The sequence below is a fragment of the Providencia sp. 2.29 genome, from assembly GCF_015832305.1.
In the GTDB taxonomy this organism is placed as follows: Bacteria; Pseudomonadota; Gammaproteobacteria; order Enterobacterales; family Enterobacteriaceae; genus Providencia; species Providencia stuartii.
On the sequence record NZ_CP065420.1, the window covers coordinates 2,131,194 to 2,188,864 of the forward strand.

The window sequence follows — 57,671 nt, forward strand, 5'->3', positions numbered from 1 at the left end:
CGGTTATGCCATGTTAAAACGGGAACATAGATATCGTATTGATTTGAATCCCAAGTGGTACTGACATTTCGGGTAAATTTATCCCATAGCCCCTCAGACTCCTTATCAGTAGAAGGGGATGAAGCAAAGCAGAAGGTGGTCATCATTAAGGCTGATGCCCCTACAACTTGCTGCAATTTTTTGTTAACTCTCATGGTAAATCCGACTCAGGTTAATGCATGTTTTGGATATTGTAGATTGAGGTAGTGAGCCAAAAATATCACTGCTCACGAAATGATTGTGCTCATTAATTATTTTAGATTACCTAGGTGCGATATAACAGCATTAATTGATATTTACTAATATTGGCAATAGTCTTAATTATTTAGATACTAATGCGAATATTATTCGGTTTTTCCTGAATAACAGGCGTCAGCAAGTGGTGGATAGGCTGGTTTGTAGCAAGGAAAAATGCGATACTCTATAAGTATTTTTGGCTCGGGGCGTCGATAAAGACTGAGAAGCACCCGTATTACCTGATCTGGATAATGCCAGCGTAGGGAAGTCGGAAGCGTCAATGATAAACCTTCCAATAAGACCGCTCCTTACGTTGTGCTTAGGAGTGAGATTTCATGAGAATCAATGCGTTAACCATCGCGGGAACAGACCCATCGGGTGGAGCGGGGATCCAAGCAGATTTAAAAACCTTTTCGGCTCTTGGTGCTTATGGCACGAGTGTCATGACGGCGTTGGTGGCGCAAAATACCCGTGGTGTTCAATCAGTTCATGAACTCCCTGAGACGTTCGTGGCAGCACAACTTGAATCCGTACTCAGTGACGTACGCATTGACAGTGCTAAAATTGGCATGCTGTTCAATCAGAAGGTGATTGCGGTCGTTGCTCAGGCTTTAGAGCAGTACAACATCCCTCATGTGATTTTAGATACGGTCATGATTGCCAAAAGTGGCGATCCTCTACTACAGCCTGATGCCGTTGATGCAATGAGACGAAAGCTGTTGCCATTGGTATCATTGATTACCCCGAATTTACCTGAAGCTGCCTCGCTATTAGGTGAACACACTGCCAAAACAGAATCTCAAATGTTAAGTCAAGGGCATCGATTACTGGATATGGGGTGCCAAGCTGTTTTGATGAAAGGGGGGCATCTTAGCGACAGTGAAAGCCCTGATTGGTTAATAACTTCAGAAGGTGAATGGCGTTTTACCTCACCAAGAGTGAATACTCGTCATACACACGGTACGGGATGTACATTGTCTGCTGCACTCGCTGCATTAAGGCCACGCTTTAAGGATTGGCAACAGACTGTTCCGGAAGCAAAAGCTTATTTACAAGCGGCGTTAGAGCAAGCTGATAGCTTAGAAGTGGGGTCGGGGATTGGGCCGGTTCACCATTTTCATGCATGGTGGTAATGAATAGATTGAAAATGCCCTCGTATGAGGGCATATGCGAGGCGAATTAAGCGATAGTCACGTCTTTACTGAGGTAAACATCCTGTACGGCATTGATCAATGCCACACCTTCTTGCATGGATTTCTTAAAGGCTTTACGGCCTAAGATGAGCCCCATGCCGCCTGCACGTTTATTGATAACCGCAGTGCGTACTGATTCGCTCAGATCATTTTGTCCAGAAGCGCCACCTGAGTTGATAAGACCTGCACGACCCATATAACAGTTCGCTAATTGATAACGAACAAGATCGATTGGGTTATCGGTTGTGAGTTTGGTATACACGCGCTCATCGGTGTGACCAAAGCCAATCGCTTTATAGCCGCCGTTATTTTCAGCCATTTTTTGTTTTACGATATCCGCACCAATAGTTGCCGCGATATGGTTTGCTTGCCCCGTTAAATCGGCACTTGCGTGGTAATCAACGCCATCTTTTTTAAATGCGGAATTGCGTAAATAAGCCCATAGAACGGTTACCATGCCGAGTTCATGTGCTCGTTCAAATGCCGCAGAAATCTCTTCAATTTGGCGACGAGACTCAGGAGAGCCGAAATAGATAGTCGCACCGACCGCAACGGCACCCATTTCAAACGCTTGTTCAACACTGGCATATAAGGTTTGGTCGTATTGAGTAGGGTAACTGAGGGTTTCGTTATGGTTCAGTTTGACTAAGAAAGGAATTTTATGCGCGTAGCGGCGCGAAACGGCAGCTAAGACACCATAGGTAGAGGCTACGCAGTTACAACCAGCCTCAATCGCTAATTCGACAATATTTTTAGGGTCAAAATAGAGCGGGTTGGCAGCAAATGAGGCAGCGGCTGAGTGTTCAACGCCTTGGTCAACGGGAAGAATAGACAGATAACCGGTGCCAGCTAAGCGACCATGGTTAAATAAAGTCTGCATTGAACGAAGTACACTATTGGGGCGGTTATTATCGATCATCACACGGTCAACAAAATCTGAGCCAGGCAGATAAAGGTTTTCACGAGGGATAGTTTGGCAACGATGGTCTAAAAGAGTTGAAGCTTCGGAACCTAACAGCTTAGCGATATCAGTCATGACTTCCTCCATTTAACAAAAGTCTAGGGGATGTTAATCATAAAATTTAAGATAACAAGCCACATTGAGGCGGTAACCGGCAGTGGATCGCTTCAGGTAGCAATTCAAAGGTGAAAGTTTCACCAGAAAGCGGCTCTCCGTCCAAATTAAATACCATTTCATGGGGCGATGAAATTTTTACCCAACGAGTTGTTTTTTCAATTAAATGCTGATTTTTATCATTGCTGAACAAATTGGTCAGTAGAGCGGGTATCACATCGCGAGCGGGTATGATGAGCAAATTCAATTTACCATCATCGATTAATGCATCGGGGGTTAATTGTTGTCCACCACCCGCCTGTATTCCATTACCGATAGCAACAACCAGAGTTTCGCCTTCCCAATGAAAATGTTCTGTTTCAATCCGACAGGTGTCGGTTTTCAGTGTGTCAGGGCGCAACAAGCCATTAATAACATAAGCTGCGCCACCCAGTGCTGACTTAAGAGCATCCGGCGTTTCTGTTGTGATCCGAGTGCCAAACCCCCCCGTGGCCATATTCATAAAAAAAGCATCATGATTGACTCTAGCAATATCTATCGCCACTGATTTGCCTTTTACTGCTAATGCTAAAGCAGCATGGATATCCATAGGGATGTTGGCGCCAGTAGCAAAATCATTAGCTGTACCTAGCGGTAAGATACCAATCGCGGGGCGTTGCTTTTCAGGTAAGCGCATTAACGCACTGGCTACAGCGTTAATTGTGCCATCGCCGCCACCGGCGATAATTGTTTCTGCACCTTCGCGGATTGCTTCATCAATAAAAGTAGGTAATTCACTGGTTTCCCATGGGATCCTCACCAAAATTGTATGACCTTCTTCACGTAGCTGGTAGATGGCTTTTCTTAGCTCAGGGTTGGCAGATTGTTTACCGTTGAGGATGATAAGTGCGCGATGAAGTTTATCGATAGCCATTTTGATCCTTGTAGTGATAACAACAGTGATCACAGTATAGACACAACGGAGGGATAAATGACAATAATTCAATAATCACATTGATAGATTAAATCATTCTATAGGGGAGATAAAAAAGAAATGGCTAGCTCAAGGGAGATTGAGCCAGCCAAGGAGGTGGTTCCTAGTCTTATTTTATGACTTTCTAGTTCTTCATTTTCGATTGTGACTATACGACATTGAATAGCTAATTGTTGTGATCTATTGCATAAAAATGGATATTAAATACATTTTTACGGTAAAACACTATTTATGAGAATGATTATCAATTGAAGTTGATGTTTTATACTGAGATAGTTTGAAACGGAAAAATAAAAAATGCTAGAAATTCAATCAATTAAATTAATGAATTCTAGCATTATAATCAATTAGCTTAATGCGTAACGAAATTAAGCCGTAGTTGATGATTCAGTTTGATGTGGTGAGCGAGTCGTTGTGCCTGATAGGTTACGTATTAGCAGGCCAAAATTTAGATCAACATCATCAGGAACAGGCAGATAAACAATATGACCGTTGCCCGGTGCCACGTCAATGGCTTCCCCTTTACGGTTATGGAGCGCATCAAGGGTAAACACAATGTTTCCAGCTGGAGTCATTAATTCTAAGCTATCACCTAGACTAAATTTATTTTTGACGTCAACTTCTGCGAGGCCGTTAACACGTTTACCCGTAAATTCACCCACAAATTGCTGAGTTTCAGAAACCGAATAGCCATATTCATAGGTTTGATAGGCATCATGGGTGTGACGGCGTAAAAAGCCTTCGGTATAGCCACGGTGAGCTAAGCCTTCTAAGGTCGAAAGGAGAGTTGGGTCGAATGGCTTACCGGCAACCGCATCATCAATTGCACGGCGATAGACTTGTGCTGTACGTGCACAGTAATAGAATGATTTTGTGCGTCCTTCAATTTTTAAGGAGTGCACACCCATTTTAGTCAAGTTTTCAACGTGTTCTATCGCGCGTAAATCTTTGGAGTTCATGATATAAGTGCCATGTTCGTCTTCAAAGGCGGTCATATACTCACCCGGACGTTTAGCCTCTTCGATCATAAACACTTTATCGGTCGGGGCACCTTCACCTAAAGTTGGCGCTATGTTTTTGACAGGGATAGGCTCATGCATATGCACGATATTTCCCACATCATCTTCTTTGCCTTCTTCAACTTTATATTCCCAGCGGCAGGCGTTGGTGCAAGTACCTTGGTTTGGGTCGCGTTTATTGATATAACCTGACAGTAGGCAACGGCCAGAGTAGGCCATACACAGTGCACCGTGAACGAATACCTCTAATTCAATATCAGGCACCTGTTTACGAATTTCAGCGATTTCTTCAAGTGAAAGCTCACGTGATAAAATGACGCGAGTCAGACCCATTTGCTTCCAAAATTTTACCGATGCCCAGTTAACTGCGTTTGCTTGTACGGATAAATGAATATCCATGTCAGGGAAGGCTTCGCGAACCATCATAATCAAACCAGGGTCTGACATGATCAACGCATCTGGCCCCATTTCAATGACAGGGGTTAGGTCGCGAATAAAGGTTTTTAGCTTGGCATTATGCGGTGCGATGTTAACAACGACATAGAACTTTTTGCCAAGTTCGTGGGCCTCTTGGATCCCTTTAGCAAGGTTTTCGTGGTTAAATTCGTTGTTACGCACGCGAAGGCTATAACGAGGTTGCCCTGCATAAACGGCATCTGCGCCATAAGCAAAAGCATAACGCATGTTCTTTAATGAACCTGCGGGCGATAATAATTCTGGTGTAAACATGTTGCTTCTCAGTCTGATATCAAGTCAGTACTTACCCTAGGGCGGATAAGCATTTTAAAGGGAGCTGATTTTAACTCTATTTTTCAGGAAATCAAAATATTCCCTACAAATAGTAAGTATAACTGACTTGCCTCAATGTCTAGGATTACACCTCATCCCAGCGATAACCTAAACCATAAATAGAGCGAATAAATGTTTTCTCGTTATCGAGTAATTCGAGTTTACGCCGTAAGTTTTTAACATGGCTATCAATTGTTCTATCGGTGACGATGCGGTGATCGTCATACAGAATATCTAATAGCTGGTCACGGGAAAAGACGGTGCCAGCGTTGTCCGACATAAACTTGAGTAAACGGAACTCGGCGGGAGTTAACTCAAGCAGTTGTTCGCCATAGCGGACTTGAAACGCATTTTCATCGATAATGAGCTGGGGTCTGCTTTTATCCGGAGAAGCCGCGCGTTGGCAACGCCGTAAAATAGTCTTTACCCTTGCGACTACTTCGCGAGGACTAAAGGGTTTACAGATATAGTCATCGGCACCAATTTCTAACCCTAACAGGCGGTCAATTTCTTCCGTTTTAGCCGTCACCATAATGATCGGTATCTCGCAAAATTTGCGCAGTTCACGGCAGATTGTTAGCCCGTCCATCCCCGGTAGCATTAAATCAAGGAGGATAATGTCGGGTTGTTGCTGACGCACATAGTCAATGACTTCATCACCACGCTGCAATATTGAAGGCTGATAACCTGCCGCCTGAAGGTAATCATAAAGCAGTTGCCCAAGTTTTGGCTCATCCTCAACAATTAATACGTTGGCACTTGAAGGCTCTAACACTGTCACTGTTCATTTTCCTTTTGATTGAGCGGTAAGTGGATAGCAATACACACGCCGCCTAAAGGGGAAGGGCTAGCGTGTATGCTTCCCTTATGCGCTTCAATGATATTATAGCAAATCGCTAACCCTAAGCCAGAGCCTCCGCTAGCGCGGTTACGAGACCCTTCGGCTCGGTAGAAACGCTCAAATAGGTGGCTACACTGCTGGATAGTTAACCCCGGTGCACTGTCTTCCCAATAAATAGAAAATTGATTCTCTTCAACCAAGGCTCGAATGACTATTTCACCTTGCGGGTCGGTATAACGTAGGCTATTTTCCATCAAATTGTAAAATAGCTGCGTGATTCGGTCTGGGTCAATATTGATGATCTGCTGCTCAGGTAAATTTAGCGTAACTGAAAGCTGTTTTTCTTCGAGCCGCCAGCGTGATTGCCCAACGGTCATATTAATTAAAGGCACAATATCAGCAGATTGGATGCGATACACCAACGAGCCTCTATCCGACAGGGAAAGTTGATGTAGGTCGTTGACTAATTTGATTAATGTGTGTGTCTCTGCCAGTAATGAATTGATGGTCTCAGGTGTCGCTTGGCGAACGCCATCCTGAACGGCTTCGAGTTCACCTTGCAAAACGGATAGAGGAGTGCGCAGTTCATGAGAAATATCTGCCATATAGTCTCGGCGCATATGCTCATTTTTTTCCAGCGTTGATGCGAGGTGATTAAAGTCTTTTGCTAGCTGACCGAGTTCATCGTGACCGACTTCAGGAACGCGGGTTGAAAAGTCGCCATTGGCAAGTTGGTTCGTCCCATCTAACAGCCGTTTGATGGGTCTTAAAAAACCACGTGCTAAGAAAAATGTAGCAATCAAGGCAACGATTAATGATAAGCCAGCAATAAACCAACTGGTGAGCATCTGTTGATCATCAAAACGGCGGTCAATTTCATTGCTAATCCCATCTCCACTACTTGCAATGACCCAACCTACCGTTTTGCCATTAGATGAGATGACGGGTTGTCGGATAACATCATCCGGTAAAGGAACATCGCGGCCTAATATTCGGCGGTCTTGGCTATCATAAACCCAAAAATATGAGCGCCACCCCTTTGGTTTAGTCGGCGGTAGGGTGCGCTGGTGGTGTTCAATGCTGCGTAAAATATGAAAGAAAGCACGTTCATTACGGATCAAGAAGCGCCAACTCCCCGTTTCATCGTATTGCTCAGCAAGAGCGTCAGCGATCAGCTCAGCACGCTGTTGGTCATTTTCTTTAATATAGTCGGTAAAACCATGCTGGAAGCTTAAACGTACTCCTTGGTGCATGATCACAACGAGGAGTATGCATGTCGCAAAGATAGCCAAAAATAATCGAGTACTGACGCTATTAAATCTGAGTTTCATTATATATAAGCCCTTATTCGTTTAGAGCTACCGCTTTTTTGGTATAGCGCTGTCTGAGTTGATCGAAACATAAATAGACGACCGGTGTTGTGAATAAGGTGAGTAGTTGACTCATCACTAAGCCACCAACAATAGTGATACCTAATGGTTGGCGTAACTCCGCGCCATCACCACTGCCTAAAGCAAGTGGTAGGGCACCAAAAATTGCTGCCAGCGTCGTCATTAAAATAGGCCTAAAGCGCAGTAAGCTCGCACGCAAAATCGCCTCACGTGCGGTTAAACCATGCTGACGTTGTGCTTGGATAGCAAAATCCACCATGATAATGGCATTTTTCTTCACAATACCAATCAGCAGCATAATGCCGATTAGAGCAATTAAACTAAATGGGGTATCAAATAACTCTAAGGCGAGGAGAGCGCCGACCCCCGCCGAAGGTAGTGTGGATAAAATGGTCAGTGGATGAATATAGCTTTCATACAAAATGCCTAAAACAAGGTAGACAGTGACAATGGCCGCTAAAATTAAAAACAATTGTGATTTTAAGGTATCTTGGAATATCTGAGCCGTACCCGCAAAAGTGCCTCGTATTGTTGATGGCACACCAAGTGTGGTCATGGTTTTTTCGATAGCTGAAATGGCGTCATTGAGGGTATAACCTTCAGCGATGTTAAATGCGATAGTGGATGATGCCGATAACCCTTGGTGGTTAACACTCAAAGGGGCATTGGCGGGCTGCCAACGGGCAAAATAAGATAATGGAATAGCGTCTCCACGACTATTGATAACAAACATTTTGTCGAGAGAACTGACATCCTGAGTATATTCAGGCGCCACTTCCATCACCACCTTGTATTGGTTCATGGGTTCATAGATGGTGGATATTTGACGTTGTCCGAAGGCATTATTCAACAGGTCATTGGCGGCTCGCACATCAATACCAAGTTGGGCCATTAAATCCCTATCATAGGTAATGGCCATCTCAGCACCTTTATCCTCTTTATCTGAGTTTACATCAGTCACTTGCGGGAGTTCGGCAATGGCTTTACGTACCGCAGGCTCCCATTCACGTAACGCATTGAGTTCATCGGCAAGTAATGAAAACTGATAACTGGAATGCGCTTGACGACCACCAACACGGATATCTTGCACGGGCATCATAAATAAATTAGCTCCCGGCTCTTTAGCTAACTTAGCTCGAAGTCGGTTGATTACCGCGTTGGCACTCTCTTTACGTTCATCAATCGGTTTCAATGAGATAAACATGGAGCCGCTGTTTACACGGCTTCCACCAGTAAAACCTGTCACGCTATCCACGGCAGGATCGGCATTCACTTGCTGCATAAAGCTCGTCATTTTCTCTTTCATTGCTTGGAATGAAATGCTTTGGTCGGCACGAACAAAGCCAAGTAAACGGCCTGTATCTTGTTCAGGGAAAAATGTTTTTGGGATAGCGATATACAAATAAATGTTCAATCCGATAGTGGCGAACAAGATAGCGAGTACACTGCGTTTATGAGACAGTACCCAATTTAATGTCGCACCGTAACCGTTTTGTATACGGTGTAAGTAGCCGCCGATAACACTGATTTTTTCAGCCTGTTTGCCTTTGTGTCGTTTAAGCAAATGGGCGCACATCATGGGGGTGAGGGTCAGCGAAACGACCAGCGAGATGCCAATTGCCGTGGCGAGGGTAATCGCAAACTCACGAAATAGCCGGCCAACTAACCCCTCCATTAATAATAAAGGAATAAAAACGGCTACGAGGGAGATGCTCATTGAAACAACCGTAAAACCGACTTCACTCACCCCTCTGACCGCAGCAATAAAGGGTTTACAGCCATTTTCGATATGACGTGAAATGTTTTCGAGTACCACAATCGCATCATCGACAACAAAGCCTGTTGCGACGGTCAATGCCATTAATGACAAGTTATTTAAACTGAAACCGCAAAGATACATGGCAGTAAAGGTGCCAATGAGAGATACAGGAACCGCAATTGCAGGGATCAGGGTGGCACGACCAGAGCGTAGAAATAACAACACAACTAATATGACTAACGCAATAGCGATCATCAATGCGCGCTCGACTTCAACGAGTGAAGCGCGGATCGTCGGCGTCCTGTCTTGCGCTACTTTTAGGTCAATCGCGGCAGGGATCATCTCTTGGAAGTCAGGAAGCTCTGCGCGAATGCGATTTACGGTTTCAATGATATTAGCTCCCGCTTCGCGACGGATGACAATCAAAATAGCGGGCTCACCACCTGACATCCCTGCTGCACGTACGTCTTGAACCGAATCTTTCACATTCGCCACATCACTGAGTTTGACGGCATTGCCCTCTTTGTAGTGGACGATGATAGGTTGATAGTCCACTGCTTTTTTTAGCTCATCATTGGTTTGTACCTGCCAGCGGCTGTCATCGTTGTTAATGTAGCCTTGAGGTTGGCGCACGTTGGCGCTACTGATTGCGGAGCGCACCTTATCTAAGGAGACGCCTTGATTAAATAGAGCCGTTGGATTGAGCTCAACACGTACCGCGGGCAGGGAGCCACCACCAACGGAGACTTCACTGACCCCTTCAATTTGCGCTATACGCTGTGATAAACGGGTTGATGCAATATCATAAATCTCACCTGTACTCATCGTCTTAGAGGTTAAGGTTAAGATCATAATAGGGGCGTCGGAAGGGTTCGATTTATAGTATCGAGGCTTGCTTGGCATTCCGCTCGGTAACAAGGTTTGTGCCGCATTTATCGCGGCTTGTACTTCACGGGCAGCGTTGTTAATGTCTTTATCAAGATTAAATTCGAGGGTAATGGTGGTACGACCAAGCGAACTGCTGGAGGTCATTTCACTGATACCCGCAATACTTCCCAATGAACGCTCTAACGGCGTTGTAATAGACGATGCCATGGTTTCTGGGGATGCCCCAGGAAGTGACGCTGTCACGTTTATTACGGGGTAGTCAACTTGTGGCAGTGGTGCAACGGGCAAAAAAATGAAGCTCAGCGCACCACATAGTGAGATTGCAACGCTAATCAGTGTGGTTGCAACAGGGCGACTAATGAATAAGGCAAAGAAACGCTTCATTATGACACCTGTTGTTTGCGACTTTGGCGGCGTGCTTTTAAGTTATTTGAAAGGCTATCAAATAACAGATAAATCACCGGTGTCGTAAATAGGGTTAAGATCTGACTCATAATCAGCCCTCCCACCATACAGATCCCAAGTGGTTGACGAAGCTCTGCACCTACGCCGCTACTGAGCATCAGCGGTAATGCGCCGAGCAGAGCCGCCATGGTGGTCATCAATATTGGGCGGAATCGTAATAAACAGGCTTGGTAAATAGCATCTTTAGGAGACATGCCTTGCTCACGTTCGGCGGCAAGTGCAAAGTCAATCATCATGATTGCGTTCTTTTTAACTATCCCGATTAACAAAATAATACCAATAACAGCAATTACATCTAATTCGCTGCCAGCCATCATCAGAGCTAATAATGCCCCTACGCCAGCAGTAGGGAGTGTTGAAAGGATGGTAATAGGATGAATAAAGCTTTCATATAAAATCCCAAGAACGATATACATGGCGATGATTGCGGCGGCAATTAACCAAACCGTACTACTCAGTGCGGCTTCAAACGCTAAAGTAGCGCCTTGGAACTGAGTCGTAATGGATTTTGGCATATTAATTTGCGCTTCTGCATTTTTCACCGCATTAACCGCAGACTCAAGAGACGCATCGTCAGCAAGATTAAACGAGAAGGTCGCTGCTGGGAACTGATCCAAATGGTTAATCGCAAGCGGCCCATAGCCTTCCTGAATATTGACTAACGTGCTTAATGGCACAATGGCGCCATCGGTGCCTTTGAGACGAATATCATTCAGGGCGTTAATACCATCGCGAGTTTGCGTATCATGCTCAATAATAACGCGGTACTGATTCGATTGGGTATAAATGGTCGAGATCATGCGTTGACCGAACGCATTGTATAGGGCGTTATCAATTGCAGCCATCGTGATACCAAAACGACTCGCCGTATCTCTATCAACATTAACGTAGGCGACAAGTCCTTTATCCTGCCAATCACTGCTGACATCCACTAACTCGGGCTGTTGTTTTAATTGGCTCAATAGCTTAGGCACCCAAAGAGAAAGTTCATCTAGCGAGCCTGCTTGCAGCGTAAATTGATATTGGGTGCGAGCCAATTGGGTATCAATCGTGAGGTCTTGCATCGGTTGCAAATACAAATTGACCCCAGAAACGCTATCAGCTAAACGTTGCAAGCGTGGAATAATCGTATTGACGCGATCTGGACGTTCATCTAAAGGCTTCAAGGTAATTTGAATGCGCCCATTATTGAGAGTCGGATTGGTTCCATCTATCCCAACATAAGTGGTGATATTTTCTACCGCAGGATCAGACAGTAATTTTTCAGCCACTTCCTGCTGTTTCTGTGACATAGCCACAAAGGAGATGGATTGGCGGCTTTCAATGGTGCCTTGAATGATCCCGTTATCTTGTAATGGAAAGAAACCTTTCGGGATCCACATATACAGTAATACGGTTAAAACCAGCGTGCCGATAGCAACGGAAAGTGTTAGCCAGCGGTGATTTAATATCCGCTTTAACCAAATGGCATATCCTGCGATCATGCGGTCAAAAAAGCGCTCGCAGGCGATTTCAAAGCGGTTATGTTTATGCTCTGATTCAGGTTTTAACAAGCGAGCACACATCATTGGTGTGAGTGTCAAGGACACTACCGCCGAGATCAGAATGGCAACGGCAAGGGTGATGGCAAATTCCCTAAACAACCGACCAACAATATCGCCCATAAACAGTAATGGGATCAGTACTGCCACCAAAGAAAATGTTAATGAAATAATGGTAAAACCAATTTCTCCCGCGCCTTTTAAAGCGGCGACGACAGGCTTGTCACCTTGTTCAAGGTAGCGCGAAATATTTTCAATAACCACGATGGCATCATCGACCACAAACCCTGTGGCGATAGTGAGAGCCATCAAAGTGAGGTTATTGACAGAGAAACCACAGAAATACATGACGGCAAAGGTGCCGACAAGGGAAAGAGGAACGGCAATACCGGGAATGAGTGTCGCGATACCGTTGCGTAGGAACAGGTAGATCACCATGACAACCAGTGCAATCGCAAGCATTAATTCAAACTGCACATCGCTAACGGAGGCACGGATTGTGCTGGTTCTATCCGTTAAAATTTTCACATCCACCGATTTAGGCAGTGTTTCAATTAGCTCAGGAAGCAGGTTGCGAATGGTATCAGTGGTTTCGATAACGTTAGCGCCAGGTTGGCGTTGTACATTAATAACAATAGCCTGTTGTGCATTTGCCCACGCGCCTAGATAGGCGTTTTCCGCCCCTTGCTCAATAGTGGCGATATCACCTAAACGGACGGGAGCACCGTTTTGAAAGGCCACAATTAAGCGGCGATAGTCCTCTAAGGATTTCATTTGATCATTTGCAGAGAGGGTTACCGCGCGTGTTGGGCCATCAAAACTGCCTTTTGCTGAGTTGACGTTAGCATTGTTTATCGCGGTTCGGATCGTCTCGCTGTCTAATCCTTTTGCTGCCATCGCTTGTGGGTTTAAGTTCACTCGCACCGCTGGGCGTTGCCCACCCGCAAGGGTGACAAGCCCCACGCCATTGACCTGTGATATTTTTTGCGCAATACGGTTCTCAATCATGTCTTGAACTTGTGTCAAAGGCATGGCGTCAGAAGTGACGGCGAGAGTGAGTACCGGTGGATCCGCTGGGTTGACCTTATTGTAAATAGGCGGATAAGGTAAATCTGAAGGCAGTAAACTTGAAGCTGAATTAATGGCGGCCTGAACTTCCTGTTCTGCAACCTCCAAGGGGAGTGTTAGCTGGAACATCAAGGTGATCACAGATGCGCCCCCTGAACTTTGGGAAGACATTTGTTTTAGCCCAGACATCTGCCCAAACTGGGTTTCTAGCGGTGCGGTTACCGCGGATGTCATGACTTCAGGACTCGCCCCCGGATAGAGGGTGACCACTTGGATCGTTGGATAATCGACTTCTGGTAAAGCCGATACAGGTAGGAAACGATAGCCAATGATCCCTGCAAGCAGAATGGCTACCATAAATAAGGTGGTAGCGACTGGACGTAAAATAAATAAGCGGGAAGGGCCGCCACCTTTTTGGATCCCGGGTTGCATCAGGCTTTCTCCGCTGTATTTTTATTTTTTTGTGGTTTTGCGGATTTAGAAGCCGTTTCGGTGTTAACTACTTCCACGCTGGTGCCATCTGTTAAACGGTCGACACCGTCAGTAATCACTTTTGTATTTGCAGTTAGCCCACTTTCAATCACCACCTGCTGGCTATCTTGCATACCTACCGTCACAACATGTTTACTCACACGATTATCATCGTTCAGTACCCAAACATAATGACCTTCGTTACCCATCTGCAATGCCGCAGTAGGGATAACGACGGCATTTTGCAAGGTTTCGATCTGCATTTTGATGTTCACAAATTGATTTGGAAATAAAGTTTGTAGCTCGTTCGTAAAACGTGCTTTCATTTTTAGTGTGCCAGTAGCAGGGTCTATCTGATTATCTATACTTAACAAATAGCCTTCGCTGATCATCGCGATATTATTTCTATCCCAAGCTTCCACTTTTACCGGTTGATTTGAGGACTGAGCTTTTTGTACGGCAGGAATGTCTCCCTCGGGAAGGGCAAAAAGCACATCAGCAGGTTGAGTCTGTGTGATAACCACGATTGGGGTTGCTGTGCCCGCAGAAATAAAATTACCGACGTCGACCTGTTTTAAACCAACACGGCCTGAAATAGGGGCTGTGATTTTACTGTAGGTTAATTGTAGCTTCGCATTATCAACGGCGGCTTGATCGACCTTAATACTGCCTTCTGCCTGTAAAACGAGCGCTTTTTGGTTATCTAGCTCTTGCTGTGAAATCACTTTTGTTCCCGCAAGCTTTTGATAACGATTTAAGTCTAATCGAGCATTTGCCAACGTCGCTTTATCTTTAGCCAGTTGGCCTTCTGCCTGAGCTAATTGGACTTCAAAAGGGCGAGGGTCGATTTCAGCAAGCAAATCGCCCGCTTTTACCTGTTGCCCTTCGGTAAAATGCAAAGACATCAATTGCCCTTCAACACGGCTCGTGACCGTGACAACATTGGCAGCTTGTACTGTGCCGAGACCAGTTAAGTAGCGAGGAACCACTTTTTCTTGCGCATTAGCGTATTGAACGGGGGCAAGCATACGGTGTGGCGCACTATTTGATCGTGTAGGACGAGCACTGTTTTGTGCTGTATCAGATGGCGTATTTTGAGAATAAAAATACCAACCGGCACCTGCAGCGACAATGATGGCAACGAAAATGGCTGAACGGGTTAGAGTGGTACGGCGTTTTTGTTTATTCATTTATATTTTCGCTTAATTCAAAGTCGAGTAAAAAAGCATCATATTATGATGATTAAATTAGCAGAGATGAACCTGCTATATAGTTAAAAATTAGTCAGTTGCGATATGTTAATAGTTTAGCGTGGGGGTTACACGTAAAAATGAAGGAAATATGAAAAAAACGTCAACTAGTGTGCAGAATCGGCAGATTAGTTGACTAACATTGTATAAAAAAACCTGTGGGAATTAATCACCACAGGTTTATACGTTAATGGATTAAAGAAATGAGGTCAATTAGCGAGTTGTACTGGTGTTTAATGCCCCTAATGTTTCTTTGTCTTGCTCAGCATTCACTGTCCATCCTTTCCATGCTAAAGGAATATAGGCGACAGCGACAGCCAGTAAAGAAACCGCGGCAACATAGTAGGCAGGTGCCATATGAGATTGTTGCAACCATGTTCCCGTTAACATTGGTGTCAGACCCCCAAAGACTGCATAGGCAATATTGTAGGCAAATGATAAGCCGGAATAACGGATTTCAGGTGGAAACGCGCGCGTACTGACAATTGGTGTCGTTGCAATCGCGCCAACAAAAAAGCCCATTAAGCCATAGTTAAAAATCAAAGTCGTTGCTGAAATCTCTGGCGACAAAGATGAATAAAAATACAATGCAGTCACCGCCAGACCACCCCATGACAAGGTCATTGAAGCGCGCGTTCCCATCTTATCGCCGAACCAACCCCAAAAAATACAGCCTAAAGTTAATGTCAATGTTGCTGCACAGTTAGCTTGTAAGGCGATATTTCGGTCAATTTGATAGATCCCTTGAAGCACGATATCAGGCGTCATCAAAATGGTTACAACGATGGCTGTTGATAATGACCATGTCAGTGCCGCGGTGATCAAGCAGGCTTGTTTATGAGACTTCACAACAGTCTTAACGGGTAACTCATCCGCTAAAGCTTTTTTAGCAGCCAACTCTTTAAAAATAGGTGTCTCTTCCAAAAAACGGCGTAAATAAACAGAAATAAAGCCAAAAATACCACCAAGAATAAATGGAATACGCCATGCAAAGTCATGGATCTCTTGTGAGGTATAACTGTTCTCAATGATGATAGCGACGATAGACCCTAATAAAATACCGCCTGTGATACCAGAGGTTAATGTTCCAACACCGAGGCCGTAGCGCTGTTTTGGGGTATGTTCAGCGATAAATACCCATGCCCCAGGCATTTCACCGCCAATCGCGGCGCCTTGCATAATACGCATCAATAACAGCAATATTGGTGCGGCAGCGCCAATAGATGCATAGGTTGGTAAGAAACCGATCACGAATGTCGGGAATGCCATCATGAAAATACTGAGGGTGAACATTTTCTTACGGCCGAGTTTATCACCAAAGTGTGCCATGATGATGCCACCGAGTGGGCGCGCGAGATAACCGGCCGCAAACAAACCGAGCGTTGCCAAGAGGGCGAGAACTGCGTTACCACTAGGGAAAAAGAGTTGTGAAATAATTTTCGCGTAAAAAACGAAAATAACAAAATCATAAAATTCAAGAGTTCCACCTAAAGATGACAACCCTAATGTTTTATAATCCTCTTTTTTCAATGGCCTTGCCGAGGGCTGGCTGGTTGTTTGCGATGTCATAATATTATCCTTTTAAAATACCGAATATATTTTTTTGTTTTAAATTCGGAATAACAGCTATATTTACCGACTACGCGTCAGTAAATAATATTAAGTATGTGCAGATAAATGGTATAAAACGTTGGATGGAATAACCTAGTTAATACTCTGTATCTTTATGCATACCCTCATTTATAGCAGGAAATTCCATATTTTGTAAACCGCAACTCTCAAAACAAGATGAATATTCTATCTGTATTATATTGATTGATTTTATCATCTATTGCTTAAAACAATAACATTATTTGATGTTAATAAATGATTTTTTGCAGCAGATCATATAGTTCTTTTTCAAAAAAGGCAGGGGAATTGGTTATTTCACATCTGTTTTCGCCGATTAATTCATCGATAAAGTAACAAATTATTAATTTGATTATTCGTAATTAATAATCTTAATAATAGTAATGAAAATTAAAAATAGCTGAAAAATGAAATAGCATTCATTGAGTCGTTATTTAGGAAATTTTCAGTCTAAATATGTCGGCAAAGGCGAGAAGGGCGGAATATTATCATTAGGCATACCCAGCGTATTATTTTCTGGGTATGCCAAGTAGGCGGTTAAACCAAGAACAGGGTGGCTAAGCCTAAGAAGATAAAGAAACCACCTGTGTCAGTGATAGCGGTGATCATCACACTGGAGCCGATGGCAGGGTCTTTACCAAGTTTAAGCATAATGAGAGGGATAAGTACCCCCATAATTGCCGCCATGAGTAAGTTTAAGATCATCGCGAGCGTCATTACGGCTCCCATTGCGAGGTCGCCATAGAGGAAATAGGTGATAACCCCCATGATCCCCCCCCAAACAACACCGTTAATAAAGGCAACGCCTAGCTCTCTGAGCATTAAGAATGAGAAGCTTCCGGTTTGGATTTGGTGTAACGCAATCGCACGTACGATCATGGTAATTGTTTGGTTACCCGTATTTCCCCCAATACCTGCAACAATAGGCATTAAGGTGGCTAAGGCAACCAATTGGGAAATGGTATCTTCGAATACCCCAATCACCCGTGATGCGACGAACGCAGTACACAGGTTGATGGCTAGCCATGTCCAACGCGTTTTGACGGCTTGACCGACAGGGGCGAACACGTCTTCTTCAGGGCTTAACCCCCCCATACGACGGATGCTGTTATCGTTTTCTTCATTTAAGTTATCAACGATATCTTCAACGGTTAAACGACCCATCAATAGACCACTGCTGTCAACCACCGCGGCGGAGATCAAGTCATAACGTTCGAACGCACTGGCTGCATCTTCGCCTTTTTCATCTGGCAAGAAAGTGACCGTGTCTGTTTTCATCACGTCAGCCACAATCCGCTCAGGGGATTGCGTTAATATGGTTGTTAGAGGTAATTCACCCTGCAAATAGTTATTATTGTCGACAACAAAGATTTTATCTGTTGCTTCTGGAATTTTACCGCGCTGGCGTAAATAGCGTTGAACGGTTTTTAGCGTGACATTTGGACGTACGGTGACAAATTCGAAATCCATCATTTGACCGACGCTGTCTTTTGCATATTGCAGAACTTCACGAATACGACTTCGTAAGCTTGGATCAAGGTAGGTCAATAACCTACGCATGGTATCTTGTGGTAAATGCTCTGCAATATACGCTTGTTCATCAACATGTAGGTTAGCAACAGCGCGTAGAAGTTCCCTGTCAGACATATCCTTAATCAGGCTATCCCAAACAGCGACAGAAGCTTCGACTAACACCTCACCGCGTTCGGTGTTATCGATCAGATGCCAAAGTGCGAGACGTTCATCATAAGGCAACATCTCTAAAATATCGGCGATATCCGCGGCATGTAAGTCAATCAATAATTCTTTTACAGCATTGATTTTTTCACTTAATGCTTTATCACTCAAACTAACATGTTGGTCGTGCTCAATCAGAGCTTGGACGAACTCCTCGTCATCCAAAAATAGTGTTAGGATTTGCTGGCGGATATAGGCCAGTTTTTGAGAGTGCGGATTGATTGTTTGTACCGCATCGGTTGAAAAAGCAGTTTGTGACATTTTAATCCTTAAAGCTTTATAGGCACTTTTGTACCTTTTATGGGTCCATTTACAAATAAATACCTTTATTTTGCCATTTATTGTCCATTAACCCAAATAAATATTAATAATTATAACAAATGGGCGAAAACCGATTCATTATGAGTAGTGCAAAAAAACGCCATGTAGTGCATTAATATTATAACTAATTTGGCTCTTCGCGGATGTCTAATTTCCAGCCAGGAACATCCTCCCAGTAAGCGCTTTCTTTCTCAAGATCGAGCTGCATCAACGCATTCTGAGTCAAATACTGGGCAGGTAGATACAGTGTCCAGTGGCCATCATCGGTTTCTAAGCGTAATGATGATGGGGTAGTTGTTGATTGTCTTTGATTATTCAGAAGTATTGATAAGCGTAAAATTTGTATCAAGGGTAAAAATTGTTTTCTTTTATATAAATTAAATTTAGGGATATCATCAAATTTAATAGCACGCCGATGGTTACGAACCAGTGTTGCAAGTAACAGCTGTTGCTCCTGATTAAACCCCGGTAACGTAGTATTTTGCAAAATATAGGCGGAGTGGCGATGTAACCCACTTTGGTTGATATGTAGACCGACCTCATGCAGCATAACCGCCCAAATAAGGATAGACTCAAGTTGCGGGTTGGCTAACTTTGGATTTTGCTGTCTCCATTGGTGATACAGCTCCTCCATGGTTTTTAATACACGTCTAGCTTGCTCTCTATCGATATTATAATGCTCGGCAAGGCTAAGTGCCGTACGTTGGCGAATGTCTTGATGACGGAAACGGCCTTCCATTTCATAAAGCACCCCTTCACGCAATGCGCCATCTGAGAGCCGTAACTCTTTAATCTCTAATGTATCAAAGACAGCACATAAAATGGCTAATCCGGGCACAAAAACATGTTTACGTTCAACGGATAAACCCGGTAGATCCACTGCCGAAAAGGTTTTATATTTCAGCGCCATTTGCTTAATTTTTTCTAGCCGATCACGCGTAATGATGCCGTCGCGCTCACCCATTTCAACAATCACGGCATGAGCCGCTTTAATCGTACCTGATGCCCCCATGGCAACATCCCAGTGCATACGCTTAAATTTTGTGGCGGTTTGCTCAAGTTTTAAGCAGGCCGTGAGGTAGGCTCGGTTGAAATTATTTGCCGTAATGGTTTCATTGGGGAAATAGTTACGCGCAAAGCTGACACACCCCATACGGCGGCTATCAATTAATAATGGTTCGAATTTCTCGCCAATGACTAATTCTGTTGAGCCACCACCAATATCTATTACCAGTTTACGGCCTTTTTCAGGCTGGGTGTGTTCCACCCCCATAAAAATCAAACGCGCTTCTTCTTGCCCAGAAATAATTTCAATGGGATAGGGAATTATTTTTTTTGCACGGTTCAAAAACTCTTCAACATTGGTTGCAACACGCAAAGAGTGAGTGCCTACGATACAGACGTTTTCTTCTGTAAAACCTTGTAGGCGTTCGGCAAAAAGCGCAAGGCAAGCCAAACCGCGTTCCATGGCTTCTTCACTAAGCTCATTGGTATCACTTAATCCGTCAGCAAGGTGTACCCGTTTTTTTAAACGCGTCAGGATTTGCAGTGCACCGTTGACAATACGTGCAATCACCATATGAAAGCTGTTAGAACCAAGGTCGATAGCCGCAATTTCTTGAGGCCTAGGCGTCGATATATTAGTTAATGGCATAGTATGTTAGGACCTTGTCTCAGGCGTTTCGAGTGATTTCAAATAGTCGTATATAGCAAGTTGCGCCTGAATTTTGCGCTTATTACCGCGGGGAACATAATGATTACTGAGATCTTTGTCAACATAACGTGCCTTGACGGTATCGTTAAATTGGAGCTCAAGGATATCTAAAACCCGTTGTTTGAGCCGGTCATCGACTAAGCGCACCGCCACTTCAATACGGTAATCAATATTTCGAGTCATCCAATCTGCCGAGGAGATAAAGACTTTTTCATCACCCGCATTAGTAAAGACATAAACGCGGTCATGCTCCAAAAAGCGGTCAACAATACTGGTGACTTGAATGTTTTCACTGTAGCCCGGTTGCCCTGCAACAAGTGAACACATCCCTCTTACTAGTAGACGAATTTTAACACCCGCATTGGAAGCATCATACAGTTTATCAGTCAGTTCTTTATCAACCAGATTATTAATTTTTAAGGTGATCCCACTGGGAAGCCCCGCTCGCGCATTAGCAATTTCTTGGTCAATTAGCGCATTGAGGCGGATCCGTGTATTTTGTGGTGAAACCATTAAATTATCAAAGGTGACAGGACGATATGGGTTTTCAATAAAGCTAAATACCCGACGAACCTCATTGGTGATCTGTTCATTTGCTGTTAACAACGAGTAATCAGTATAGAGGCGCGCGGTTTTTTCATTAAAGTTACCTGTACCGATATGGGCATAACGAATAATTTCGCCATCTTCCATTCGCGAAATAATAAAGAGTTTCGCATGGATTTTCAGACCCGGGGCCGAGAAAATGACGTGGACCCCAGCCTCTGTCAGCCGTTTCGCCCAATGAATATTCGCTTCTTCATCGAATCGAGCCTGTAATTCAACCACAACAGTGACTTTTTTGCCGTTATGGGCCGCATGGATCATCGAATCAATAATGCGTGAATCTTTTGCCACACGATAAATATTGATCTTGATAGATAATACGCTGGGATCAAATGAGGCTTGCCTGAGCAACTCGAGCGTGTGCTCAAAGGTGTAATAAGGGTAGTAGAGCAGCACATCGCGTTCGCGAATGGCATCAAAACCGTTACGGAAGTTATCAAACCAGCGGTGGCGTAATCGTGGCAATGGTTTGTTTAAAAGGGTTTTATTGCCTTCGTTGGGGAAGTTAATAAAATCTTTAAAATTGTGGTAACGCCCGCCCGCAATAACTGAGTCATCATTGGATAATCCCAGTTTTTCACGTAAGACGGCAACCATTTCATCAGGCATATCGCGCTGATAAACAAAACGGACAGGCTCTGCGGTTAAGCGCTGTTTTAATGTCGATGACATGATTTCCAGTAAGCTTGATTCCATTTCGGTGGCGATGTCATATTCCGCATCGCGGGTCATTTTCATGGAATAAGCGTTTAATTCATCATAATCAAAGAAGCCCTTGAAGATTTCATCCAAGGTATAGCGCAAAATGTTGTCGATAAGCACCATTGATTTGCGCCGTTTGGGCATTTCCGGTGGCAGATTGACAAACCGAGGCACCTTGTCAGAGGGGATCTCTAACAGAGCATATTGCACATTACCGCCGTTAATAATTTCAACAGCCAGATAGGTATAGTCATCTTTGAGAAACTCGACTAGGTTGGTATCTGGATTAATCAAAATAGGGGTAATGTGTTGGCGCAAATGTTGGCGAAAGTATTGACGTAACCAAATTTGTTGGCGGGGCGATATTTGCCGCTCGTTAATTAAGAAAATTTGGTTGCGCGCCATTTCAAGCAAAAGGTCGTTATAGAGAATGTCGAACTCTTGATCTTGCTTGGCTACTTTATTTTGAATGCGCTTAAGTAGGTGGCGTGCACCGCTGGCGGAGCCACGCTCCTCATTGATTAAGATACGCCGTTTCACGTCTGCAAAACGGACTTTGTAGAATTCATCTAGGTTATTGGAATAAATGCCCAAAAAGCGCATACGCTCGATAAGAGGATTTCGCTTATCTGCTGCTTCTTGTAAAACGCGTTCGTTAAAAGCAAGCCAGCTTAACTCTTTTTCGTGGTATAGGCGTTCTTGGGACATTGTTGCTCCATATTGTACTAAATACATAAACTTAAAGGTGTATAACCTAGCGACAGCACACCTTAAGTTTTCGCCATATTATGGCTATTTTTATTCGCATGAGTTACAGATTTCTGTATTTCTCTGGCGACACATTTATCTTGTGTTTAGTTGCACCTCAAATAACGTCGCGAGGATAGAGCACTAAACTTGCTGTTTGATGGTCGCATGCGGGCTGACAACACTTTCAGGATGCGTTGACTGTGCTTTACTCGCAAAATATTGGTGCTGGAAAATGCACATACGGATCGCGGTATGATAACGTCCGTTGACAAAAAACTCGTCAATTAGTTCGCCTTCTGTGTGGAAGCCCAGTTTATTATAAATGTGGATAGCTTTGATATTTTCTTTATCTACAATGAGGTAAAGCTTATATAGATTGAGCACAGAAAAAGCGTAATCCATAGCCAATTTCGCAGCGCGAGTTGCATAACCGTGGCCTTGATGGCTTGGTGCGATGATGATCTGAAACTCAGAACGACGGTGAACATAATCGATTTCCACCAATTCAACTAAGCCGACTTTTTCACTGTCATTTTCAACAATAAAACGCCGCTCTGATTGGTCATGAATATGTTTATCATAAAGGTCACTCAGCTCGACGAAAGCCTCATAAGGCTCTTCAAACCAGTAGCGCATAACACTGGCATTATTATCAAGTTGGTGGATAAACGCTAAATCTTCACGTTCAAGTGGGCGCAACCTAAACGGATGAACTTGCCCGGTCGTCATATAACACCTCAGTTTTGTTTAAAAAGTAGATAGTTAATTATCGATTTTGCAGATCATCACGATAAATAACAGAGCAAATTTATTTTCACTCTCAGTTGATAAGGATACCACTAATTTACGATAAAATAATGACACAAAGCAGTGACTCTTTCTAACTGGTGAAGATTAATGCACTTTATTTATACTGCGACTTTTCGTGAACAGCAAAAAGGGCAGAGATTTCTCTTTGCCCTCAACATAAATCAATGTGGAAATAACCAAGTGTTATTCATTTACATAGCCTTGGGGCGGTAAACACTGACCATCTAAGTAAGCATGGTTGCCGACCATGGCCAAACGACCACTGACGAACCATTGTACAACTTGGGGGTAAATATTGTGCTCTTGCGCCTTTACCCGCTCAATGACCTCTTTTTCGGTATCATCCGGGAAAATAGGAACTTTAGCCTGTAAGATCACTGGGCCGCCATCCAACTCCTCGGTAACAAAATGCACTGATGTTCCATGCTCGCTATCGCCGTTTTCTATCGCTTTACGATGGGTGTGTAGGCCCGGATATTTAGGCAATAGAGAAGGGTGGATATTGAGCATTCTTCCTGCATAGTGTTTAACGAAGCCCGCGGTCAAAATTCGCATAAATCCAGCTAACACAACCAAATCAGGCTGATATTCGTCAATCATCCCCATTAGTGCAGCATCATATGCTTCGCGGTTAGCAAAAGCGCTCGCGCTGAGTGATAAGGCTGGGATCCCAGCCTTCTGCGCACGAATAAGCCCGTAAGCCTCAGGTTGATTACTGATCACTGCCACAACTTGCGCTTGAAGATCATGCGAAGTGGCATCCATCAGCGACTGTAAATTACTGCCGCTGCCTGAGATAAGCACGACGATTTTTTTCATTAGCGGATAACAACCTGCTCTTCACCAGCAGGCAATTCAGCAATGGTACCTATCTGCCATGCGGTTTCACCTAAACCATTAAGTAAAGTGAGTGCCGCATCGACTTCAGCTTGTGGCAGCGCGATGATAATACCGACACCACAGTTAAATGTGCGATACATTTCGTGAGTGGTCACGCTGCCCGCCGTTTGTAGCCAATTGAATACCGCCGGCCACTGCCAGCTATTTTCATCGATTTGTGCTTGGGTGTTTTCAGGTAATACACGAGGAATATTTTCCCAGAAACCACCACCAGTAATGTGCGCGATGGCGTGAATATCGCATTTTTCAATCAGCGCTAATACATTTTTGACGTAAATACGTGTAGGCGCTAACAGGTGATCTGCCAGTGATTGGCCTTCCAGTTGCGTGACCTCTGGGTTAGTTTGACTGACTTCTAAAATTTTGCGGATCAAAGAGTAGCCGTTAGAGTGAGGACCGCTTGAGGCGAGGGCGATCAGTGCATCACCAGCACTGACTTTGCTACCATCAATGATCTCAGCGCGTTCGACCACACCAACGCAGAAACCCGCAACATCGTAATCGTCACCATGGTACATGCCAGGCATTTCAGCGGTTTCACCCCCCACGAGGGCACAACCTGATTGTTTACAACCTTCTGCGATACCTGTGATCACGCTGGTGGCAGTATCAACATCTAGCTTACCTGTTGCGTAGTAATCAAGGAAAAATAGAGGCTCAGCACCTTGGACAATTAAGTCATTAACACACATCGCCACTAAATCGATACCGATAGTGTCATGACGTTTTAGGTCCATCGCGAGGCGTAGTTTAGTGCCTACACCATCTGTACCTGAAACTAAAACAGGCTCACGGTATTTTTGTGGCAGGGAACATAATGCGCCAAATCCGCCTAATCCTCCCATAACTTCTGGTCGGCGAGTTTCTTTCACTACACCTTTAATTCGATCAACCAATGCGTTACCTGCATCAATGTCAACACCGGCATCTTTATAGCTGAGAGAGGTTTTATCAGTCACTACGGCCCCCAAGGCAATTGCGTTTCGGAAAATAAACTTCAATAAATACTATTCTAACAGGCAAAGCAAACGTTTGCGATAGCTTTGTGAATGAAAAAATGAGGGGATTTTGGCTGGTGGGAAATAAGGCATTGCCGTTATCTGGTTCCTGCTTTTTATGGCAAGAATTTATGTCTATCACATTAGGGTAAAATAATGGGATACATCTATAATCTTAAATTGAGATTGGTGTGCGTATTTATCATGGCATTGATATTGCTGCCATGTTCAATCAAACAGATAAAATAGTGGTGGATATACTTACAGTGTAATAATAAAAATAGGTTATTTCTGATTGTTTTGACATCAATCAAACGCTGCCTAGTGGCATCTTCTGTAAAAAGAGTTATAATCCCGCGATTTTTTTGTGCGCTGGCGACTAAAATAGTAGGAGAATCCCATGAAGATCGTTGAGGTAAAACACCCTCTCGTTAAACATAAACTCGGCCTGATGCGAGATCATGATATAAGCACTAAACGCTTTCGTGAACTGGCCTCAGAGGTTGGTAGCCTACTGACTTATGAAGCAACCGCTGACCTAGAAACTGAGAAAGTCACCATTGAAGGTTGGTGTGGTCCTGTAGAAATAGAGCAAATAAAAGGGAAAAAAATCACTGTCGTACCTATCCTTCGTGCCGGTATTGGTATGATGAACGGGGTTTTAGAAAGCATTCCAAGCGCACGTATCAGTGTGGTGGGTGTTTATCGTGATGAAGAAACCTTTAAACCTGTCTCTTACTTCCAGAAATTAGTTTCAAACATTGATGAGCGTATGGCGTTGGTTGTTGACCCAATGTTAGCAACGGGTGGTTCAATGATTGCAACTATCGATCTATTAAAAGGCGCAGGTTGTAAATCTATTAAAGTACTCGTACTTGTTGCTGCTCCTGAAGGAATTGCAGCATTAGAAGCTGCCCATCCAGATGTTGAGCTATATACCGCGTCTATTGATCAATATTTAAATGAACACGGGTATATTGTTCCTGGGCTAGGTGATGCTGGCGATAAGATATTTGGTACTAAATAATAATTAGCCGACTTTAGAAGTCGGCTTTTTTTTGATTATAAAAATACATTAAGGGGATGAAAAGAAATGACACGTCGTGCAATTAGTGTTGAAGAAAGGCCACCATTATTACAAACCATACCGCTTAGTTTTCAACATCTGTTTGCCATGTTTGGCGCGACTGTAATTGTACCGATCTTGTTTGGTGTTAACCCAGCAACTATTTTGCTGTTCAATGGGATTGGCACCTTACTTTATTTATTTATTTGTAAAGGGAAAATTCCTGCCTATTTAGGGTCGAGTTTTGCTTTTATTTCACCAGTCATGATTTTGCTACCACTCGGTTATGAACTTGCATTGGGTGGCTTTATTATTTGCGGAATACTGTTTTGCATTGTGGCCTTGATTGTTAAGGTGGCGGGTCGAGGTTGGATTAACGTCATGTTTCCTCCTGCTGCGATGGGAGCGATTGTCGCGGTTATTGGCCTCGAATTGGCTCAAACGGCCGCCGGTATGGCAGGGTTACTGCCAAAAGAAGGGGTCGCGGTAGATCCTAATACGTTAATTATTTCTATCACAACACTGTCAGTGACTATTTTGTGTGCTGTCGTGTTCCGCGGGTTCTTATCCATCATTCCTATTTTGATTGGTTTCTTAGTTGGCTACGCCTTATCCTACTTTATGGGCATTGTGGACTTTACGCCTGTTATTGAAGCACCATGGTTTGCAATTCCAACGTTTTATACGCCACGTTTTGAATGGTTCGCTATTTTGACTATTCTACCTGCCGCATTAGTCGTTATTGCTGAACATGTAGGCCACTTGGTGGTAACTGCAAATATTGTTGAGCGTGACTTATTGAAAAACCCTGGCTTACATCGTTCAATGTTTGCAAACGGTTTCTCTACGGTGTTGTCAGGGTTCTTTGGTTCAACACCTAATACCACCTACGGTGAAAATATTGGTGTAATGGCGATCACTAAGGTGTATAGCTCTTGGGTCATTGGTGGGGCAGCAATCATCGCAATTTTACTTTCTTGTGTGGGGAAATTAGCGGCGGCGATTCAGTTAGTGCCAGTACCTGTAATGGGAGGGGTGTCTTTGCTGCTTTATGGGGTGATCGGGGCTTCAGGTATTCGTGTGCTAATCGACTCTAAAGTTGACTACAATAAACCCCAAAACTTGATCTTGACCTCTGTGATCTTGATTATTGGTGTTAGTGGTGCGGTTATTCATATTGGTCAAGCCGAATTGAAAGGCATGGCATTGGCAACCATAGTGGGTATTGTCATGGCACTATTATTCCGTTTTATCACTTTTGTTCGTCCTGAAAAGCAGTTTGTAACCTCAGATATCGAAGAAGTTGATACGAAACATTCCACGAAATAAAACAGTTGTCTCATTGCCGATGTGATGAAAGCATCGGCAATTAAGTTTCTTCTTGTTCATTTATGCTTGAAATTTATGGTAAACTTGCAAGTGTTAATTGTTTTGCACAGTCAGAGGTGCTTCTGAACACACCATCGCAACTTTCACTACCACTGTATCTACCCGATGACGAAACGTTTGCCAGCTTTTATGCAGGCGAAAATGAGGCGTTGCTATCTGCTATTAAACTCGCCATTAACCAATCGCATGGTAGTTATATTTATTATTGGTCTCGTGAAGGGGGCGGTAAGAGTCACCTACTGCATGCCGCATGCGCTGAATTATCAGAACAAGATATGGCCGTGGGCTATGTTCCGCTTGATAAGCGTGCCTATTTTGTACCTGAAGTCCTTGATGGGATGGAACACCTTTCACTGGTTTGTATTGATAATATTCAATGTATCGCAGGCGATCCTGAATGGGAAATGGCCGTTTTCAATTTGTATAATCGCATTTTAGAAATTGGTCGAACTTGTTTGCTGATCACCGGTGATAGACCACCAAGACAAATCGATCTCTCACTGCCTGATTTAGCCTCTCGGTTGGATTGGGGGCAGATTTATAAACTCCATCCACTTAGCGATGAAGATAAAATTTGTGCGCTACAATTGCGGGCAAGAATGCGAGGGTTTGAATTACCCGAAGATGTATGCCGTTTTGTATTAAAACGGTTAGATAGAAAAATGGGAACATTGTTTGATATTTTGAACAAACTGGATCATGCCTCGATCGTTGCACAACGCAAACTGACTATCCCGTTTGTTAAAGATATCCTCCAATTATAAAGGCAGTGATCCACTGCCTTTTTTTGAGCCATTAGAGAACATCAAGAACCTGCTCTGGCGGGCGACCTAATTTTGCCGTTTTCCCTTTGACAACAATAGGGCGCTCAATTAATTTTGGGTTGTCATGCATGGCTTGAATTAATTGCTCTTGCGTTAAAGCGTCGTTTCCAAGACCCAATTCTTTGTAGATATCCTCTTTGCTACGCATTAATTGCCGTGCATCAGAGAAGCCTAATGCCTTTAATAACTGTTTGATTTCAGCAACGCTAGGGGGATTTTTTAAATACTCAACGATTGTTGGTGTGACCCCTTTAGATTCTAATAATGCAAGCGTTTCACGGCTTTTAGAGCAACGAGGGTTATGATAAATGGTAATTGTATCCGTCATGGTCATCATTCCTTACGGTTTAGCTTTACTGTCTCTTAATTGTAATTTTCTTAGCTCATCTATGCGAGCATCATAGCGTTGTTGCTCATAACTTCCCAGACGACTTTTTCGACTCGCTTCGCTGAGATAATTAATCGCGTTATCATAGTTACCTCGAAGCGCCATACCTTCTGCATAAGCGGCTAGCTCTTCATTACGCTTACCTGATTTCGCCGAGGCTTCAGCTAACAGATCCCAACCATTAGGATCTTCGGGATAATTGAAGGTATATTTGTTCAGTAATGAAATAGCAGTTTGATACTGCTTATTGTTAATTAAAGCGTTGGCAAGGTTGATTTGTAATACGGGGTTGCTTGGTGATTTTTTTAATGCATTTTGTAAACGAGTCACCGCTTGGGCTGCACGATTTTGCTCAATATCCAAATCTGTCATAACATCGATAAACCAAGGATTATCGGGTTGTTTTTCCAGTAGGTTGCTCATGATCTTGGTCGCTTCGGCATATTTCTTATCTTGCGATAACTTCAAAGCACGACCATAGTCAGCCGCTATCCTTTCTTGAGGAGTGCCTCGACTATAATTATCCAGAATTTGATCTAATGCATGCTGTTGTCCTGACGTATACATGGATAAAATACGAACACGGGCTAGCATAAAGTCTTCTGATGAAGGTATGGTAACCTTTGGATACTGATTAGAGCGGTTACGCGCATCCGCCAAACGGCTATCTGGTAGTGGGTGAGTCAGCAATATTTCAGGGGGTTTTGACATATAGCGGGTTTGATCTGACATCACTTGCATAAAGTCGGCCATAGAGTGAGGATCAAAACCTGCTCGCCTTAAGGTCTGTAAGCCAATACGGTCTGCTTCTTGCTCGTTGGCTTGAGTAAAACTGATCATTCCTTGTTGGACGCCTGCCATGGTTCCCGTTAAAGCGGCGAACCCTGCTTGTGGGTTTGCCATAACTAATAATAACGACCCAATCGTACCGGCAATCGCAAGGGGAGTGGTGCTTTTTTGGTCTTCCATCATGCGTGCTAAGTGACGCTGCGTTACGTGAGAAATTTCGTGTGCCATGACAGAAGCTAATTGGCTCTCATTTTGGCTATAGCGAAATAGTGCGGAGTGCAGCACCACATTACCCCCAAAATAGGCATAGGCGTTAATATTGGGGTTATTCACCAAATAGAATTTAAAGGGCGTTCTCACGGAGTCGGCACTTTTCACTAACCGCATCCCCAGCTTATTGATGTATTGATTAAGCAGTGGGTCGTAAATCAATGGTGTACTGGCACGGATCTGGCGAGTGATAGCATCACCCATAATAATTTCTTGATTGATGCTCAGTGTACCACCCGCTGTCGTACCGATATCAGGAAGTGTGTCCTCAACGGCACTGTAAGCAGGGAGCACAGCGCCGTTGACGCACGCGGCTATCAATAAAACTAGAAGTGGATTTTTCAGTTTTTTATTCATGAAACAATTGCATCCCGTACAACGATTAATTTTGAGATCAATCCATGATAGCAAAAGCTACCGAAATGTCTGTTAATTGGTATAATTTTCGATAATTTAGGAACTGTCTTTAAAGCATTAATTTCCAAGGAGCTAATAAATGCTGGAAATGTTATTACAATGGTATCGGCGACGTTTTGCTGATCCACAGGCTGTTGCACTGTTTACGTTGCTCATTGTCGGCTTCTGTATCATCTTTTTCTTCAGCAATATCTTAGCCCCTTTATTGGTCGCGATAGTATTGGCTTATCTCCTTGAATGGCCAACACACTTACTTGAGCGTATCGGTTGCTCGCGTGTTGTTGCAGTCAGTATTATTTTGACCTTGTTTGCTGGAATTAGTGCCATGGTTATTTTAATTATTGCACCAACGGCGTGGCAACAAGGGATCAATCTCGTTGGTGACTTACCTAAAATGGTAACGCGTTTTAACGAGTTCGCGCAAACATTACCAGAGCGTTACCCAGCGTTGGTTGATGCGGGTATTATCGATATGATGGCAGATAATCTCCGCAGCCGTTTATCTGGAGTGGCGGAATCGGTGGTTAAAATGTCGGTGGCCTCGCTCATTGGCGTATTTACCTTGGCAATTTATACCGTACTCGTGCCTTTAATGATGTTTTTCTTATTAAAAGATAAACAAAAAATTATCAGTAGCGTTCAAAAGGTATTGCCAAGAAACCGCTTGTTGGTGGGGAAAGTTTGGGTCGAGATGAATCAGCAAATCACCAACTATTTACGCGGCAAAGTGACCGAAATGGTGATTGTCGGGGTCTGTACCTACGCTGGATTTGCTTACTTTGATTTGCGCTATTCAGTATTGTTGTCAGTGCTGGTTGGGGTTTCAGTCTTGATCCCCTATATTGGTGCGGTGGCTGTGACGATCCCGGTAGTATTGGTGGCGCTATTCCAGTGGGGAATCGGCAGTGATTTTTGGTCATTAATTATTGTTTATCTTGTTATTCAAGGGTTAGATAGTAATTTATTTGTTCCATTACTCTTTTCTGAAGCGGTTAACCTTCATCCGTTAGTGATTATTTTATCGGTCGTGATTTTTGGTGGCTTATGGGGTTTTTGGGGCGTTTTCTTTGCTATTCCATTGGCAACGCTGATTAAGGCTGTTATCAATGTGTGGCCAGAGGATACGTCCGAGAGTCAGCAAAAATTGGAATGATGGAGAGGGAAATGCAAACTCAAATTGAACTACAGCAAGGTGATATCACGAAAACTGCCGTCGATGCGATTGTTAATACCGCGAATCGTGCTTTACTCGGTGGTAGTGGCGTTGATGGCGCGATTCATCGCGCGGGTGGTAGTGCAATCCTTGATGAATGCCGGCAAATTAGAGCAAAACAGGGAAGTTGTAAGCCTGGAAACGCGGTGATCACCACCGCAGGTAAGTTACCTGCTAAGTATGTTATCCATACGGTAGGGCCTGTTTGGCAAGATGGAACCCATGAAGAGGCGCAAATCTTAGCCAATGCGTATTTATCTAGTTTGAGGTTGGCGAGCAAATATCAAATCGAAACCATCGCTTTTCCCAATATCAGTACAGGCATTTATCGCTTTCCTAAGCCATTAGCGGCACAGATTGCCTGTGAAACTGTGGCTAACTATCTCGCCGCCAATAGCTTGCCAAAGAAAGTTATTTTTGTTTGCTTCGATGAGGAAAACTACCGTTTATACCAACAACAGCTTCAACAAGTCTAAGTTGAACCTGTATTTGGCTATCTTTTCTATCTTCCCTTTCATTACCATCAGTATGCCATTTAACTCAAATGATTCAGTCAATCAGATGACTAAAAATCTTTTAGCTTTTAGGTTAGTCAGTAATGAAAGATATAAAGGGAAGGGGGATGAGAAGGGTTGCATAAAGCTAAACAACCCTATCAAATTAAATGTTAAGCGTGAGTATTTATGTACTCGAGAACAATTTCATGGTGATTGCTTGTTTTGAAATTATCGAATACATGTTCAATAGTTCCATTTGCATCAATGAGAAAACTAATGCGGTGAATGCCGTCATAAGTTTTACCCATGAATTGTTTTTCACCCCATACACCAAATTGTTCACATACTTGATGATCTTCATCTGATAATAGTGCGAAGTTCAATAGCTCTTTTTCAGCGAAACGAGACAATTTTTCGGGTTTATCTGTGCTAATGCCTAAAACTTCAACACCCTTTTCTCTTAGTGTCTCCATTTCGTCGCGCAGGCCGCATGCCTGAACGGTACACCCTGGGGTCATAGCTTTAGGGTAGAAGTAAACTAATACGCGTTGACCCTGATAATCTGAAAGATTGATGATTTCACCATCTTGGTCAGGAAGGCTGAATTGAGGCGCCTTATCACCGGCTTTCAATGGGTTCATTACATATATCTCCGTTAACTCTGCATTTTGGGATTATTTACAATGCTTATGTTGCCTTTAGCGTTGAGCATTGTACATAGTTGTTGAAATTTATTCTTTATAATTATGCCATTATCATCCAATGGATGATGTGCCGTGATTTGTATTTCAAGTTGCGCCGGCATACCATTACTTGCAGGCTGTGTTTTTGACACAAGCTCCGCGATATTACATTGCTGGGTTGTAAATAAATTCGTAAATTGTTCTACGATGCGTGGTGCATCATCGACGACGACATTGACGGTTACCGTTGATGGGTAATCTGTCGTCTGTACGCTCTGCGTCCGTTTCATCACAATGAGTAACTCTAATTCAGCCCCTTTTAGTGGCAAAATAGCCTCAATTTGTGCAATCGCATTCCAACTACCCGAAAGCATCATAATAAAGGTAAATTCTTTACCAAACATCGCTAAACGGCTGTCTTCGATGTTGCAATCACATTCACTCACCAATCGAGTGATGGTATTCACAATGCCCGGACGATCGGTACCCAGCGCAGTAATTACAAGAAATTGCTGTTCAGTCTTAGGCAAAGTCTGTTCCTTATTTTTTAATTTGCAGATTCGCTTTTTTGCTCAATGTTTTCAAGCACAAAATCTGCTTGGTGATGATGGTAAGGAAACCACAAAAATAAGAATCTGCCAAGAGGGCAGATTCACTCTTGCGAGTCATGATCGAGAATTATTACTTCTATTTAAGTTAATCCTAGCGGTATTAACAAAATTCATTAAAAACCTGTGGTTGGGTGGTTTTCTTCTTTGAAATGAAAAAGTACCATGGAGACTAAACTATTTAGGGGGTATAGCTATGTCTCACTCAAACACAAACTATAAACAATTTTTAACTGGCAGTATTGTTGCGGTAATTACACCAATGGATTCAAATGGTCGTTTGGATAAACAAAGTTTGAAAAGATTAGTTGATTACCACGTTGAGAGCGGCACTTCTGCGATTGTGTCTGTTGGGACAACGGGTGAGTCTGCCACCTTAACTCATAAAGAACATGTTGAAGTGGTGCATACAACTCTAGAACTGGCAGACGGACGCATCCCCATCATTGCAGGAGCTGGCGCAAATGCCACTGCAGAAGCTATCTCTCTGACAAAAGAGTTTGAAAATTCAGGTGTTGTTGCTTGTCTGACAGTCACACCTTATTATAATAGGCCTTCACAAGAAGGGTTGTATCAGCATTTTAAAGCAATATCAGAAAACACGAGCTTGCCACAAATTCTCTATAATGTACCATCACGTACAGGTTGTGACTTATTGCCTGAAACGGTAGGTCGCTTGGCTAAATTGGCGAATATTGTTTCAATTAAAGAGGCGACAGGGAACTTAGCAAGGGTTCACCAAATCAAAGAACTGGTTGATGATAATTTTGTGTTGCTCACCGGTGATGATGCAACGGCACTCGACTTCATGCAGTTGGGTGGTCAGGGCGTTATTTCTGTTACAGCTAACGTTGCAGCCGCACAAATGGTAAAAATGTGTGACTTAGCGCTTGCGGGCAAATATACTGAGGCTCGTGAATTAAACAAACGTCTGATGGGTCTGCATCATCAGTTATTTGTTGAGCCTAATCCAATTCCAGCGAAATGGGGCTGCCACCGTCTTGGCTTGATTGCTGACGCTACATTACGGTTACCAATGACACCGTTAACAGAGTCAGGCCAACAAAAAGTGGAGCAGGCCCTGAGATTCGCTGGGCTACTGTAAAATTTAGGGAATTTTAATGGCAACATTATTGCAAAAATCGAAGGTTATGAAGGTTGCTGGCCTGTCACTCGTTGTGTTACTGGCAGCCTGTTCCAGCGATCAGCGCTATAAACGTCAGGTCAGCGGTAACGAAGATTATCTCGATGCCGCGCCATTGAAAGTGTTGAATATACCTCAGGGAATGACATTACCATTGCAAAATGGCGAATATGACGTCCCTAAAGTTGCCTCATCTGGCCCAGTAGGTAAAGCACTCGATATTCGCCCTCCTGTACTGTCTATTTCGCAATTAGCGGGTTCACGTACTGAAGATAGCGCGGAAGCAAGCCGCTTGTTGCTTGAAAATACACCTGAGAATAGTGCGCTATGGTCACAAGTCACTATGATTTTGGAACAGCGTAATATTCCAGTCACGACAAAAGACGATGGGTCGCGCTCGATTGAAACGGATTGGGTAAAATGGGAACGTGCGGATGAAGACGTTCCATTAGAAAGCCGTCATAAAGTCACTGTGCAACCTCAAGGGGGCATGATCGCGCTGACGGTAACGAATTTAGGCCTACGTCAAGGTACAGAAGCGGTGACGGATCAGGCTGAAATTCAGCGTTATAACAAATTATTGCTAAATGAGTTAACCGATAGTCTGTATGCTTTACGTGATACATCCAATAAAAATAGTATCCAAAGTGCATATGGCATTATTGATGTTCAATCTGGCAGTGATGCCACGGGCTTGCCTGTTGTCATCGTACGTGCACCATTTGATGCTGTTTGGGAGCGTTTACCACGTAAACTGGAAAGCATCGGTATGAAAGTGGGTGATCGCAGTCGTTCAAATGGCTCTGTGATGGTAACTTATAAAGGCCTGAGCAGTTCAGAATGGCAAAATTTAGGGATTGATGACCCATCAATTCCAGAAGCGGATTATAAAATTCAAGTCGGTGATTTGAATAACCGCAGTAGCTTGCAGTTTATTAATACTAAGGGTACACCACTGACTCAGAAACAAAATGATGAGATGGTGTCTGCACTGAAAGCGGCTTTCAGTAAAGTCGGCGACAAGTAATTATTACTTTGTTATGGAGCCGCAGCCTCTATTTGAGGTTGCGGCTTTTTTGCATTTAAGTCATACCTACAACCTTTCTTTATGCCAATCGATTAATAGCTTCATTTTTATGGTCAGCGAAATGGACAAAAAACCAGTGTTTAAGCTTAAGTAATCGTTTGCGTCTGTGCGTGGATTTTATTATTATAATTAGGTACAGTAGATAAAATATTGAATATCAGTTAGTTAGCTTGTCAGGTTCTTTTATTCAATAACTTATTGAAACAGAGCAGAAAAGTAACGGTAAAAGGGTAAATTTCAACCATTTTATTGTTACTTATCTGGATCTGCAGACACAATTTTGCAGGTTGATACCCTAATTGAATAATCCCATCTCTGGAGTGTGTAAGATGCAAAAGAAAGCTGAGTTGTATCGTGGTAAGGCGAAAACGGTCTATACCACTGAGGATCCTGACCTTTTAATTCTGGAATTCCGTAATGATACATCAGCACTCGATGGCGAGCGTATCGAGCAGTTCGAGCGTAAAGGGATGGTAAACAATAAGTTTAACCATTTTATTATGAGCAAATTAGAAGAGGCGGGTATTCCAACACAGATGGAAGCGTTGCTCTCTGACACAGAAGCATTGGTAAAAAAACTGGATATGGTGCCCGTAGAGTGCGTTATTCGTAATCGTGCAGCAGGCTCTTTGGTTAAACGTCTTGGCGTCGAAGAAGGGATGGAATTAAATCCACCATTGTTTGATTTGTTCTTAAAAGATGATGCAAAACATGACCCGATGGTGAATGAGTCGTATTGTGAAACTTTTGGGTGGGTGAACAAAGAAAACTTGGCGGAAATGAAGCGCTTAAGTTATAAAGCCAATGAAGTGTTATCAAAAATTTTTGCGGATGCAGGGCTGATCCTCGTTGATTTTAAATTGGAGTTTGGCCTGTTCAAAGGCAAGGTCGTACTTGGTGATGAGTTCTCTCCAGATGGTAGTCGCCTGTGGGATAAAGAGACCCTCAATAAAATGGATAAAGACCGTTTTCGTCAAAGCCTCGGTGGCTTAATTGAAGCTTACGAGGAAGTTGCGCGTCGTATCGGCGTAAAATTAGATTAATTTGTTATCTAATCGGTTTTAAAAAGTCGCTTAGAGTGCTGACAAAGCCCTCGCTGTTTAGTGAGGGCTTTGAACTAATCAGTATGAATAATGCACTAAGCGGCAACCTAAAAAACCTTCCCCTCAATGATGTCAGTTCGAAACCATGGCGTTAGGTCGAAAATCATCTCACTCGCAAAATCGATGCTGTGATGCTGTTGTACACCGACACAACCCGAAGAACGACCACCTATCAACTATCGTGTCGTAGGTGAGAAACATGGCATTACAATGGACACGCATGTTGCTCATTTTCCGTTTTCAAAGAATTTCTTTTTTTTTAAATGATGGTGTAAAGGGCGAGTTGATTACGTCAGCGATGAGTTGGTTTGGTGCCTTTAGCTGCTCATCTGTTATTCATGGGCGATAAGGAGAATGATGGCTGTCTTATCAACACTTTTAGCTTAGAAAATACGATGCGCAACTTTGCGAATACACTCGACATTCGATTTTTTGGACGAAATGCCCTTAAACGAGGGGGATGTCAGAAAGCTAAGCCGCTATTATTGGTGCTATTTTTTGTTGGTCGTAAGGTCATGGGCCGCCGCAGATGGATTAAGATCTTTGCCTTGCTCTGCTAACCATAACTGTAGTTGCTCAGTGGCAGGTATCAGGTTATAGGCTGAATGTGTGGGTTCAATATGCTTTTCACCATACTCTACCAATTTGTTATCAAGGAAAATAAAGTGTTGAACAGTATTTTGCATTTTAAGCATGGTGGGGCGCTTGGTATAGAGCAATAGGGTGGCATTTTCTATCGTTGCTGAATCAGAAGGTTCCCCCATAATAGAAACCACTTGTTGCGAAGTCATACCTGCAATAACTAAGGTTAACTTATTGTCAGCAGAGTATCCTATCACCGAAAATAGTAGGGAGAAGATACAAAATAGCGCTTGGATTGCCCGCATGATTAAACCTTAGTCATCTGTTCGAAGATCAGATCATAGAATACAAAGTGATATTTAAGGAATTCATATTTTAGTTGCATACATATAACACAGATAATTGTGACCACTTTTCATTATACAACTGTATTGACGCTTTAACTAACATCTTGGCGTTTAGGTTATCGGTTTTACTGAGCTGTTTTAGCGGGGAAGCTGCATAATGGATGTTTACAGCTTTTACTTAGGAAGATAATTAGTTTTCTGGTTTTAATTCGTCCATACAGCCAAAGTTCTCTTGCGGGTTATTTATATACATCGGGCCTATCATGCTACAAATAATAAAACAGAGCAGCATGACACACACTTGCCCAACCTTGACTCGGGATAGTTTACCATTAACATGGCATTTTTTACCTGTCTGATATCGATATCTAGATATAAGCTAAGACGTTATCACCGCAATAAATCAAACCTTAGTGTTGATATCAAGGGTCGACAACCATATAAAAACTGATAACGTTCAAGCTGAAAAGTCAGATTGGCTCGCGGCTAATACGGATAAATTTATCAGCCCAGCGTTTAGGGTCGCTTTCTAATGCGATATCCAATGCGTGACTCAATGAATACAGTGTTGGTGTTGGAAGCACGGATTCCGGTTGTAAATCAGGGTGGTTAAGTACGGTTTCAGGCGGACCATCAGCAATGATTTTACCTGCTGATAGATGAATAACCCGCTTGAAATGGCGAGCAACAAAATCAAGATCATGGCTAATGGCGAGTAGCGTCGTGCCCATTGTACGCTGTAATGCCAACCAACGCTCAAAGCAAGCGAGCCAACGTGCATCAAAGTCACGAGTAGGTTCATCTAATAGCAGCACTTTGGGGGAAATCGCACTCAGGCTGGCGACAGCCACCATACGCCGTTGACCTGCATCTAAATCAAGAGGGTGACTATTGGCAACATCTTGCAAATGGCAACATTCAAGGGCTTCCAACGTCCGTTTTTCTATCTCTGATTGAGATAGCGTTTGTCGTTTAAGGCCGAATGCGACTTCATCTTTTACTCGACTATGGAAAACTTGTTTTTCGACCTCTTGGAATAAAACACCAATTTGACTGGCACGTTGTATAGCGTTCAGTGAGGCAAGTTTTTGGTGATTAAAGTGGATCTCACCTTGTGTTGGGCGCAATAGACCCGCAGCAAGCCGCAGGAGTGTCGATTTTCCAGCACCATTGTCACCAACTAATGCAACCCATTCGCCCGCTTCGAGACGCAAACAAAGCTGTGAAATGGTCTCTTGGGTACTTTTAGGCCAACGATAATCAATATGTTCAAAAAGTAGCATAATACTCCTTAAATGCCTTAAGTAATGCGTTGTTATCATTGGGAATGTCAGTAGGCCAAGCATTTTGATTGATTAAATAACCAAGTGCACGCCAAGCATCGGGCATATTAATGGTGGTTTGTGCCGCCGAAAAAAGTTTTTTTCTATCAGTACCTGTGGCGATAACGTTACCCGCATCTAATAACATCAGTTGCTCACAAAAACTCATCGCAGGAAGTAGTTGGCGCTCAAACAGGATCACACTGCAATTGGTACGTTGAGAATAGTGTTTCAACGCAAGTAGCAGGGTATGGGCGGCTTTTGGTGTGAGGCGACTAAATGCCTCATCCAATAATAATAACTTAGGCTGCATGGCGAGTGCGCTTGCGATGACAACGCGTTGGGCTTCTCCACCTGATAAGGTCGCGGGGTGTCGATGGCGTAAAGCTTCGCAGTCCGTAAGCGCAATGGCTTCGTTAACCCGCTGCCTGATTTGTGCTTCAGGTAACCCAAGGTTTTCAGGGCCAAAGGCAATTTCTTGTTCCACATTGAATGTGCAACCGGATAATTGTAATTGTGGTGATTGTTGGATCAGTTGGCGTTGCGCACTGAGTATTGCTAAGTGGCCTTGTGATATGGGTTGTGATAAAACCTCAGCGACACCACTAAGTTCACCTGTAATCAATTCAGGTAACCAACCACAGAGCAGTTGAGCGAGTGTACTTTTACCGCTACCGTTGCCCCCTAAGATGGCAAGCCACTGTCCTGCTGCTAATTGTATATCAATAGGGCCTAAGGTGGTTGATCCCGCACCTTTGTGGGTAAAACATAGTCGTTGTAAATTTACCACCACCAGTCGATCCCTCCTTCAATGATGATAATGACTAAAATGGCATAACGACAAATGGCTTGAAAGAGGTTGTCTTTTGGGGCGCCCAACGTTGTTCGCTGACTCACGGCACGAAAACCACGCATATCCAAGGCAGCTCCACGGATAGCCAGTTCACTGAGCGCTTGGGTCGCGAGTGGCAGTATCAATGCCGGTAATGACATAAATCGTTGTAACAGATTGCCATCAAGGGGGACGCCTCGTGCCAACTGTGCCTCTTTGATACTGCTGATTTGTTGTCGTAGTTGTTCAACAAACAAGAGTGGCCCAGCTAATAAATATGAAAAGCTGGTTGGTAAACGGCTAGCAAATAGCGCTCTAATCAATTTTTCAGTCGACACATACTGTAGCCACAGTTGTGCACTACTGATAATGGCTAAAAGCCGAAACCATAAAGCCAAGGCTTTTTGCTGCTGTGTCGCAACAGAAAACTCGCCTGTCAGCCAGTAGGTTAGCCAACCACTATGGATCAGCCATAGCCCTAATGCCATTGGTAGCATCAAGCCAATAACATAGCGATAGCGGTAACGTGCTTGGCGCCATGCGAGTAGCATAGCAAAAGTCACCAGGCTGACGACAATTAACGGCCAGTCAAATGGTAATAGAACAACAGTAAAGCTGAGCCAGAACCATAATGTCAGCGAGGTAAAAGGATGCATATTTATCTTACTCGCGCCATATTTGGAAAGTTTTGTTGTGCACGCAGCGGTAAGCGACGCACTAATAACCACGCAATGAGTGCCGACACTATTTTATCTGCAATGTTGGCTCCTAGTACGGTAATGGCAACAGATTCAAGTAGGTTTTCTCCCACAGCATGGAAGTAAGCGACGAAAAAATCGGCTCCGCTACCTGTTGTACCTGCAAATAAATAAGTACGGATAGGCACAGCAACTAACATCAATGCTAATGTAATGACGATGCCGGAAAAGATAACTCTAGGTAACGTCCGAAAAAATCCAGCATGAGCGAGTAACCCTGCACTGAGGCCTATCATCATCGCAACAGGGGCAAAAGCGGCGGCAATTGGGCCACTGAGTAACCCCCATAATAGATTGGTTAATAATCCGGTTAATGCAGCGATCCAAGGGCCGGCTAATAAAGCACAAATGATTGTGCCAATTGAATCAAGAAAAATTGGCAACTTAATGCTTGAGCTTATTTGCCCAACTAACATGTTAATAGCGATTGAAAAAACAATTAACGCTAAAGTACGGCTCGAAAGAGTAGATGATTTTGGCATGAATACACCGCTCCTTAGCGATGAACAGAAGAATGGGAGTTGTGGGGCGTGCGTTCAGAAACTGCTAATTCGTCATATCCAGATAATTCGCAATATTGACGAGTGAAAGTGATATGCTCTAATTCCCCAATAACAAGCTCTAACGTTGTTCTAACGGTACAGTCAAGCATCATATGCCCCCCTTGCACATGACCATTTTCATCTGAAATGGCTAAATGCAAATGTTCGCCTTCGCTATCTAATGTGCCGATAAGTGAAACAATTTCGTATCGACCAACAAATTGATCGGTTGTCTCTTTTCCTGCAAAACGCAAATTAACGCGAGTTAAGCTACCAACACAGCCAGCAATGAAAGCGGCTTTTAAGTGGTTCTGCTGAATAAAATGACGCAGTGTTGGAATAACATCCTCGCCGGGCCGTAATCGCAGGGCAAAATAGCGCGCATTGGAGGTGGGAGGGAAAGCTACATTCATATGAGTGATCCTAATTATATGACGACTTGAATATAAGGTGATTTGTCAACTCGGCGAAATACAGTGATATCGTCAGTGATAATAATTTTATATTGACCTCATATTATTATAAGTAACAATCAAGGAGATATCAGTAACGAAGTGTTTTCTATCGCTTATTTAATTGGAATTGCGATTAATTTGCGTTAAGTGAAAAACAATCAGTTAAAAAACAATATATCCACTTAATTAATAAGGTTAAAATGTTGAACATCTGTGTTAGTTCAGAGTGCTAAGCAGGCGATGACGTGGTATGAATAAAAATAATTAAGTCAATTGTAACGATTTTGAGTTTAAACTGTGACTAAACCGTTTATTTGCTGATTATAGAGGTGATTATGCGTTGGCAAGACCGTCGTCGTAGCGACAATATTGAAGATAGAAGATCAGAAAATTCATCAGGGGGTTTTCAAGGCAATGGTCGGGGGATACGAATTCCATTACGAGGAAAAAGTGGCGTTGTTATTCTGATTGTTATTGTCGTAGCTGGCTATTATGGCGTTGATCTCACGGGGTTAATTACCGGAGAGCCTATCGGTAATCACTCTTCGCAACAAGCCCAAAATCGTACCATTAGCCCACAAGAGGCACAGTTAGCCGACTTTACGTCAGTGATGCTTGCTTCCACAGAAGATGTTTGGCAAACGGAATTTAAAAAGCTAGGCAAACAATACCAGCAGCCTAAATTAGTCATTTATCGCAATGGTACTTCGACAGCGTGTGGGCAAGGTAAAGCATTTATGGGGCCGTTTTATTGTCCAGCTGATAATAAAGTTTATATCGACCTGTCATTTTATAATGACATGAAAACCAAATTAGGGGCTGGTGGTGAATTTGCGCAAGGGTACGTCGTGGCTCATGAAATCGGCCATCATGTGCAGCACTTATTAGGCATTGAGCAGCAAGTAAGAAAATTACAGCAAGGTGTAAGTACAAAAGAAGCCAATAAACTGTCGGTGAAACTTGAATTACAGGCCGATTGTTTTGCGGGTGTTTGGGGGCACAATATGGATAAAGAGGGCATCTTAGACGATGGCGACTTACAATCCGCGTTGAATGCGGCTCAGGCAATTGGTGACGACAGACTACAGCAGCAGAGCCAAGGTCGCGTGATCCCAGATAGTTTTACGCATGGCACCTCACAACAGCGCTATTTTTGGTTTAAAAAAGGGTTTGAGACGGGAGATATCAATAGCTGCAACACCTTTTCAGCGCAAAATACATTTTAAGGAGGCTCAGATGAAGCTCAGCCATAGCGTTAGTGGGGCGATTAGAACTTTCAGCTATTTTATGGCAAGTGGTTCACATTACATGCTCGAGGGGATTGATTATTTGTCACTGTATGGCGAGGAGCCGAGTGCTATTGAACAAGCGTACGCAATATTTATCAATACACTGGAAATTGATGAGGCAGGGGAAGTATTGAATTTTACTCATGCGCAGAAAAGAGCAACGGATTATATTCGAAGTTACTGTGATGCTTCTTTTAACGTTGACCCTCCTTTTGAAGAGTGGGAAGTCGCTCTATATTAATGTATGACCTGCCCAAATATGAGGTTAAAGTGTTCCATTTGACGCGTACCATATTGATAACCACGCTTTTATTTTTCGGGTTGATAAATGCGTCAGCGAAAACCCATTATACCATTGATGATCTATCAACGGAGGGGATGTTAACGCTCTCCATGGATTTACCTAAATCCGAGCAGGAACAAAAATTGATCGTGAGAGGGGAAGCGTGGGGGTTAAAACCGCAAATTAACCATCCTCAGTGCCAAGGTACGTTGTTAAAGAAAAATACCGAAAATGAATGGATTGTGCCTATAGGTTGTGAACGAGTTTCGTGGCATGTCCTCCCTAATAAAGTTGCAAAAGGGCATGTTGACGCCTCGAAGCAAGCGACTATTTTCATTACCAGTGAATATCAAAACAAAAAACAGATATTGCTTTCTGAGCCTACGTCATTATTGCGCTTAGTCAATGATGAAGAGGGGATTATTCGTGCTGCCGATGGGATCGCTATCTATGGCGCGAAAGCTGAAAATACAAGCGCGTGGTCGGTTCCTGCCTATTATAAGGCGCCTGAATTTTATTTAGTGGGGGATATTCGATTGCAACAAGTGGACTTAACGAATATGAAAGTTCGCTATTTTAGTGACAACGTCACGTTAACCGATCAATATCAGCTAAATGGTTATCACCAACAAGCCTTAAAGTATTTAACCAAAGCGTTATCAATTTCACCTCAAGACAAGCGTGATAATACATTGTTGGTGATTTGGCTCGGCAGTAATGAAAAAAATGGCTTTATTGGTGGGGCGGCGGGTGGTCGCAGTTTCGTGGCTAACTATTTATACTCTGATAAAAAGGATGATAAAAACATTAACCTCAATAATGCAAAAACCCAACTTGTTATCGCCCATGAGCAATTTCATCAACTTATTGATATGGTAAGGGAAAATAAATCAACGCAGCCAGCTTGGGTTGAGGAAGGCCTTGCCCAATATTATGCTTTGAAAGCATTAAAACAGATGGAAAGCCAGCCACAAATTGTTTCGTCAATTGAATCTGCAATGATGCCATTAAATGCTCCAGTGACACATACTTTTATTGAACTAGATAAGCGATTTAAAGCAGGGGATCGCTCTGTTTATGCTGAGTTCTATTCTCAAGGCGCTACATTTTGGCGAAAATTAGATACTATTTTACAGAAGGTCGCCAATAATCCATCAGGATTAGACCCGTTCATTACTGAATTAATGACATTACCTTCCGAGTCGAATGGTGATTTACCCGCATCTTTCAAAAATAAAATGATCGCTATCGGAGGAGAGCCTGTAAATATCTTATTTCAACAATATATCGGGCAATAATATGCCGTGACGTTTGCTTCTTATTCGGTGAGCCAATAACATAAGCCGTACTTTTTATCTTTCGCTAATTTTATAAGCAAAAGCAGCACGTTTTACAGGGAATACAATATGAGTCAAGTCGATCCTACCTTGATAATTTTACTGGTTTTAGCGGGTCTTGGGATCATCAGTCATAATATGACGGTGACATTAGCTATGTTATTTTTGCTGGTGGTGCGGATCACACCTTTAAATAATTTCTTTCCTTGGGTAGAGAAATATGGGTTAACGATTGGGATATTAATATTAACTATTGGTGTGATGGCTCCTATTGCTAGTGGTAAAATTTCAGCACAAGATGTATTAGGTTCCTTTTTAAATTGGAAATCACTGCTTGCTATTGTGATCGGGGTGTTAGTTTCTTGGTTGGGAAGCCGTGGTGTCACGTTAATGTCACATCAACCTTCAACAGTAGCAGGCCTACTTGTTGGTACGGTTATCGGCGTAGCACTCTTCCGTGGTGTTCCTGTTGGTCCTCTTATCGCAGCAGGGATCTTGTCATTATTGATCGGTAAATCTTAGCGGGTATATGAATTATTCACTTCCTAAAATCTGTGCTCAACTTAATGATTGTGGTCATCGGCGCTTGTTGGTGCTCTCTGGTGAGAGCTTGTGGATAGATAAACGATTAAATGAAATTCAATCAATTATCGCGGGTGATTGGCAGGCCCTTTCATCAACAATAACGGGGGCATTGCCCGTTAAAAATGCACATTTATTATTAGGCAGAGAGTTTTTACATGGGGTCTTTGATGCAAGAGAAGGTTTGCATAGCGAGGCTCTCGCTATGCTTGCTGGGGCATTAAAGGCTGGGAGCTTGCTGGTTTTATGTACGCCACCACAAACTGAGTGGGCGTATTCATTGGATAACGATAGTATTCGATGGAATGAGCAAAATGGCATGATCGCCACGCCTAATTTTGTGCATCATTTACAGCAGTTGATACAGGCGCAATCTGACGTGCTGGTTTGGCAACAAGATAAGCCAGCGCATTTTTCTCTTTTACCCGAAAAAGAGCATTGGCAACCACCTTCGGGTGAGGCGACACCGGCTCAGCAATATGTACTGGAACAGTTGTTATCCGCAAATGACGGTGTTTGGGGGATCATCGCTCCCCGTGGGCGAGGGAAATCGACCCTTGCAGGAATGTTGATCCGCAACTGGCAAGGGGAGTGCTGGTGCTGTGCGCCTGCTAAAGTCGCGATACGAACACTAGAAAAATCAGCCGGTCAGCCGCTCAATTTTTGGGCGCCAGATGAATTATTACGTTACTGTAAGAAGAATGGTGACATAAAAGCTGACTGGTTGATTATTGATGAAGCGGCAGCGATTCCAAGTTATATTCTGCGCCAACTGGTCAATTATTTTCCACGTGTTTTATTAACGACAACGGTGGATGGCTATGAAGGAACAGGGCGAGGCTTTATCAATAAGTTTTGTGCGCAATTGGGCGGTTTTACAGCTCTCGATTTAGTCGAGCCTATCCGCTGGGCTAAGCATGATCCCCTTGAACATTGGCTCAATCAGGCATTATTACTAGAAGAGCCTGAAGGTGTAAACGATCACTCGCCATTACAGCTAATTGAGCCTATCAGCCAGCAACAATTAGTTGATGATCCTAAACAACTGAAAAGTTTTTATGGATTACTCACCAGTGCACATTATCGAACATCCCCTCTCGATCTTCGTCGGTTACTTGATGCAAGTCGCCAGCAATTTATGTTGGCCAAATCGGCGACGCAATTGATTGGAGCCTTATGGATGGTTGAAGAAGGTGGGTTAGATAGCCAACTAAGTTGGCAAATTTGGGCTGGTCTCCGCCGCCCTAGGGGGAGTTTAGTGGCCCAATCCCTTGCTGCTCATTATTACTTCCCTGAGGCGCCTCAGATGTCATCACTACGTGCAACGAGGATCGCGGTTGAGGCTGCTTATCGCCGACAAAAAATTGGCTCACAACTGCTTGACGCTCAAAAACAGCAGGCCGTTTACCAAGGCAAAGATTTTTTATCAGTGAGTTTTGGTCTGACACCGGAGTTATTACGTTTTTGGCAACAAGCGGGTTATCAATTAGTACGTGTTGGTGAACACCTTGAAGCAAGCAGTGGATGTTACACGGCGATGGCGATTTTACCACTGTCATCACAAGCACAACGCATGTGTGAGCAAGCCAAACACAACTTGCCAAGGGATCTCTTTTGGCGTCGTGACCTTGAGCTATTTCACTTGCCGACATGTGACAAACAGCATTTAACGCCCGAAGATTGGATTGAACTGGTTGGATTTGGCTTTTACCATCGTACGTTGGCAGCGAGTAGTGCGGCGATACAACGTTTATTAGCGCATCAAGAAGGTGGGTTGAAGCTACTGCGTTTCTATTTTCAACTACAGTTATCTTTGGAAGAGATTTGCCAACAGCTATCATTAACGGGGCAAAAAGCGTGGTTACAACAAGCAAGGGCAGAAGTTAAAGACGTTGTGCAACGTGACCACCCTGAGCTTGTTAAAACGATAGCGCAAAAAATTAGCCCTTCTTATCTTTAGGCCAATCATCGTTATCATCCCAAAGATGATTGTTATCTTTATGAGGGGGAAGCTCGGGTTTATTATCAAGAAATTTTTTATGATCTACTCGCATCATCTCTTTGATAGAATTCCAGATGACGCCAACTAAAATCAGTAGGATCACCCACCAATAATCTGCTAACCAATGCATATGTCGCCTTTGTGCTTGCTAATAAGAGGTGATTAAAAAGGTGGATGAAAAGTTGAAACTTTTACAGGCACACATTTGGCATCACATTACTATTTGAATTTCGATAGGGTATACCCTAGTCATTGGGTTTATTTAATCATGTTTTTGAAGCCGTTGGGAGAGCCATTTTGAATATAAAAAAAGGATTGTTGATCCTAATAGGTTGGCTCGCGGTAATATTAGCATGCTTAGGCGTTGTATTGCCGGTACTGCCAACAACCCCCTTTCTCTTATTGGCGGCATGGTGCTTTTCTCGCTCATCGCCGCGTTTTCATCACTGGTTACTTTATCGTTCATGGTTTGGTGGCTATATCCGACATTGGCAAACGTATAAAGGTTTGCCAAAAGGCGCTAAACCTAAAGCGATAGCCGTGATATTAGTTACGTTTACGATTTCAATTTGGGTTGTGAACTTTTGGTGGTTAAAGTTAGGTCTATTTGTCCTGTTATGCTGGCTAGTGATTTTTATGTATCGATTACCGGTGATAGATAAACCTGTACCGAATGATAATAAAGCATGATGGTGTTAAATGAAAAAGCGCCAAGGGATTTGGCGCTTTTTGAGGCTATTCTGGAATTTTAATGTAGCGATTAAAGACATATTCTAGATTCGCTAATAGCCAATCTTTACCCAAGATAACTTCTTCTTGTAAAACAGATTGAACCACTTGAGGGGTTAACAGTTGCTCAGCGTCATGGGATAAGGGCCAATAGCTAATATGCCAAGGTTCATAGGCAACACCTGCATTTTTAGCGGTGAAAGGGCGGTAGAAGTCATATGTGGCCATATTGTCACTTAGCCACTGATTCAGCTCAGCAAAATAGCCGCCTTGTTCGTATTCCCATGGCTCAAGTTGCAGTGATTGCCCTTCAGGGAGACGCAATGGGTCATAGACGTCAATTTCCGTGCCCCAATGGTGGCGGCTTGCGCCCGGCAGGGCGGACCAATGCAAAATAGCTTCACATAATTCGCCTTCGCTTAATACGCTAATATCTAGCGGATTACTTTGTTTATCAAGAACGGGGCGCTTTCCGGTAAACTTCTCATTCCAAATCAGTTGCTGACGTGAAAAATCACGGAATGCACTGGCGGATTGGAGCTTGAAGCCAGCCTTCGCCGCCGCTTGTTGCATGGACAAAAATGCTTTTGTCGCATTAAATTGTAGGCGGTGATTACCGCCTAATGTCACGAGATGGTCGGTTGAACGGCCGGTGAGCATGGCGATGGTCATCATAGTAACAGTAGCTCCATTATGCGTTCATAAATCCGTGCCAGTTGCTGTAGGTCATGTACACTGACACACTCGTCAACTTTATGAATAGTGGCATTGAGTGGCCCTAATTCAATGACCTGTGCCCCCATTTGAGCAATAAAACGCCCATCAGATGTCCCACCACTCGTTGAGAGCTCTGTAGTGCGCCCCGTGAATTCATGAATGGCTTGCACGGTGGCGTCGACTAATTTCCCTGTACGGGTTAAGAAAGGCTGGCCCGAAAGCTTCCATTCAATTTCATAGCGTAATTGGTGTCGTGCTAGCATCTCTTCAACACGCTCACGGATGATTTTGTCGGTTAATTCTGTGCTAAATCGGAAATTAAACTGAACGAAAAACTCACCCGGAATAACATTTGTCGCACCAGTACCCGCATGAAGATTGGCGATCTGCATACTGGTCGCGGGGAAAAATTCATTACCTTGATCCCACTGTGTTGATACAAGTTCTTGTAAAAAACTTGTCGCTCGATGTACTGGGTTATCGGCAAGGTGTGGGTATGCGACATGCCCTTGCGTGCCTAAAATCGTTAAATTCGCTGTGATAGAGCCTCGGCGGCCATTTTTAACGATATCACCGAGTTGAGTTTGGCTAGAAGGCTCGCCCACTAAACAGTAATCTAACCGCTCATTACGTTGCATCAACGTTTCAACGACCTTAACCGTACCATTTGTCGCCTTTGCCTCTTCATCGGACGTGATTAAAAAGGCTAACCGACCACGATGATCGGGATGTTTTTGTACAAAACGCTCGGCAGCGACGACCATAGCTGCAACGGAGCCTTTCATATCCGCTGCACCACGACCATAAAGGTGTTGGTTGATAATGGTTGGTATGAAAGGGGGCGTTTGCCATTTTGTCTCATCCCCAGCGGGAACGACATCCGTATGGCCTGCAAATGCTAAGGTCTCGCCGTCGGCACCTCGATAAGCCCAGAAATTAGCCGTATCATCAAATAACATTTTTTCAACGGTGAACCCTACTTTTTCGAGTCGTTCAATTAATAATGCCTGACACCCTTGGTCATCAGGGCTAATTGATGGGCGAGAGATGAGCTCTTGAGCGAGTTGTATAACAGGACAATCCATCACTGCGCTCCGGCTTATTGAGTAAATTGTTGATATTCATCAGCGGAAAAACCGACAAGATAGCGGTTGTCTGCTGAAACGAGAATTGGGCGCTTGATCATCGCAGGTTCAGCCAATAACACTTTTTTGGCGCTTTCAGCATCAACAACGGCATTTTTTTCAGCATCACTGAGTTTACGCCAAGTTGTGCCTCTTTTATTAACTAAAACTTCCCAACCGAGCTGAGCGATGAACATCGATAATAAGGCATCATCAATCCCCTCAACACGGTAATCATGAAATTGATAATTAATGCCATTATCTTCCAAGTAACGACGCGCCTTTTTGATCGTGTCACAATTTTTAATACCATACATAATGTAAGGGGAAGAAGTGCTGTTTGACATAAAATTTTCCTTTGATGATTTACTGTTAGCTCTACATAATGCGCGAAAATCTATTCAGGATCTAGCTTTCTGTGGGAAAGAAAAGTTAATCTAATGATTAAATTAATAGTTAATTAAATTATTTCATAATAAATTAATTATAGTAAATATATTATTTTGCTCTCATGTATATTAGACTTGCTTCTAATCGGGAGCGTACATTTAGTTTTTTAAGTAAATTACGGATGTGCACTTTTACTGTTTCTTCTGAAATAAAAAGTAATTGGGAAATTTCCCTATTTTTTAATCCAGCCGCCATTTCATGCAATATTTCGCATTCTCTGCGCGTTAATGATGATAATGGGTCATTAATTTTATGGCGATTAACGAGATATTGATAGACTTTTTCGCTAAATACATGGTGCCCAGCCGCTGCTTTTCGCATGCTATTCATCAGCATATCAAGTTCACTATTTTTAAGCAGATAGCCTTGTGCGCCTGCATCAATAGCATTGTAGATATCTGTTTTTAAAGCTGAAAATGATAAAACTAATAAATACGACTTAAGGCAGCGTTTACGTAATAAGCGAATTGTTTCGAATGTTTTAGTACCATAAATATTGATATCAGTTAGTATTATGTCAGGTTGTAGTTTGTCAGCAATATCAAGTGCTTCAGAGCAATTACAGCATTCAGCTGCGACAGTGAAATATGCATCTGAGTCGATAAGGTGCCGTAAACCATAGCGATAAATAGGATGTTCATCAATAATCATAACGGTTTGGGAAGACATAGTAGATTCCTTTTTATGCCTGACAATAATAAAAGAGGGCAGCTTAACAGCAAACACGCCATTACATTAAATATGTTATAGCCTTCAATTTTCGCCTTTATTACTATTTTTTAATGCTCATTGTATTTAATTATTAATTTATATAATTAATATTCAGAACCCCGAAATAGAAAACCAAAAAAATAATAACTCGATTTTTATATGATTAAAATTATCAAAAGTAATTATATCTATAATATATAATTAGCCTTCAAGTATATTGATTGAGTGAGAGTTTGAGGTGATATTTTAGGCTAACTCGTATTACTAACTGATGTAACCGAAAGAATTTTCTGGAAATTGTCATCAAGATCATGATTTGCTTGTCTGAACTGTTTATACTGTTTACTGCTTTTACCCTACCTACTTTGAAAGGACTTGATGATGGATGATAAATTAAAACAAAGTGCTCTTGATTTTCATGAGTTTCCTCATCCAGGAAAAATAACTGTAACACCGACTAAACCATTAACGACTCAACGCGATTTGGCTCTTGCATACTCACCAGGGGTTGCGGTTCCATGTCTTGAAATCGCCTCAGAGCCACTATCAGCGTATCGTTATACCGCGAAAGGGAACCTTGTCGGTGTGATCTCAAACGGTACAGCGGTTTTGGGATTAGGTAATATTGGGGCCTTGGCGGGTAAACCCGTTATGGAAGGGAAAGGGGTGCTATTTAAGAAGTTTTCTGGCATTGATGTGTTCGACATCGAAGTTGATGAAACCGATCCCGATAAACTTGTTGATATTATTGCTTCTCTTGAGCCAACTTTTGGGGGTATCAACCTAGAAGATATTAAAGCGCCTGAATGTTTTTATATTGAGCAGAAGCTGCGCGAAAGAATGAATATCCCTGTGTTCCATGATGATCAGCACGGAACCGCAATTATTTGTACGGCGGCGGTGATCAACGGCCTTCGTATTGTTAAAAAAGATATCGGTGATGTTCGCCTAGTCGTTTCAGGTGCAGGTGCAGCGTCAATTGCATGTATGAACCTGCTTGTTGCACTAGGTTTAAAACACGAAAATATCACAGTCTGCGACTCCAAAGGGGTGATTTATAAAGGCCGTGATGAAAAAATGGATGTCACAAAAGCCGCCTATGCCATTGAAGATAATGGCGCAAGAACCCTTGCGGATGTGATCCCAAATGCAGATATTTTCTTAGGTTGTTCTGGTCCTGGTGTGCTGACCCAAGACATGGTGAAAACCATGGCGAAAGACCCGCTTATTTTAGCGCTTGCTAACCCTGAACCTGAAATTTTACCGCCATTAGCAAAAGAAGTACGTCCAGATGCCATTATTTGTACAGGCCGCTCTGATTATCCTAACCAAGTGAACAACGTATTATGTTTCCCGTTCATCTTCCGTGGCGCGTTGGATGTTGGCGCAACGACCATCAACGAAGAGATGAAACTCGCTTGTGTTTATGCAATTGCTGATTTAGCGTTGGCAGAGCAGAGTGAGGAAGTTGCTTCTGCTTATGGCAACCAAGACTTATTCTTCGGCCCTGAATACATTATTCCGAAGCCTTTTGATCCACGTTTGATAGTTAAAATTGCGCCAGCAGTGGCAAAAGCGGCGATGGATTCAGGGGTTGCTACACGTCCAATTGCAGACTTTGATGCTTATATCGAAAAACTGAACCAGTTTGTCTATAAAACAAACTTGTTTATGAAGCCTATCTTTTCACAAGCCAAAAAAGAGAAAAAACGTATTGTTTTGGCAGAAGGGGAAGAAGAGCGCGTATTACATGCGACACAAGAGTTGGTTTCCCTTGGCTTAGCATTCCCAATTCTAGTTGGACGCCCAAGTGTGATTGAGAAACGTATTCAAAAACTTGGCCTGCATATTGAGCTAGGGAAAGATTTTGAAGTGGTTAACAATGAAAACGATCCACGTTTCAAAGAGTACTGGCAAGAATATTACCAAATCATGAAACGCCGTGGTGTTTCACAAGAGATGGCACGTCGTGCGGTGATTGGTAACCCGACTTTAATCGGCGGTATCATGGTACTTCGTGGTGAAGCGGATGGTATGATCTGTGGAACCGTTGGTAGTTACAGCGAACACTATAGCGTAGTAAAAAATCTGTTCGGTTTCCGTGAAGGCGCTCATGCAGCAGGGGCGATGAACGCACTATTATTACCAACGGGTAACACGTTTGTTGCCGATACCTATGTGAACGAAGATCCAACACCAGAAGAGCTAGCGGAAATTACCTTAATGGCAGCCGATACGGTGCGCCGTTTTGGTATTGAACCGAAAGTGGCACTGTTATCCCGTTCCAGTTTCGGCTCTTCTGATTGTGCATCCGCACAAAAAATGCGTGATACATTAGCGCTGGTCAAGGCTCAAGCGCCGCATCTTGAAATCGATGGCGAAATGCATGCCGATGCTGCATTGATTGAATCTATCCGTAAAGATGTCATGCCTGATAGCCCACTAAAAGGGTCAGCAAACTTGTTGATCATGCCAAATATGGAAGCGGCACGTATTAGCTATAACTTATTACGTGTAACAAGCTCTGATGGTGTGACGGTAGGTCCGGTGTTAATGGGGGTTTCAAAACCTGTACACATCCTCACCGCGATAGCTTCTGTACGTCGTATTGTTAATATGGTGGCATTGGCTGCTGTTGAAGCACAAACACATCCACTATAATTTAACTTAATATCTAAAGGCCTCTAAATTTTAATATTTAGAGGCCTTTTTAATTGAAAATCATTCTCATTATCTGTATTTTGGGTAATCCTGTACTCAATAGATGGAAAAGATAATGATATCAGTAACATTGAAGGCAAAGTCCTCCCTTATCGCAATGGCGCTATTGTTGGTTGCGGGTTGTGCACAGCAAATAGAACAAAAGCCGGTAGAGCTAGATAGTCAGCTTACCGGACAAGGGCAAATCATTGACTTACAATCAGGTCAATCCATTACACCTCAACAGCTTATTGAGCAGTTATCTCAATCATCTCGCGTTATTGTCGGTGAAAAACACGACAATATGTATCATCACCAAATAGAGCAGTGGCTGGCTCAAGAGATGCACAAAACGCGTCCACAAGGCTCAGTGTTACTTGAAATGCTCCAACCAGATCAGCAAAAAAGTATTAACTCAGTGAAAGCACAAATGCAGGGAGATCCGTATATTCGCGATGAAAAATTGCAGTCGTCAATTAAATGGAACAGTGGATGGCCGTGGGAGCAGTATGGCGAGTTGACTAAACAACTATTAAAAGCCCCGTACCCACTACTTTCAGCAAATTTGAATAAGGAAGAGGTCAAGGAAGCATACAAAAATCCACCAGTATTAAATGGCGTATATTCGACTCAACCTGTCGTGCAGGAGTTGATCAGTAAGACGATTGAAACCTCTCATGACGGCAAATTAACACCGGAGCAGGTTGAAAAGATGACGGTTATTCAGCAAATGCGTGATCGTCGTATGGCTAAATCACTGTTACAAGCACCAACCCCAGCCTTGTTGTTTGTGGGGGGGTATCATGCGACACGAGCTATTGGTGTACCGTTACATGTGCAAGATCTGGCTCCTGATGCTGAATTTACTGTGCTGATCATTTCAGAAAAAGGGAATGCTATCGATAATCTTCATGCGGATTATGTTTGGTATACGCCTAGTGTAAATCAAGCGGTTGAAAAATAATCATTTTATAATTATTTGTAATGTAATTGTGATAATGAAACAAATTTGAATAAAAATAGTTTTCATTTGCATATGTAATTGATTATCATTTGAGTTTTTAGCACAGCAAATAAGATTAAAATGAGTACGATTACATTTGAGCACTACCAGAACCAAAGTATGAAAATGGGTAGTGCGGTTATTGTTGCAATTGCATTACATTTTTTAGTTATTGGACTTTTTTTACGCAGCTCTGACGATCAACAGTGGGATAATCCCGTGCCACCACCATCCGTTGTGGTGGAAGTTTCCATGGAAGCGGAAGCTAAACAGGTTACAGAAGTGAATATCGGCCAAGTGCAGGAGGTCTCTGTGGCAAGTAAAGCCCAAGAAGCTGAACCTGAGCAGTCTGAGCTACCTACCGCACCCGTAAATGAAAATGCTGAACTGTTAGTAACCAAAACCGAAAAGAAAAAGCCGCAACCGACGCCTAAAAAAGAGAAGAAAGAACCGCCTAAAAAGCCTATTAAAAAGCTTGAAAGTGATAACTCAAAATCAAATTCAGCGCCTGTGACTAGTGATGCTGCTGCATTGAAACAGAGCAATAAGATTGCGGCTGATTTCAATAGTCAATCACAATCGCAACTGGATGCAGAAAAAGCGTGGCAGGCTCTCGTTCTCGGCCAATTGAACAAATTTAAACGCTACCCTGATGATGCTCGGCGACGTAACCGCACAGGAATTCCTGTGGTTGAATTTGACGTTGATGCGCAGGGCTATGTTATTAAAAGCTCACTGATTAAAGGGTCAGGAACTCGCTCTCTTGATAGGGAAGCCGAAAAAGTCCTTTCTCGAGCACAACCACTTCCCATCCCTCCAGCCGAAATGCTTAGGAATGGCAAAGTTACGGTAAGAATGCCAATAGACTTCACACTTGAAAACTAACGGTTAATCAGGGTAACAGAATGATTATAAGAGCAGATTTATTGTCAGTATCCACTCGAATCGCTAAATTCTGTCTAATAGCATTTATTGGACTACATGCAGGCCATGCCCTTGCGGAGGAACAGATGTCAGCACCAAAAGCGAAAAAGCAGCCATATACAATGACGACACACGGTGATGTGCGTGTCGATAACTATTATTGGATGAGAGACGACCATAGAAAATCACAAGAAGTTATTGATTATTTAGAAAAAGAAAATGCCTATAGTCAACAGCAACTGGCGTTGGGCCAGCCATTAAAAAAACAGATTTATGATGAATTACTTTCACGCATGAAACAAGATGATGAGTCTGTACCTTATGACTTTAATGGCTATACCTATCGTAGCCGATTTGAAGCAGGTAAAAACTATCCTATTTATGAACGCAGACCTGTGAATAGCGAAGGAGAGTGGCAAACACTGGTTGATGGTAATCAACGAGCGGAGGGGAGCGAGTACTACCGTTTAGGTGCGCTTACCGTTTCACCAGACAATAAAATCGTGGCGATTGCGGAAGATAGAGAGGGTCGTAATAACTATGCGGTATCTTTCCGTTCATTAGACAGCCAAGCGTGGAAAAATGATGAGTTAACGAATACATCGGGCAATATTGTTTGGGCCAATGATAGCAACACTTTATTTTATGTAAATAAAGACCTACAAACCTTGTTGCCATATCAAGTGTTCCGCCACCAAATCGGTGAACAACAGCATCAAGATGTCATGATGTATGAAGAAAAAGATGATACTTTTTATGTCAGCATCTCTAAATCAACTTCCAAAGATTATATTTTTATTGGAATCACAAGTACTGAGACGTCGGAATATCGCTTAATTGATGCAAACAAGCCACATAATGAGGCTAACGTTTTCCAACCTCGTAAAACGGGCGTTGAATATTATCCTGATCATTTTCGCGGTCAATTTTATATTCGTTCGAACCATCAACACCCATTGTTTGGTCTGTATATCACAAGTCATGATGGCAAAAGCGATTGGGAGACTTTAGTCGCTCCACGTGATGATGTGGATTTGGAAGATTTTGAGCTATTTAACCAATGGTTAGTACTGGAAGAGCGGCAAAACGGTTTGGTTAATCTCCGTCAAATTAATTGGCAAACCAAAGCTGAAAATTATGTCCGTTTTGATGATCCCGCTTATATGGCATGGATTGATAACAACCCAGAGTCTGATACCGATAAGTTGCGCTATGGCTATTCATCAATGACGACACCTTCTTCTGTGTATGAAATTAATATGCAGACACAAGAAAGGCAGTTATTAAAACAGCAAGAAGTGAAAGATTTTGATAAATCCAAATATCAAAGTGAACGTTTGTGGGTGACGGCACAAGATGGTGTGAAAGTTCCTGTTTCATTAGTTTACCGAAAAGATTTATTTAAAGAGGGGCAAAATCCATTATTAGTCTATGGCTACGGTGCGTATGGTTACAGCATTGATCCCTCATTCAGCTCTTCACGTCTGTCACTGCTAGATAGAGGCTTTGTGTACGCGATTGCCCATATTCGCGGTGGTGGTGAACTGGGTAAACGGTGGTATCTACAAGGGAAAACAGTGAATAAAATGAACTCATTCACTGACTTTGTTGACGTGACAAATGCACTGATAAATCAGGGTTATGGAAAACAAGGCCATGTCTATGCCATGGGAGGAAGTGCAGGTGGACTGTTAATGGGAGCCGTAGTGAATATGGCGCCTGAACTGTATGAAGGGGTTGTCGCTTCTGTTCCATTCGTTGATGTGGTGACGACAATGTTAGATCCATCAATTCCATTGACCACCGGTGAATATGACGAATGGGGTAATCCTGAAAATGAAGAGGCATATTGGCGTATTAAGGCTTATAGCCCTTATGATAATGTCAAAAAACAAAAATACCCTCATATGTTAGTGACAACGGGCTTACATGATTCTCAAGTGCAATATTGGGAGCCGGCAAAATGGGTGGCAAAATTGCGTGAATATAAACAAGGAGATTCATTATTATTGTTAGAGACAAATATGAATGCAGGGCATGGTGGTAAATCAGGCCGCTATAATGCATTGGATGATATTGCCCTAGATTACAGCTTTATTTTAATGCTGGAAGATAAAAAACATTATTTTCCACAATTGAAAAACGAATATACTAATAACTAATTATTGTAAAATGGTTCGGCTATTGTTTCTTAACGATAGCCGAACAGTTGCATGGCAAAATTAAAGCATTAAATTTTATTTGGATGCATGTGAGCGCATGTTTAATTATCGCGTTTACAGGAATGGTTTAATGAATAATAAATTAAAAATAGTAGGAGCCAGCTTATTATGTGCTG

52 protein-coding genes and 1 riboswitch (2 of these 53 cut by a window edge) are annotated in these 57,671 nt (G+C 42.9%); of the genes, 21 read left to right on the forward strand and 31 right to left on the reverse strand.

Translation table 11 applies throughout. The annotated features are described in order from the left end of the window. Nucleotides 1–194, reverse strand: partial view of a lipid IV(A) palmitoyltransferase PagP gene (gene pagP, locus I3B46_RS09760; RefSeq protein ID WP_104873534.1) — the beginning only. Its footprint begins 382 nt before the window's first position; the window shows 194 of its 576 coding nt (coding positions 1–194); it begins with the start codon at nt 192–194; the stop codon falls past the left edge of the window. A gap of 274 nt (nt 195–468) precedes the next feature. Further along, a riboswitch (TPP riboswitch) is annotated at nt 469–559 on the forward strand. A gap of 52 nt (nt 560–611) precedes the next feature. Between pagP and thiD the strand changes: the two genes are divergently transcribed. Then, nucleotides 612–1,409: a bifunctional hydroxymethylpyrimidine kinase/phosphomethylpyrimidine kinase gene (thiD, locus tag I3B46_RS09765; protein ID WP_004920698.1), complete on the forward strand. Its 798-nt coding sequence runs from the start codon at nt 612–614 to the stop codon at nt 1,407–1,409. 46 nt (nt 1,410–1,455) lie between these two features. Here thiD and fbaB read toward each other — a convergent pair whose 3' ends face one another. The 15 genes from fbaB to purM all read right to left on the reverse strand — a co-directional run bounded on the left by fbaB (nt 1,456) and on the right by purM (nt 25,127). Beyond that, the gene (gene fbaB, locus I3B46_RS09770) at nt 1,456–2,505 is read right to left on the reverse strand and encodes a class I fructose-bisphosphate aldolase (protein WP_036940565.1); all 1,050 of its coding nucleotides are present in this window, start codon (nt 2,503–2,505) and stop codon (nt 1,456–1,458) included. A gap of 46 nt (nt 2,506–2,551) precedes the next feature. Beyond that, nucleotides 2,552–3,457: a lipid kinase YegS gene (gene yegS, locus I3B46_RS09775; RefSeq protein ID WP_004920694.1), complete on the reverse strand. Its 906-nt coding sequence runs from the start codon at nt 3,455–3,457 to the stop codon at nt 2,552–2,554. Nucleotides 3,458–3,885: 428 nt separating this feature from the next. Further along, the gene (gene trhP, locus I3B46_RS09780) at nt 3,886–5,265 is read right to left on the reverse strand and encodes a prephenate-dependent tRNA uridine(34) hydroxylase TrhP (RefSeq protein WP_004920692.1); all 1,380 of its coding nucleotides are present in this window, start codon (nt 5,263–5,265) and stop codon (nt 3,886–3,888) included. Between the two features lie 145 nt (nt 5,266–5,410). Further along, a complete protein-coding gene (gene baeR / locus I3B46_RS09785; RefSeq protein WP_014656131.1) occupies nt 5,411–6,106 on the reverse strand; it encodes a two-component system response regulator BaeR in 696 nt (231 codons plus the stop codon). Then, nucleotides 6,103–7,497, reverse strand: coding sequence for a two-component system sensor histidine kinase BaeS (gene baeS / locus I3B46_RS09790; RefSeq protein WP_014656130.1), 1,395 nt, complete (start codon nt 7,495–7,497; stop codon nt 6,103–6,105). Before baeS ends, baeR begins: the two co-directional genes overlap by 4 nt. Before the next feature lie 13 nt (nt 7,498–7,510). Continuing rightward, nucleotides 7,511–10,588, reverse strand: a complete 3,078-nt coding sequence (gene mdtC / locus I3B46_RS09795) for a multidrug efflux RND transporter permease subunit MdtC (RefSeq protein WP_163762037.1) — start codon at nt 10,586–10,588, stop codon at nt 7,511–7,513. Further along, nucleotides 10,588–13,710, reverse strand: a complete 3,123-nt coding sequence (locus tag I3B46_RS09800) for an MdtB/MuxB family multidrug efflux RND transporter permease subunit (protein WP_040133231.1) — start codon at nt 13,708–13,710, stop codon at nt 10,588–10,590. The genes mdtC and I3B46_RS09800 overlap by 1 nt, the downstream gene beginning before the upstream one ends. After that, nucleotides 13,710–14,939: an MdtA/MuxA family multidrug efflux RND transporter periplasmic adaptor subunit gene (locus tag I3B46_RS09805; RefSeq protein ID WP_004920679.1), complete on the reverse strand. Its 1,230-nt coding sequence runs from the start codon at nt 14,937–14,939 to the stop codon at nt 13,710–13,712. The genes I3B46_RS09800 and I3B46_RS09805 overlap by 1 nt, the downstream gene beginning before the upstream one ends. Nucleotides 14,940–15,212: 273 nt before the next feature. Further along, the gene (locus I3B46_RS09810; RefSeq protein ID WP_004920676.1) at nt 15,213–16,568 is read right to left on the reverse strand and encodes an MFS transporter; all 1,356 of its coding nucleotides are present in this window, start codon (nt 16,566–16,568) and stop codon (nt 15,213–15,215) included. Nucleotides 16,569–17,165: 597 nt separating this feature from the next. Then, a complete protein-coding gene (mgtE, locus tag I3B46_RS09815; RefSeq protein WP_004920674.1) occupies nt 17,166–18,626 on the reverse strand; it encodes a magnesium transporter in 1,461 nt (486 codons plus the stop codon). 184 nt (nt 18,627–18,810) lie between these two features. After that, on the reverse strand, nt 18,811–20,340 hold the full coding sequence (gene ppx, locus I3B46_RS09820) for an exopolyphosphatase (protein WP_104873532.1): 1,530 nt from the start codon (nt 20,338–20,340) through the stop codon (nt 18,811–18,813). A 6-nt stretch (nt 20,341–20,346) separates the two neighbouring features. Next, a complete protein-coding gene (gene ppk1 / locus I3B46_RS09825; RefSeq protein ID WP_104873531.1) occupies nt 20,347–22,416 on the reverse strand; it encodes a polyphosphate kinase 1 in 2,070 nt (689 codons plus the stop codon). Between the two features lie 183 nt (nt 22,417–22,599). Continuing rightward, nucleotides 22,600–23,187: a spermidine N1-acetyltransferase gene (gene speG, locus I3B46_RS09830; protein WP_004920666.1), complete on the reverse strand. Its 588-nt coding sequence runs from the start codon at nt 23,185–23,187 to the stop codon at nt 22,600–22,602. A gap of 264 nt (nt 23,188–23,451) precedes the next feature. Continuing rightward, complete coding sequence (gene purN / locus I3B46_RS09835) at nt 23,452–24,087, reverse strand: phosphoribosylglycinamide formyltransferase (RefSeq protein WP_004920661.1); 636 nt, start codon at nt 24,085–24,087, stop codon at nt 23,452–23,454. Next, the gene (gene purM / locus I3B46_RS09840) at nt 24,087–25,127 is read right to left on the reverse strand and encodes a phosphoribosylformylglycinamidine cyclo-ligase (RefSeq protein WP_014656126.1); all 1,041 of its coding nucleotides are present in this window, start codon (nt 25,125–25,127) and stop codon (nt 24,087–24,089) included. Before purM ends, purN begins: the two co-directional genes overlap by 1 nt. Before the next feature lie 439 nt (nt 25,128–25,566). Here purM and upp point away from each other — a divergent pair, with 439 nt between their 5' ends. The 3 genes from upp (at nt 25,567) to hda (ending at nt 28,385) form a co-directional block, all read left to right on the forward strand. After that, entirely contained in the window at nt 25,567–26,193 is a 627-nt protein-coding gene (upp, locus tag I3B46_RS09845) for a uracil phosphoribosyltransferase (protein WP_004920648.1), read from the forward strand. A gap of 66 nt (nt 26,194–26,259) precedes the next feature. Further along, entirely contained in the window at nt 26,260–27,561 is a 1,302-nt protein-coding gene (gene uraA, locus I3B46_RS09850) for a uracil permease (RefSeq protein WP_004920645.1), read from the forward strand. Nucleotides 27,562–27,623: 62 nt separating this feature from the next. Beyond that, complete coding sequence (gene hda, locus I3B46_RS09855) at nt 27,624–28,385, forward strand: DnaA inactivator Hda (protein ID WP_004920642.1); 762 nt, start codon at nt 27,624–27,626, stop codon at nt 28,383–28,385. 31 nt (nt 28,386–28,416) lie between these two features. Here the strand turns inward: hda and arsC are convergent, their stop codons facing one another. After that, complete coding sequence (gene arsC / locus I3B46_RS09860) at nt 28,417–28,773, reverse strand: arsenate reductase (glutaredoxin) (protein WP_040133229.1); 357 nt, start codon at nt 28,771–28,773, stop codon at nt 28,417–28,419. A gap of 12 nt (nt 28,774–28,785) precedes the next feature. After that, entirely contained in the window at nt 28,786–30,249 is a 1,464-nt protein-coding gene (locus tag I3B46_RS09865) for a beta-barrel assembly-enhancing protease (RefSeq protein WP_004920633.1), read from the reverse strand. A 139-nt stretch (nt 30,250–30,388) separates the two neighbouring features. Between I3B46_RS09865 and I3B46_RS09870 the strand changes: the two genes are divergently transcribed. Together I3B46_RS09870 and I3B46_RS09875 are read left to right on the forward strand one after the other, a co-directional pair. Beyond that, a complete protein-coding gene (locus tag I3B46_RS09870) occupies nt 30,389–31,462 on the forward strand; it encodes an AI-2E family transporter (RefSeq protein WP_004920629.1) in 1,074 nt (357 codons plus the stop codon). Between the two features lie 11 nt (nt 31,463–31,473). Further along, on the forward strand, nt 31,474–31,998 hold the full coding sequence (locus tag I3B46_RS09875; RefSeq protein ID WP_014656122.1) for an O-acetyl-ADP-ribose deacetylase: 525 nt from the start codon (nt 31,474–31,476) through the stop codon (nt 31,996–31,998). A gap of 191 nt (nt 31,999–32,189) precedes the next feature. Here I3B46_RS09875 and bcp read toward each other — a convergent pair whose 3' ends face one another. Together bcp and I3B46_RS09885 are read right to left on the reverse strand one after the other, a co-directional pair. After that, nucleotides 32,190–32,660, reverse strand: a complete 471-nt coding sequence (gene bcp, locus I3B46_RS09880; RefSeq protein WP_004920623.1) for a thioredoxin-dependent thiol peroxidase — start codon at nt 32,658–32,660, stop codon at nt 32,190–32,192. A gap of 14 nt (nt 32,661–32,674) precedes the next feature. Next, a complete protein-coding gene (locus tag I3B46_RS09885) occupies nt 32,675–33,232 on the reverse strand; it encodes a glycine cleavage system transcriptional repressor (protein WP_004920620.1) in 558 nt (185 codons plus the stop codon). Nucleotides 33,233–33,506: 274 nt separating this feature from the next. Here I3B46_RS09885 and dapA point away from each other — a divergent pair, with 274 nt between their 5' ends. From dapA to I3B46_RS09905, 4 genes are all read left to right on the forward strand, one after another. Then, a complete protein-coding gene (gene dapA / locus I3B46_RS09890; RefSeq protein ID WP_004920614.1) occupies nt 33,507–34,415 on the forward strand; it encodes a 4-hydroxy-tetrahydrodipicolinate synthase in 909 nt (302 codons plus the stop codon). A gap of 16 nt (nt 34,416–34,431) precedes the next feature. Then, nucleotides 34,432–35,481: an outer membrane protein assembly factor BamC gene (gene bamC / locus I3B46_RS09895; RefSeq protein WP_004920611.1), complete on the forward strand. Its 1,050-nt coding sequence runs from the start codon at nt 34,432–34,434 to the stop codon at nt 35,479–35,481. A gap of 389 nt (nt 35,482–35,870) precedes the next feature. Continuing rightward, nucleotides 35,871–36,584, forward strand: a complete 714-nt coding sequence (purC, locus tag I3B46_RS09900) for a phosphoribosylaminoimidazolesuccinocarboxamide synthase (RefSeq protein ID WP_004920604.1) — start codon at nt 35,871–35,873, stop codon at nt 36,582–36,584. 259 nt (nt 36,585–36,843) lie between these two features. Beyond that, a complete protein-coding gene (locus tag I3B46_RS09905; RefSeq protein WP_004920597.1) occupies nt 36,844–36,993 on the forward strand; it encodes a hypothetical protein in 150 nt (49 codons plus the stop codon). 142 nt (nt 36,994–37,135) lie between these two features. On the opposite strand, the gene I3B46_RS09910 is transcribed toward I3B46_RS09905, so the two are convergent. The 6 genes from I3B46_RS09910 to I3B46_RS09935 all read right to left on the reverse strand — a co-directional run bounded on the left by I3B46_RS09910 (nt 37,136) and on the right by I3B46_RS09935 (nt 41,440). Beyond that, on the reverse strand, nt 37,136–37,531 hold the full coding sequence (locus I3B46_RS09910; protein ID WP_004920590.1) for a hypothetical protein: 396 nt from the start codon (nt 37,529–37,531) through the stop codon (nt 37,136–37,138). A 512-nt stretch (nt 37,532–38,043) separates the two neighbouring features. Then, the gene (locus tag I3B46_RS09915) at nt 38,044–38,856 is read right to left on the reverse strand and encodes an energy-coupling factor ABC transporter ATP-binding protein (RefSeq protein WP_104873529.1); all 813 of its coding nucleotides are present in this window, start codon (nt 38,854–38,856) and stop codon (nt 38,044–38,046) included. Continuing rightward, on the reverse strand, nt 38,843–39,688 hold the full coding sequence (locus tag I3B46_RS09920) for an energy-coupling factor ABC transporter ATP-binding protein (RefSeq protein ID WP_036940537.1): 846 nt from the start codon (nt 39,686–39,688) through the stop codon (nt 38,843–38,845). Before I3B46_RS09920 ends, I3B46_RS09915 begins: the two co-directional genes overlap by 14 nt. Then, entirely contained in the window at nt 39,679–40,383 is a 705-nt protein-coding gene (locus tag I3B46_RS09925) for an energy-coupling factor transporter transmembrane component T (protein WP_036940535.1), read from the reverse strand. The genes I3B46_RS09920 and I3B46_RS09925 overlap by 10 nt, the downstream gene beginning before the upstream one ends. A gap of 2 nt (nt 40,384–40,385) precedes the next feature. Next, entirely contained in the window at nt 40,386–40,967 is a 582-nt protein-coding gene (locus I3B46_RS09930) for a membrane protein (RefSeq protein WP_014656118.1), read from the reverse strand. Nucleotides 40,968–40,981: 14 nt separating this feature from the next. Beyond that, the gene (locus tag I3B46_RS09935) at nt 40,982–41,440 is read right to left on the reverse strand and encodes a PPC domain-containing DNA-binding protein (protein ID WP_004920578.1); all 459 of its coding nucleotides are present in this window, start codon (nt 41,438–41,440) and stop codon (nt 40,982–40,984) included. Nucleotides 41,441–41,817: 377 nt separating this feature from the next. Here I3B46_RS09935 and ypfJ point away from each other — a divergent pair, with 377 nt between their 5' ends. The 5 genes from ypfJ (at nt 41,818) to I3B46_RS09960 (ending at nt 46,933) form a co-directional block, all read left to right on the forward strand. Beyond that, nucleotides 41,818–42,708 carry a KPN_02809 family neutral zinc metallopeptidase gene (gene ypfJ, locus I3B46_RS09940; RefSeq protein WP_072502307.1) on the forward strand — a complete coding sequence of 297 codons (891 nt, stop codon included), beginning with the start codon at nt 41,818–41,820 and terminating at the stop codon, nt 42,706–42,708. A 10-nt stretch (nt 42,709–42,718) separates the two neighbouring features. After that, nucleotides 42,719–43,012, forward strand: a complete 294-nt coding sequence (locus I3B46_RS09945) for a DUF7677 family protein (protein WP_004920570.1) — start codon at nt 42,719–42,721, stop codon at nt 43,010–43,012. A gap of 29 nt (nt 43,013–43,041) precedes the next feature. Continuing rightward, entirely contained in the window at nt 43,042–44,352 is a 1,311-nt protein-coding gene (locus tag I3B46_RS09950; protein WP_225829660.1) for a hypothetical protein, read from the forward strand. A 108-nt stretch (nt 44,353–44,460) separates the two neighbouring features. Beyond that, nucleotides 44,461–44,913, forward strand: a complete 453-nt coding sequence (locus tag I3B46_RS09955) for a DUF441 domain-containing protein (RefSeq protein ID WP_004920564.1) — start codon at nt 44,461–44,463, stop codon at nt 44,911–44,913. Between the two features lie 7 nt (nt 44,914–44,920). Further along, entirely contained in the window at nt 44,921–46,933 is a 2,013-nt protein-coding gene (locus tag I3B46_RS09960; RefSeq protein WP_104873527.1) for a tRNA(Met) cytidine acetyltransferase TmcA, read from the forward strand. Here I3B46_RS09960 and I3B46_RS09965 read toward each other — a convergent pair. Continuing rightward, entirely contained in the window at nt 46,914–47,105 is a 192-nt protein-coding gene (locus I3B46_RS09965; protein ID WP_004920559.1) for a YpfN family protein, read from the reverse strand. The genes I3B46_RS09960 and I3B46_RS09965 overlap by 20 nt on opposite strands. 173 nt (nt 47,106–47,278) lie before the next feature. Here I3B46_RS09965 and I3B46_RS09970 point away from each other — a divergent pair, with 173 nt between their 5' ends. Beyond that, nucleotides 47,279–47,665, forward strand: coding sequence for a DUF454 family protein (locus I3B46_RS09970; RefSeq protein ID WP_169342229.1), 387 nt, complete (start codon nt 47,279–47,281; stop codon nt 47,663–47,665). Between the two features lie 45 nt (nt 47,666–47,710). Here the strand turns inward: I3B46_RS09970 and I3B46_RS09975 are convergent, their stop codons facing one another. From I3B46_RS09975 to I3B46_RS09990, 4 genes are all read right to left on the reverse strand, one after another. Continuing rightward, a complete protein-coding gene (locus tag I3B46_RS09975; protein WP_004920553.1) occupies nt 47,711–48,379 on the reverse strand; it encodes a M15 family metallopeptidase in 669 nt (222 codons plus the stop codon). Next, nucleotides 48,376–49,506 carry a succinyl-diaminopimelate desuccinylase gene (gene dapE, locus I3B46_RS09980; protein WP_104873526.1) on the reverse strand — a complete coding sequence of 377 codons (1,131 nt, stop codon included), beginning with the start codon at nt 49,504–49,506 and terminating at the stop codon, nt 48,376–48,378. Before dapE ends, I3B46_RS09975 begins: the two co-directional genes overlap by 4 nt. Nucleotides 49,507–49,520: 14 nt before the next feature. Next, nucleotides 49,521–49,892, reverse strand: coding sequence for an ArsC family reductase (locus I3B46_RS09985; protein WP_104873525.1), 372 nt, complete (start codon nt 49,890–49,892; stop codon nt 49,521–49,523). A 151-nt stretch (nt 49,893–50,043) separates the two neighbouring features. Beyond that, nucleotides 50,044–50,664 (reverse strand): LuxR C-terminal-related transcriptional regulator, encoded by a 621-nt coding sequence (locus I3B46_RS09990; protein ID WP_014656110.1) that lies wholly within the window; start codon nt 50,662–50,664, stop codon nt 50,044–50,046. A 423-nt stretch (nt 50,665–51,087) separates the two neighbouring features. Here I3B46_RS09990 and maeB point away from each other — a divergent pair, with 423 nt between their 5' ends. The 5 genes from maeB to I3B46_RS10015 all read left to right on the forward strand — a co-directional run. Continuing rightward, a complete protein-coding gene (maeB, locus tag I3B46_RS09995; RefSeq protein ID WP_014656109.1) occupies nt 51,088–53,367 on the forward strand; it encodes an NADP-dependent oxaloacetate-decarboxylating malate dehydrogenase in 2,280 nt (759 codons plus the stop codon). Between the two features lie 115 nt (nt 53,368–53,482). Further along, nucleotides 53,483–54,370, forward strand: a complete 888-nt coding sequence (locus tag I3B46_RS10000; protein WP_041704990.1) for a ChaN family lipoprotein — start codon at nt 53,483–53,485, stop codon at nt 54,368–54,370. A 120-nt stretch (nt 54,371–54,490) separates the two neighbouring features. Then, nucleotides 54,491–55,294 (forward strand): energy transducer TonB, encoded by an 804-nt coding sequence (locus I3B46_RS10005; RefSeq protein ID WP_004920535.1) that lies wholly within the window; start codon nt 54,491–54,493, stop codon nt 55,292–55,294. 20 nt (nt 55,295–55,314) lie between these two features. Continuing rightward, nucleotides 55,315–57,495, forward strand: a complete 2,181-nt coding sequence (locus I3B46_RS10010; protein ID WP_104873524.1) for a S9 family peptidase — start codon at nt 55,315–55,317, stop codon at nt 57,493–57,495. 130 nt (nt 57,496–57,625) lie between these two features. After that, nucleotides 57,626–57,671, forward strand: partial view of a TonB-dependent receptor domain-containing protein gene (locus I3B46_RS10015; protein ID WP_076914047.1) — the start only. It continues 2,210 nt past the right edge of the window; 46 of the gene's 2,256 nt are visible here — the first part of the coding sequence; it begins with the start codon at nt 57,626–57,628; its stop codon lies off the right edge, out of view.

What these genes read in the sequence shown, in the direction of transcription:
- speG (WP_004920666.1), bottom strand. Translation starts at nt 23,187, where the DNA reads ATGACGACCGGGCAAGTTCATCCGTTTAGGTTGCGCCCACTTGAACGT.
- I3B46_RS09915 (WP_104873529.1), bottom strand. Translation starts at nt 38,856, where the DNA reads ATGCTACTTTTTGAACATATTGATTATCGTTGGCCTAAAAGTACCCAA.
- ppx (WP_104873532.1), bottom strand. Translation starts at nt 20,340, where the DNA reads ATGCCATTAACTAATATATCGACGCCTAGGCCTCAAGAAATTGCGGCT.
- I3B46_RS09965 (WP_004920559.1), bottom strand. Translation starts at nt 47,105, where the DNA reads ATGCATTGGTTAGCAGATTATTGGTGGGTGATCCTACTGATTTTAGTT.
- purC (WP_004920604.1), top strand. Translation starts at nt 35,871, where the DNA reads ATGCAAAAGAAAGCTGAGTTGTATCGTGGTAAGGCGAAAACGGTCTAT.
- hda (WP_004920642.1), top strand. Translation starts at nt 27,624, where the DNA reads ATGCTTGAAATTTATGGTAAACTTGCAAGTGTTAATTGTTTTGCACAG.
- bamC (WP_004920611.1), top strand. Translation starts at nt 34,432, where the DNA reads ATGGCAACATTATTGCAAAAATCGAAGGTTATGAAGGTTGCTGGCCTG.
- I3B46_RS09865 (WP_004920633.1), bottom strand. Translation starts at nt 30,249, where the DNA reads ATGAATAAAAAACTGAAAAATCCACTTCTAGTTTTATTGATAGCCGCG.
- I3B46_RS09945 (WP_004920570.1), top strand. Translation starts at nt 42,719, where the DNA reads ATGAAGCTCAGCCATAGCGTTAGTGGGGCGATTAGAACTTTCAGCTAT.
- I3B46_RS09905 (WP_004920597.1), top strand. Translation starts at nt 36,844, where the DNA reads ATGGCATTACAATGGACACGCATGTTGCTCATTTTCCGTTTTCAAAGA.
- yegS (WP_004920694.1), bottom strand. Translation starts at nt 3,457, where the DNA reads ATGGCTATCGATAAACTTCATCGCGCACTTATCATCCTCAACGGTAAA.
- maeB (WP_014656109.1), top strand. Translation starts at nt 51,088, where the DNA reads ATGGATGATAAATTAAAACAAAGTGCTCTTGATTTTCATGAGTTTCCT.
- I3B46_RS10000 (WP_041704990.1), top strand. Translation starts at nt 53,483, where the DNA reads ATGATATCAGTAACATTGAAGGCAAAGTCCTCCCTTATCGCAATGGCG.
- I3B46_RS10005 (WP_004920535.1), top strand. Translation starts at nt 54,491, where the DNA reads ATGAGTACGATTACATTTGAGCACTACCAGAACCAAAGTATGAAAATG.
- mdtC (WP_163762037.1), bottom strand. Translation starts at nt 10,588, where the DNA reads ATGAAGCGTTTCTTTGCCTTATTCATTAGTCGCCCTGTTGCAACCACA.
- fbaB (WP_036940565.1), bottom strand. Translation starts at nt 2,505, where the DNA reads ATGACTGATATCGCTAAGCTGTTAGGTTCCGAAGCTTCAACTCTTTTA.
- I3B46_RS09925 (WP_036940535.1), bottom strand. Translation starts at nt 40,383, where the DNA reads ATGCATCCTTTTACCTCGCTGACATTATGGTTCTGGCTCAGCTTTACT.
- thiD (WP_004920698.1), top strand. Translation starts at nt 612, where the DNA reads ATGAGAATCAATGCGTTAACCATCGCGGGAACAGACCCATCGGGTGGA.
- I3B46_RS09875 (WP_014656122.1), top strand. Translation starts at nt 31,474, where the DNA reads ATGCAAACTCAAATTGAACTACAGCAAGGTGATATCACGAAAACTGCC.
- upp (WP_004920648.1), top strand. Translation starts at nt 25,567, where the DNA reads ATGAAGATCGTTGAGGTAAAACACCCTCTCGTTAAACATAAACTCGGC.
- purN (WP_004920661.1), bottom strand. Translation starts at nt 24,087, where the DNA reads ATGAAAAAAATCGTCGTGCTTATCTCAGGCAGCGGCAGTAATTTACAG.
- dapE (WP_104873526.1), bottom strand. Translation starts at nt 49,506, where the DNA reads ATGGATTGTCCTGTTATACAACTCGCTCAAGAGCTCATCTCTCGCCCA.
- uraA (WP_004920645.1), top strand. Translation starts at nt 26,260, where the DNA reads ATGACACGTCGTGCAATTAGTGTTGAAGAAAGGCCACCATTATTACAA.
- I3B46_RS09960 (WP_104873527.1), top strand. Translation starts at nt 44,921, where the DNA reads ATGAATTATTCACTTCCTAAAATCTGTGCTCAACTTAATGATTGTGGT.
- trhP (WP_004920692.1), bottom strand. Translation starts at nt 5,265, where the DNA reads ATGTTTACACCAGAATTATTATCGCCCGCAGGTTCATTAAAGAACATG.
- I3B46_RS09975 (WP_004920553.1), bottom strand. Translation starts at nt 48,379, where the DNA reads ATGATGACCATCGCCATGCTCACCGGCCGTTCAACCGACCATCTCGTG.
- baeS (WP_014656130.1), bottom strand. Translation starts at nt 7,497, where the DNA reads ATGAAACTCAGATTTAATAGCGTCAGTACTCGATTATTTTTGGCTATC.
- I3B46_RS09910 (WP_004920590.1), bottom strand. Translation starts at nt 37,531, where the DNA reads ATGCGGGCAATCCAAGCGCTATTTTGTATCTTCTCCCTACTATTTTCG.
- I3B46_RS09935 (WP_004920578.1), bottom strand. Translation starts at nt 41,440, where the DNA reads ATGAATGTAGCTTTCCCTCCCACCTCCAATGCGCGCTATTTTGCCCTG.
- ypfJ (WP_072502307.1), top strand. Translation starts at nt 41,818, where the DNA reads ATGCGTTGGCAAGACCGTCGTCGTAGCGACAATATTGAAGATAGAAGA.
- ppk1 (WP_104873531.1), bottom strand. Translation starts at nt 22,416, where the DNA reads ATGTCCCAAGAACGCCTATACCACGAAAAAGAGTTAAGCTGGCTTGCT.
- I3B46_RS09800 (WP_040133231.1), bottom strand. Translation starts at nt 13,710, where the DNA reads ATGCAACCCGGGATCCAAAAAGGTGGCGGCCCTTCCCGCTTATTTATT.
- I3B46_RS09990 (WP_014656110.1), bottom strand. Translation starts at nt 50,664, where the DNA reads ATGTCTTCCCAAACCGTTATGATTATTGATGAACATCCTATTTATCGC.
- I3B46_RS09805 (WP_004920679.1), bottom strand. Translation starts at nt 14,939, where the DNA reads ATGAATAAACAAAAACGCCGTACCACTCTAACCCGTTCAGCCATTTTC.
- mgtE (WP_004920674.1), bottom strand. Translation starts at nt 18,626, where the DNA reads ATGTCACAAACTGCTTTTTCAACCGATGCGGTACAAACAATCAATCCG.
- I3B46_RS09955 (WP_004920564.1), top strand. Translation starts at nt 44,461, where the DNA reads ATGAGTCAAGTCGATCCTACCTTGATAATTTTACTGGTTTTAGCGGGT.
- I3B46_RS09985 (WP_104873525.1), bottom strand. Translation starts at nt 49,892, where the DNA reads ATGTCAAACAGCACTTCTTCCCCTTACATTATGTATGGTATTAAAAAT.
- I3B46_RS09870 (WP_004920629.1), top strand. Translation starts at nt 30,389, where the DNA reads ATGCTGGAAATGTTATTACAATGGTATCGGCGACGTTTTGCTGATCCA.
- I3B46_RS10010 (WP_104873524.1), top strand. Translation starts at nt 55,315, where the DNA reads ATGATTATAAGAGCAGATTTATTGTCAGTATCCACTCGAATCGCTAAA.
- I3B46_RS09810 (WP_004920676.1), bottom strand. Translation starts at nt 16,568, where the DNA reads ATGACATCGCAAACAACCAGCCAGCCCTCGGCAAGGCCATTGAAAAAA.
- bcp (WP_004920623.1), bottom strand. Translation starts at nt 32,660, where the DNA reads ATGAACCCATTGAAAGCCGGTGATAAGGCGCCTCAATTCAGCCTTCCT.
- I3B46_RS09930 (WP_014656118.1), bottom strand. Translation starts at nt 40,967, where the DNA reads ATGCCAAAATCATCTACTCTTTCGAGCCGTACTTTAGCGTTAATTGTT.
- dapA (WP_004920614.1), top strand. Translation starts at nt 33,507, where the DNA reads ATGTCTCACTCAAACACAAACTATAAACAATTTTTAACTGGCAGTATT.
- arsC (WP_040133229.1), bottom strand. Translation starts at nt 28,773, where the DNA reads ATGACGGATACAATTACCATTTATCATAACCCTCGTTGCTCTAAAAGC.